Genomic DNA, 48,982 nt, shown 5'->3' on the forward strand with positions numbered 1-48,982 from the left:
CGCCCCCCTTGGGCTGGGCGCGGGGCCCCCAACCCGCTGGGGGGGGGGCCAAACACCGGGGGGGGGGGGGGCCGGTTCCCCGCCCCCCCACCCCACGCGCGGTACCGCTCGGCGCGACCCGGTTCGGGCCGCCGGCGGGCTACTTGGTGATGATCAGGGAGATGCCGTACGCCACCGCCGCGGCGCAGGCCGCGAAGCAGACGTAGGCGCCGGTGGCGGCCGCGACCGCGGAACCGCCCTGGGACGTCTCCTTCTTGGAGAGGCCGGCGACGCCGAGGGTGAAGAGGGCGACGAGGGCCACGGTCACTCCGAGGCTGACCCCGAAGACGGATCCGAGGGCTGACCAGTCGATGTTCATGCTGCTTTTCCTTCGGGTCTCAGGCCACGCGGGACTGGGCCGACGGGTTCACCGTGGGCTCGGCCGGAGCGGGGATGGTGGCCGTGAGGCCGTCGGCCACGGTGCCGGCCGGGGGAGGGGTGACGGCGGCGATGGCCTGCGTCACCACACCGGCGGGCTCCTCGTCGTTCACGTTGTTGTGGTCGATGACCTCGCGGCGCGAGCGGCGCCAGATCGCGAAGCTGGAGGCGACCAGGAAGACGGCGACGAGCGCGGTGCCCCAGGCGCCGAAACCGGTCACCCACTCGGCGAGGGCGCCGACCACGGCCGCGGCGGGCAGCGTGAGGACCCAGGCGACGGCCATGCGGGTGGCGGTGGACCAGCGGACCACACCGCCCTTGCGGCCGAGGCCCGCACCCATCACGGAACCGGAGACCGAGTGCGTGGTGGAGAGGGAGAAGCCGATGTGCGACGAGGCCAGGATGACCGTGGCCGCGCTGGTCTGGGCGGCGAAGCCCTGCTGCGGCTGGAGGTCGGTCAGGCCCTTGCCCATCGTGCGGATGATGCGCCAGCCGCCCAGGTAGGTGCCGAGCGCGATCGCGAGACCGGCGCTGAGGATGACCCAGACCGGCGGGTCGGAGTCGGGAGCGACGGCGCCACCGGCGACCAGGGCCAGGGTGATGATGCCCATCGTCTTCTGCGCGTCGTTGGTGCCGTGGGCCAGCGAGACCAGGCCCGCCGAGGCGATCTGGCCGGCGCGGTAGCCCTTCTTGGTGGCCTTCGTCTCGGCGTCGCCGCTGAGCTTGTACGAGAGCCGGGTGGCGACCATGGCGGCCAGACCGGCGACGATCGGGGCCGCGACGGCGGGCAGGAGCACCTTGCCGACCAGGACGTCCCCGTGCACCGCGCCGGTGCCCGCGGAGGCGATGGTGGCGCCGACCAGGCCGCCCATGAGGGCGTGCGAGGAGCTGGACGGGAGTCCGACGAGCCACGTCACCAGGTTCCAGAGGATCGCGCCGACGAGCGCCGCGAAGATCACCTCCGGCCGGATGCCCGCCTCGTCGACGAGACCTTTGGAGATCGTGTTGGCGACCTCGACGGAGAGGAACGCGCCGACAAGGTTGAGGACGGCGGACATGGCCACCGCGACCTTCGGCTTGAGTGCGCCGGTCGAGATGGTGGTGGCCATCGCGTTGGCGGTGTCGTGGAAACCGTTCGTGAAATCGAACACGAGAGCGGTGACGATCACGATTCCGAGGAGGAGCGTGATGTGTTCCATTTACCCAGGCTTCTGTTGGACGTCAGTGGCAGGTGGAACGTAGGCAACCTGGGTGAACGGAAGGTGAACTGAGTCGGGCGCCATGGTGTCTCGAATGGTGGAACGACCTTCCGCTTGTGTCGAGGGCGGATCCGACGGGTTCGAACGGATTCGGAATTCCGTGCTCCGCTTGGGGTCCGGGGCCCGGCTCTGGAGCGCGGGCTGACGGGGGTTTAGACGGCGAGATCCCCGTCACGCCCAGGCTGTAGCGGTCGTCACACCGTCGCGGGGCCCCGAGAGGGTGTCCGGCGAGGTGGGTCCGGGTGTGTGCGGGAATGTAGCGGGGTGACCACGGGGTGTGATCCGCGGCAAATGTCCGGCCGAGGCGGCGCCGGTGCCGCGATGGTGTGATGTGACTCAAATCACATACAACCATGGGTCCTTGGCGGACCGTATACGGCCCGAAGCCCGCCCGTACGAGGTGTCCGGAGGGCGGTGCCTGGCAGGATCGCGTCATGACTGAGCGGCACGGGGACGCACGCGACGGACACGAGCGGCGGCGGACGACGGGCGGGCCCGGCGAACCGCCCCCGGACGCCGGACCGGACGCCCTGCGACGGGCCTGGGACGAGCTGGTCGCGACGGCCCGCCGCACGGTCGCCGACGGCCTGGTCGTCGGCACCTCCGGCAACGTCTCGGTCCGCGTCGGCGACACCGTCCTCGTCACCCCCACGGGCGTGCCCTACGACCGGCTCGCACCCGACGACATCGTCGGCGTCGGCCTCGACGGCGGGCAGGTCCTCGGCACGCTGCGCCCGACCAGCGAACTGCCCATGCACCTCGCCGTGTACCGCGCGACGCGGGCGCGGGCGATCGTCCACACCCACGCGCCGCACGCGACGGCCGTCTCGCTCCTCGTCCCCGAACTCCCGCTCGTCCACTACATGGCGGCGGCCATGGGCGGCCCGGTCCGCGTCGCCCCCTACGCGGCCTACGGCACACCGGAACTGGCCGAGAACACGCTCCGGGCGCTGACCGGCCGCACCGCCTGCCTCCTGCGGAACCACGGCACCCTCGCCCACGGGGCCTCGCTCGACCAGGCGTACGACCGCACGGCCCAGCTGGAATGGATGTGCCGCGTCTGGCTCCTGGCCTCCTCGGTCCCCGGCCTCACGCCCGCCCTCCTCTCCCCGGAGCAGCTCACCGAGGCGGGAGAGCGCCTGAAGGGGTACGGCCAGCAGACCTGAGCCCCCGCCCCGGCGTCCCGGCCGCGCCGCTTCGGGCGGGGGAGGACCGGTGCGTCCGTGAGCCCCGTGAGCGCCCGGCCGTCACCCCTGGAGGCGCTCCCGCTGGCCGATGACCCGCTACCCCGGGAAACTGGTCGGGTGCGCACCCTAAGAGCCACGGCAGCGGCCGTCACCGTAGCCATAGCCGCGGGCGCGGCCTCCGTGGCGGCGGGCCGGTTCGCCAGCGACGCCGCGCTGAAGACGAGACCCGGCAAACCCCTGCCCACCGAACCCCGGCTCACCGTGCACGCCACGACGGCCGGCGGGATCACCCTCACCCGAGCCCTCGCCTCCCGGCGCCCCGGGACCTACGGCCTCGCCGGCGACGGCTCGCACGCGGTCGTCGGCCCGCTCCAGAACTCCGTGCCCCACACCGCCGACACCGTGGTCCGCACCCTGGAACGCGTCACGCACGGCTCCCTGGAGCCCGGCGACAAGGTGTGGCTCACCCCCAACCTGTACGTCGGCGACCCCGGGTCCGCGCTCGGACTCGAACACGCCGACGTCGACGTGCCCGGAGAACTCGGAGCCCTGCCCGCCTGGTTCGTGCCCGCGGTCCGCGACACCTGGGTCATCACCGTCCACGGCCTGGGCGCCACCCGGGAACACCCCATGAACCTGATGGGGTTCCTGAACGACCGGCACTTCCCCGTCCTCGACCTGGCCTACCGCGGCGACCTCGGGGCACCCCGCCCGCCGGACGGCCTGAACCACCTCGGCGAGACGGAGTGGCGCGACCTCGACGCGGCGATCCGCTACGCCGTGCGGTTCGGCGCCGAACGCGTCGTCCTCTACGGCTGGTCCACCGGCGCCACCATGGCCCTGCGCGCCGCCGCCCACTCCGCGCTGCGCGAGCGGATCTCCGGACTCGTCCTGGACTCGCCCGTCCTCGACTGGGAGACCACGCTGCGCGCCCTCGCCGGCGCCCGCCACACCCCGGGCTTCCTGCTGCCGCTCGCTGTCCGCGCGGCGCAGGGCCGCACCGGCGTCCGCGGAGACCGCATCGCGCACGCCGCGCACCCCGACCAGGTCAAGGTGCCCACCCTGCTGGTGCACGGCCCGGACGACCGCATTGCCCCCTGGGGCGCCTCCCGCCGCCTCGCCGCGAGCCGCCCCGACCTCGTCACCCTGCTCACCGTCCCCGACGCCCCGCACGGCGCCATGTGGAACGCGGGACCGGCGGCCTACGAAGAGGCACTGCGCCGCTTCCTCACCCCCCTCATGTAGCCCGCGGCACCCCACCGGACGCCGACCGCCACGGCCCGCGGGCCGACGCGGGGAACCCGCTTCCGGCCGGGGTCCCGGCCGCTCCGCCCGGCCCGCTTTCCCGCCTGCCGGGCACCCCGCCGGGGCCCCGCTCCCGCCGCCCCCGTGGCCTGCGAGGGCATTCCGTTTGGGTTTTCGGACTGTCAACCGCAAGACTGCACCCGTGACGTCCCGTAACCCGCGCGACTCCAGGCTCCGACTCGTCAGCCCGCGGTCCCTCGCGACCGCCCCCCGAGCGGTGACCCAGCGCCGCACCCGCCGCCCCGCACCGCGACCGCCGGAAGGCACACCGCCGCCGGCCGAACTCGCCCGCATGGCGCGCACCGGCCTGTCCGACGCGGCCCGCGTGGCCCGCTGGGCCGACGCCGCCCTGGGCCCGGGGCGCGACGGCGCGAACCCCGACGGCAAGGGCACCCTCTCCGACGCCACCGCCGAACGGGCCGCCGCGGACCTCGGACTGACCACCGTCCAGGTCCGCGCCGACTGGGACACCGCCCGCCTGGCCGGCCTCATCGAGGTGCACGGCGGCGACGCCCGCCCCGGCTGGCGACTGCGCGCCTGGAGCCGCGACGACAGCGCCGTCCTGCGCGGCTGGGTCGCCCTCTTCGACGCCTGGTCCCTCGCGTACCCCGAACCGGCGGACCGCGAGCCCGGGGCCGTCGCCGAGGTCGTCTCCGCGATGCCCCAGGTCCTCTCCTTCCTCCAGCTCTCCGCCGGGCCCGTCCCCGTGGAACAGCTGCTCGACCTCCTCGGGCAGCGGGTCACGGAGCTGCGCACCGAGCGCTGCGAGATCTCCTACGGCCCCGACCCCGCGACGGACCCCGCCCCGGAGCCCGCCGAGGTCCCGGACGCCCCCCTCGCCCCGCTCCTCGAATGGGCCCTGGAGGCCCTCGCCTCCGTCGGCGCGCTGACCCGCGACGAGGGACAGGCCACCCTCACCGCGCTCGGCAGCTGGGCGGTCTGGGTCAAGCTGGAGCAGATCTGCGTCGCCGCCCAGAGCCCCGCCGGGAACATCGAGCAGTCCGCCGAGGACATGCTCCGCGGCTGCGCCCAGCTCCGCCCCAACGCCGCCCGCGCCGAGTACCGGGCCTGGCTCGCCGCCCGCACGGTCGGCGGCGCCGTCACGGAACTGATCGCCGCGGCCCGCGGCGAGGACGCCCTCACCCGCGGCCTCGCCTTCGAGGCGCTGCGCGTGGTCGGCGCCCCCGCCGAACCGGATGTGCGCGCCGTGGTCGAGGAGACCCCGCTGCGCCCCTACGCCCTGCTCTGGCTCGCCGAGCACGACGGCTACGACCCCGAGGACGCCCACGAGGTCCTCACCCGCGCCGAGTCCACCTGGCTGTGGGTCGACACCGCGGCCGCCGTCGCCGACCACGGCGAGGCCCCGCTCCTCGTGCGCCATCTGGAGTCCGCGGTGCAGCCCACCGTGCCCGCGCTCCTCGACGAGGTGCGGGCGGTCGGGCACCCGCGCACGGTGCAGGTCCTGGTCGCGCTCGCCGCGGCCCACCCGGACCCGGCGCTCGCCAAGGCCGTACGCCGGGCCGCGTTCCAGGTGCACACCGGCGGAAGCTGACCGGACCGCCCGGCCGCCCGGAAGCGCGGCCGGCCGGGCCCCGGAGCTGCCCTACGCGCCTATCTCCGGGGCGTACGTGCCGAAGCTCCAGATGTTGCCCTCGAGATCGCGGGCCATGTAGTCCCGCGAGCCGTAGTCCTGGTCGGTCGGGGCCATCAGGATCTCCGCGCCGTGGTCCACGGCCCGCTGGTGGTGCGCGTCCACGTCGTCCACGACGATGTACACCCCGCACGGGCCCGCGCTCTTCATCGCCTCGTCGAAGCGGCCGCCGCGTCCCTTGGACCCGAGCATCACCGCGCCGTTGCCCTGCACCAGCTCGGCGTGCATCACCGAGCCGTCCTCACCCTCGTAGACGGCCAGCTCGGTGAAGCCGAAGGCCTCCGTGAGCTGCCTGATCGCCGCCTTCGCGTCCGCGTACAGCATCGAGGGGTAGATGCTCGGGCGCGCGCCGTTCGTGCCGGCCATACCGATCACTCCGTCCTGTGACGAACTCCCGGATTTCGATCCGCTGCCCAGTCTGGCACCGGCCACCGACAACGCCCCCGGCCCGGCGGCCCGGCTCACCGGAACGTGTTGCACTGCGCCATGTCACCGCTGGTGAACCCCTGGTAGAACCACTGCTGCCGCTGTTTCGCCGACCCGTGGGTCCAGGTCTCCGGCGTCACCCGGCTCTGGTACCTCGCCTGGATCCGGTCGTCGCCGACCGCCGCCGCCGCGTCGAGACCGTCATGGATGTCGGCGTCCGTCAGCGAGGTCAGCAACGGCCTGCCCGTCGACGAGGACGGGGTGGTGGTGGCGTGCCGCGCCCACACCCCCGCGTAGCAGTCGGCCTGGAGCTCCGTCCGCACCGAGTTGCTGTTCGCGCCGGTCACGCCGTCCTGCGCCCGGGCCAGCGTGCCCGTCAGGTTCTGCACGTGATGCCCGTACTCGTGCGCCACGACATAGGCCTGCGCGAACGGTCCGCCGCCGGAGCCGAACTTCGTCCGGAGGTCGTCGAAGAAGCCCAGGTCCAGATAGACCTTGCGGTCGGCCGGGCAGTAGAAGGGCCCGACGGCCGACGACGCGGTGCCGCACGCCGTGTTCACCCTGCCGGTGAAGAACACCGTCGGGGCGGGGCCGTAGGTGCCGCCCCGACGGGCGAACTCACGGGTCCAGTAGTCCTGGACGCTGTTGACCACGGCCACGGTCCGGCAGTCCTCCCGGGCGTTGGCGTCCCGTCCGGTCCGGCAGGTCCGCTGCACCTGCCCCAGGGAGGAGGCGGTCGCGCCGGGCTGGTCGCCGCCCGAGGAGAGCCCCAGCTGGTCGGGACCCACCCCGAAGAGCAGTCCGAGGATCAGGGCGACGAGACCGGCGACACCGCCGCCGATGGTCGCCCGGCCGCCCGGGACGCGACTGCCACGCCGGTCTTGCACCTCGGAGGTGTCCAGACCGGCGTCGTCGTCGAACTGCATGAGCACACCGCTTTCGTCGCTCCGTGGCGCCATCCTCGTACGCCCCGGGCACCCCGGCCCCGGCCCGCGGTCCGAACGGGCGACACCCGCCCGGGCACCCCGCCGGCCCCCGCGAGGGGGCGAGTGTCACAGTCCCGGACGCCCGCACACCGCAAAAGTGGTTGCACCGCCCCGTTAGACTTGGCCCATGGCCATTCTCCTCGCGCACTAGACGGCGGGAACGCCTCAGCCGCCCACCCCGCCTCCCATCCCGCTCTGGAGTCTGTCCGTGATCTCCGCCTCCGGTATCGAGCTGCGCGCCGGTGCCCGCATCCTCATCGAGTCCGCCACCTTCCGCATCACGAAGGGCGACCGCATCGGCCTGGTCGGCCGCAACGGCGCGGGCAAGACGACCCTGACCAAGGTCCTCGCGGGCGAGGGCCAGCCCGCGGGCGGAACCGTCGCCCGCTCCGGCGAGGTCGGCTACCTCCCGCAGGACCCGCGCACCGGCGACCTCGACGTCCTCGCCCGCGACCGCGTCCTGTCGGCCCGCGGCCTCGACGTCCTCATCCGCAAGATGCGCGAGAACGAGCAGCGGATCGCCAACGGCTCCGGCGCCACCCGCGAGAAGGCCATGCGGCAGTACGAGCGCCAGGAGACGGAGTTCCTGACCAAGGGCGGGTACTCCGCCGAGGCCGAGGCCGCGACCATCGCCGCCGCGCTCAACCTGCCCGACCGGGTGCTCGGACAGCCCCTGCACACGCTCTCGGGCGGTCAGCGCCGCCGTATCGAGCTGGCCCGCATCCTGTTCTCGGACGCCGACACCCTGCTGCTCGACGAGCCGACGAACCACCTCGACGCCGACTCCATCGTCTGGCTGCGCGACTACCTGAAGACCTACCGCGGCGGCTTCATCGTGATCTCCCACGACGTCGACCTGGTCGAGACGGTCGTGAACAAGGTGTTCTACCTCGACGCCAACCGCGCCACCATCGACGTCTACAACATGGGCTGGAAGCTCTACCAGCAGCAGCGCGAGGCCGACGAGAAGCGCCGCAAGCGCGAGCGCCAGAACGCCGAGAAGAAGGCCGCCGCGCTGAACGCGCAGGCCGACAAGATGCGCGCCAAGGCCACCAAGACGGTCGCCGCGCAGAACATGGCCAAGCGCGCGGACCGGCTGCTCTCCGGCCTGGAGTCCGTGCGGATCTCCGACAAGGTCGCCAAGCTGCGCTTCCCGGAGCCCGCGCCCTGCGGCAAGACCCCGCTCATGGCCGAGGGCCTGTCGAAGTCGTACGGATCCCTGGAGATCTTCACCGACGTCGACCTGGCCATCGACAAGGGCTCCCGGGTCGTCATCCTCGGTCTGAACGGCGCCGGCAAGACGACGCTGCTGCGGCTCCTCGGCGGTGCCGAGAAGCCCGACACCGGCGAGGTCGTCGAGGGCCACGGCCTGAAGCTCGGCTACTACGCGCAGGAGCACGAGACCCTCGACCCCGAGCGCACGGTCCTGGAGAACATGCGCTCCGCCGCCCCCGACCTGGACCTGGTCGAGGTCCGCAAGACCCTCGGCTCGTTCCTGTTCTCCGGCGACGACGTCGACAAGCCGGCCGGTGTGCTCTCCGGCGGCGAGAAGACCCGCCTCGCGCTCGCGACCCTCGTGGTCTCGTCCGCGAACGTCCTGCTGCTCGACGAGCCGACGAACAACCTCGACCCGGCCAGCCGCGAGGAGATCCTCGGCGCGCTGCGCACCTACAAGGGAGCCGTCGTCCTCGTCACCCACGACGAGGGTGCCGTCGAGGCGCTCCAGCCGGAGCGGATCATCCTGCTGCCGGACGGCGTCGAGGACCTGTGGGGCGCCGACTACGCCGACCTGGTGGCCCTCGCCTGAGCCCCGCGCGGCCTCCCGGAAGGGGCCCGCACCCCGTGATCGATTGGCTGATCCACTGCGTATGGATCATTCGGCCGATCCGTGATCCATCATCTGTGTGAGATCTCCTCGTACCGGGGTGTGTCGTACATCGATTTCACGGCCGAGTCCTTTGTTCCCAAGGGCTCGGCCGTTCTGCGTCGCTGACCAGGTACTTCGTGGAGGAACCCGTTCGGCCGCACCGGCGGCGCCACCCGGAATTCTTGATTCCACTCGTGGGGACGGACTCCTGTCGTCAAAACCTTGTCTTACGGACCTTGCCGAATGGGTGGCCATGACGCCCGAAAGGGGTGATCATGAGAGTCCAGAGCGCACTTCCCATGAGGAGGACCGGGTGGCCGAGACTCTGAAGAAGGGCAGCCGGGTTACCGGCGCCGCGCGCGACAAGCTCGCGGCAGACCTGAAGAAGAAGTACGACTCCGGTGCGAGCATCCGAGCGCTGGCCGAAGAGACCGGCCGCTCGTATGGCTTCGTGCACCGGATGCTCAGTGAGTCGGGTGTCACGCTCCGAGGGCGTGGCGGTGCGACGCGGGGCAAGAAGGCCGCCTCGGCCTGAGGCCGGGCGTCCCCATCGGCTTCGGTGGTGACCACCCGGTCGGTCGGGTGACCGACCGGGTGGTTACTGTGCAGTCACTTAGGTGCGTTCCTCGTGTCTTCGCGAGGCGCGCGTCTGATCCGACCGCACCCATCGGAGGCACCCCATGGCTTCGCTCGACAAGGATCTCGACCCCGTACTCGACCAGGACGGCGTACGGCTCACCGTCGACGGCGCGACCGCCACGGTGACGCTGACCAATCCGGCCAAGCGCAATGCCCAGAGTCCCGCTCTCTGGCGGGCCTTGACGCAGGCCGGGCGGTCACTGCCGGGCTCCGTCCGTGTGGTCGTGCTGCGGGCCGAGGGCCAGTCCTTCTCGGCGGGGCTCGACCGCCAGGCGTTCACGCCCGAGGGCTTCGACGGGGAACCGTCGTTCATCGACCTCGCGCGCGGCTCGGACGCCGAACTCGACGCGACCATCGCCGAGTACCAGGAGGCGTTCACCTGGTGGCGGCGCAGCGACATCGTGTCCATCGCCGCCGTGCAGGGGCACGCCATCGGTGCCGGGTTCCAGCTCGCGCTCGCCTGTGACCTGCGCGTCGTCGCCGACGACGTGCAGTTCGCCATGCGCGAGACCAGCCTCGGTCTGGTGCCGGACCTCACGGGGACGCACCCGCTCGTCGGCCTCGTCGGCTACGCCCGTGCGCTGGAGATCTGCGCCACGGGCCGCTTCGTCCTGGCCGAGGAGGCTGAGCGCACCGGGCTCGCCAACCTCGCCGTGCCCGCCGGTCAGCTCGACGCGGCGGTCGCCGACCTGTCCGCGGCGCTGCTGGCCGCGCCGCGGGACGCCGTGATCGAGACGAAGGCACTGCTGCGCGGGGCCCCGGAGCGGTCGTACGAGGAGCAGCGCACCGCCGAGCGGGCCGCCCAGGCCCGCAGGCTCCGCGACCTCGCGGGCGTCGGCGAATAGCCCGTCCGGGCGCGCACCCGCCCTCTCGCCCATGCCCGTTCGTGGCGGGAACCCGGTGCTGCCGGGTGACCGCCACGGTGCGCACCCGGTGCTGCCGGGTGCCCCGCCACGGTGCGGGCGCTCTCCCGGGTGCCGGTGCCCCGGGCGCCGGTAACCACGCATTCCGTCCCGGGCGCGCACCCGCCCCTTCGCCCACGCCCGTTGGTGGCGGGGCACCAGGGATCGCCGGGGGCCCGCCACGGTGCGCACCCGGTGTCGCCGGGTGACCGCCACGGTGCGGGCGCTCTCCCCGGTACCGGCGCCCCGGGCGCCGGGAACCACGCGTTCCGTCCCGGGCCCGTCACCGGGCGTCCGTCACCTTCCCGTCGGGCAAATGTCGGGGCTCGCGGTCGTCACGGACGTCACCAGTACCGCCACGGACGGGGTGTCCTGTGCGGTCTCGGTGACCGCGGTCCTGACCGCCCGTGCCACGTCCACCGCGCGCTCGTCCCCGGAGACCTCCAGCTCGACGCGGACATGACGGCGCGGCAGGGCGGGCTCCGTGGCCGGCGGCGCGCTCTCGACGTGGACCGGACGGCCCAGGGAGTCCGTCAGACGGGTGACCCCCGGGACGGCCAGAACCGCCGACGCGATCCGGGCCTCCTCGGGGTCCCTCGGCACGGGCGCCGCCTTCGCGTCACCGGCCGGTTGCGCCGCGGGCGCCTCGGCCCCGACCTCCTCCAGCAGGTCCGTCACCCGCAGGTCCACCTCGCCGACGTCGAGGCCGAGGAGCCGGGTCGCGGCGGACACCACGGTCAGCCGAAGCCGGGCCGCGACGGCCGGAAGGGGTTCGGCGCCCGGGGCCGTGGGATCCGCCGAGGCCCCGAACTCCGCGGTGACGCGCAGCGGACCGGGCGGCAGCGCGCTGGGCGGCGGCGGTACGGCGGGTGCGCCGGCCGACTCCGGGTCGGCGAGCGCGATCCGCAGCGCCCCGAGCCGTACCCCCGCGAGGCCCGCCGTCTCCCGCCGCAGCACCGACGCGGCCGCCTCCTCCGTGATCCATGCGCCGTCGAGCGCCAGACCCAGCGGCAGGAGCCTGCCGAGCCCGAGCTGCTGCCGTACCGCTTGCGTCCACCGGTCAGCCGTCATTGCTCCAGCCTGCCGCATCCACGGCGCGCGACCGCGCGACCCGACCTACTGTGAGCAGAGGAGGACGACCGAAAGGGACGTACGGCGATGACCGACATGACCGAGCGGAACCGGACGGACAGCCCCGACACCGAGAAGGAGCAGCAGCAGACCCGCAAGCCCACCAGGCGCGGCGGCGGTGACCCGGCCACCCGGGGACGGACCACGATCGCCGACGGTGTCGTGGAGAAGATCGCCGGGCTCGCCGCCCGGGACGTGGTCGGCGTCCACACGATGGGCAGCGGACTGAGCCGGACCTTCGGAGCGGTACGCGACCGGGTGCCGGGCGGTTCCACCAAGTCCGTGACCCGGGGTGTGAAGGCCGAGGTCGGCGAGCTCCAGACGGCGCTCGACCTGGAGATCGTCGTCGACTACGGCGTGTCGATCTCCGACGTCGCCCGCGCCGTGCGCGAGAACGTCATCTCCGCCGTCGAGCGCATGACAGGCCTCGAAGTGGTGGAGGTCAACATCGCGGTGAGTGATGTGAAGCTCCCCGATGAAGAGGACGAGGAGCCGGAGTCACGGCTCCAGTGACCCCGGGGCCACCGGAGGGCGCCGGGCTCCCCGGCCACCGCACCATGAGTGATCACGCGGCCACCGACTGCTGAGGAGAGCACCATGAGCTTGGCCGTGATCGGCATGATCGCCGGAATGGCGCTGGCCTTCGCCGGGTACTTCGGCGGATTCGGCGCCTTCCTCCTGGTGGCCGCCCTGGGGGCCGTCGGGTTCGTCGTCGGACGGTTCCTGGAGGGGGATCTGGACATCGGCGACTTCTTCCGCGCCCGTGACGACCGGCGGCGGTGACGCGTGCCAGGTCAGACCGACCGGCCCGGTGAGACCGGGCCGGGCCTCACGACCGTCCCACCCCCCGATCGGGGCGCCACCCGGATCGCCGACCGTGTCGTCGCGAAGATCGCGTCGCGGGCGGCACGCGAGGCCCTGCCCCCGCTGCCCCCCGACGCGGTGCCCCCGCACGCGACGGTCGTCGTGCGCCGGCAGGCCCCCGACTCCGGCGGCGCGGACGGCACCCCGACGCACAGCGCCCGGATCCGGGTCAGCCTCGAACTCGGCTACCCCGTCGACATCGGGGCCCAGTGCGGCGAGGTGCGTCGTCATGTCACCGAGCGGGTAGAGGCGTTGGCGGGAATGGAAGTGCCCGAGGTCGCCGTCCAGGTGGAGCGGCTGCATCTGGCACACGAGTCCGGCGCGCTGAAGGGGAGGACGCGATGAGCGAGCCCCAGGGCTCCGACGACACCCGCAAGACACCCGTACTGGAGAAGCCGGATCCGGGAAGCGGCGACGGCGCGGGTGCCCTCGGGCAGTCCGCCTCCGCCGCCGCCTACGAACCGCTGGGCACCACCGGTGACGACGACGGCCGCCAGGGCAGGTTCTGGTCCGCCCGCCGCGTTCCGGCCGGGATCCTCGCGCTCCTGCTCCTCGTCGCGGCCGGTGCCTTCCTGTACGACGTCGTGGCCGTACGCGCCGGACGCACCGCGCTGTACTGGCGGACCTGGCTGGCCCGGCAGCTCGCCGAACGGCCGCTCGACGACACGGCGGTCCTCGTCGGCGCCGGGATCGCCGCCGCGATCGGACTCTGGCTGATCGTCCTCGCCGCCACACCGGGACTGCGGGACGTGCTGCCGATGCGGCGCACCCACGCGGACGTCCGGGCCGGACTGCACCGGGGTGCCGCCGCGATGGCGCTCCGCGACCGGGCCATGGAGGTCGCCGGGGTGCAGTCGGTCCGCGTGCGCGTGAAGCGGCGCAAGGTCGACGTCCGCGCGCTGTCCCACTTCCGGGAACTCGACGAGGTGCGCGCCGACCTCGACACCACGCTCGCCGACGGCATCGAGGGACTGGGACTGGCCCGCTCGCCGGCCCTGTCGGTGCATGTCGCGCGGCCCCGACGGAAGGGGTGAGATCCGTGCTGCGGATCGTCAACCGCGTACTGATCGGCCTCACCGGGCTCGTGCTGCTCGTCCTCGGCGGCTCCGTGCTCGCCGTCGGACTCGGGGTGCGGCCGCCGTCGTGGTGGATCCACGACGGACGGCACGACGTGCTCCTCAGCACCGCCGAACGGACCAAGTGGCGGGACCAGGGCTGGTGGTGGCCGGCCGTCATCGCCGCGCTCGCGGTGCTCCTGCTGCTCGCCCTGTGGTGGCTGGTCGCCGTCGTGCGGCGCCGGCGGCTCGCCGACGTGCTCGTCGACACCGGCGACGGCGCGAGCGCGCTGCTGCGCGGACGGGCGCTGGAGGGCGTACTGGCCGCCGAGTCGGCCCGGCTCGACGGCGTCGAGCACGCGAACGTCCGGCTGACCGGGCGCCGCGGCCGCCCCGAGGCCCGGGTGAGACTCCTGCTGGAACCCCATGTGGACCCCGGGCAGGCGCTGCGGCTGCTGACCGTGGAGGCCCTCGCCCACGCCCGGGACTCGGCCGGCCTGGCCGCGCTCCCGGCGGAGGTACGGCTGCGCGGCGTCAAGCACCGCGCCGAACGCGTGACGTGACAGGCCGGGGGCCGCGCGGGGTCCGGAACCGGCGCGGTGGTTCACGGCGCGCCTCGCCCGTGTCGCGAACCCGCCCAGGCGTCCCGCCCGCGCCCCGCCCGTGTCTCGAAACACCCCAGGCGTCCCGCCGCGCCCCGCCAGGGTTCCGGTACCGGGCCGTGCGTCGCGCCGTACCCCGCGCAGGGGCCTCAGAACCCGCCCGGGCGTCCCGCCGCGCCCCGCCCGGGTCGCGAAACCCGCCCAGGCGTCCCGCCGTGCCCCGCCCGTGCCGCGAACCCGCCCAGGCGTCCCGCCTGCGCCCCGCCGTGGGCTCCGGTACCGGGCCGCGCGTCGCGGCGTACCCCGAGCAGGGGCCCTAGAACCCGCCCCGCATCCCGCCGTCCACCGGCAGCATGATGCCGCTGAGGTAGGACGCGGCGGGGGAGAGCAGGAACGCGGCGGCGCGGCCGAACTCCTCCGGGGCGCCGTAGCGGCGCAGCGGGATACGGGCCTCGTTGGCCGCGCGGGTGGCCTCGGGGTCGGCGGACAGCCCGTCCAGCTGGCGCACGCGGTCGGTGTCGATGCGGGACGGCAGGAGTCCGACGACACGGATGCCGCGCGGGCCCAGCTCGTTCGCGAGGGACTTGGCGAACCCTGCGAGGCCCGGCCGCAGACCGTTGGAGATGGTGAGCCCGGGGATCGGCTCGTGCACCGAGCCGGAGAGCACGAAGCCGATGACACCGCCCTCGCCGAGTTCCCCGGCGGCCGCGCGGGCCAGGCGGACCGCGCCGAGGAAGACCGACTCGAACGCCACCATCCACTGCTCGTCGGTGTTGTCCGCGGCGAACCCGGGCGGCGGCCCGCCGACGCTGATCAGGATGCCGTCGAAGCCGCCGAAGTGCTCGCGGGCGGCGGCGATCAGCCGGGCCGGGGTCTCCGCGGCGCCGTTGTCCGCCGCGACCCCGACCGCGTTCGGGCCGAGCGCGGAGGCGGCGTCGGCCGCGCTCTTCTCGTCGCGCCCGGTGACGACCACCTTGGCGCCGTCGGCGACGAGTTCGCGCGCGGCGGCGTTGCCGAGGCCCCGGGTCGCTCCCGTGACGACGTACACACGATCCTTCAGTCCAAGATCCATGGCCCCATCCTCCCCTACTCCGGCGGTACGGCCCCGTCCGCCTTCCCCGGCCCGTCGACGCCGAACAGGCTGAGGGCGGTCACCACGAGGCCGATGTGGCTGAAGGCCTGCGGGAAGTTGCCGAGCTGGCGGCCCGCGACCGGGTCGTACTCCTCGGACAGCAGTCCCAGGTCGTTGGTGAGCCCGACCAGCCGCTCGAACAGCTCGCGCGCCTCCCGCGTACGGCCCGTCAGATGCAGCGCGTCCGCGAGCCAGAACGAGCAGACGACGAAGGCGCCCTCGTCGCCCGGAAGCCCGTCGACCCCGGCCGCCGCGGCGGTGTAGCGGCGGACCAGGAAACCGTCCGGGGCGAGCTCCGCGCGGACCGCGTCGACCGTCCCGATCACCCGGGGATCGTCGGGGGGCAGGAAACCCACGCGCGGGATGAGCAGCAGGGAGGCGTCCAGTTCGGTCGAGCCGTAGGACTGCGTGAACGTGTTCCGGGCCGCGTCGAAGCCGCGTTCGCACACCTCGCGGTGCACCTCGTCGCGCATCGCCCGCCAGGCCTCGATGTCGCCGTCGAGCGTCGGGTCGTCCTCCAGGGTGCGCACCGCGCGGTCGGCGGCCACCCAGGCCATCACCTTGGAGTACACGAAGTGCCGGCGCGGGCCGCGCACCTCCCAGATCCCCTCGTCCGGCTGCCGCCACGCCACGCGCAGGAACTCCATCATGGCGCACTCCACCCGCCACATGTGGGGCCGGGACGGCAGGCCGGAGCGGCGGGCCAGCGACAGCGAGTCGATGACCTCGCCGTACACGTCGAGCTGGAGCTGTTCCACGGCGCTGTTGCCGACCCGCACCGGTGAGGAGTCCGCGTAGCCGGACAGCCACGGGATCTCGTACTCCGACAGCCGGCGTTCCCCCGAGAGGCCGTACATGATCTGGAGGGCCGCGGGGTCGCCCGCGACCGCCCGCAGCAGCCAGTCGCGCCAGGCCTCGGCCTCCTCGTGGTACCCGGCGGACAGGAGCGCGCCGAGGGTGAGGGTGGAGTCGCGCAGCCAGCAGTAGCGGTAGTCCCAGTTGCGCACCCCGCCGATCTCCTCGGGCAGCGAGGTGGTGGGGGCGGCCACGATGCCGCCGGTGGGCGCGTAGGTGAGGGCCTTGAGGGTGATCAGGGAGCGGACGACGGCGTCGCGGTGGGGTCCGTCGTAGCGGCAGCGCGCCGCCCACGCCTGCCAGTCCTGGACGCTGGTCTCCAGCGCCTCGAAGGGGTCGCACAGCGGCGGCCGGGGCCGGTGCGAGGGATGCCAGGTCAGGACGAAGGCGACCTTGTCGCCCGCCCGCACGGTGAACTCCGAGTGCGTACGGAAGTCCTTGCCGTACGTGTGCACGGGTGGTTCGCTGCGCAGCCACACCGAGTCCGGTCCCGCGACGGCGACACGGTGGCCGTCCGAGCGGCGCATCCACGGGACGACCGAGCCGTAGTCGAACCGCAGCCGCAGCAGGCTGCGCATCCGGACCTGGCCGCTGAGTCCCTCGACGACGCGTACGAGGTCGGGCGCGTGCTCGCGCTGCGGCATCAGGTCGGTCACCCGGACCGAGCCGTCGGCGGTGTCCCACTCGGTGTCCAGCACCAGGGTGTCCGGGCGGTAGGCGCGCCGGGTGCACACGTCCTCGCCCTCGGGCGCGATCCGCCACTGGCCGTTGTCCTCGTCGCCCAGCAGGGCCGCGAAGCAGGCGGCGGAGTCGAAGCGGGGCAGGCACAGCCAGTCGACGGAGCCGTCGCGGCTCACCAGAGCGGCGGTCTGTTCGTCCCCGATGAGCGCGTAGTCCTCGATGCGTCGGTGCACGGTGGACGGGTTCCCGAACGGGGCAACGGTCAATCGGGCCGCCAGAGTGGCGTGGGAGCCGGCGGCGGAGCCGGGCGGGGAGTCACAGGGGGCCGCCGCCGGGCCGCACGCCCGGTCTCGGGGGCGGCCCGCAGGGCTGCACGCCCGGTCGCGGGGGAGTCGGCCGCCGGGCTACACGCCCGCCGGTTCCGCCTCCGGCGTGGTCTCGGCGGCGGCCGCCTCCGCACGGTCGCGGCGCTCGCGGCGGACCAGGACCACCCAGCCGAAGGGGACGCCCGCGGAGAAGAGCCACCACTGGATGGCGTAGGCCATGTGCGGGCCGATGTCGCTGTGCTCGGGGTCGGGGATCAGCTCGGGGGAGCCGCCCTTGGGCGCCGGCGCGGTCTGCTCGATGTAACCGCCGAGGACCTGCTTGCCGAGCCGCCGCGCCTCCTGCCCGCTGCTGATCAGCATGACCTGACGGGCGGGCAGGCCCCGGACGTTCTTGATGCCGCTCTCGGCGGTCGTCTGGTCGGCCATCAGCCGGCCGGTGACGGTGATCTCGCCCGAGGCGGGGGCCGGGATCTTCGGGAAGGCGGTCTGCGCGCCGTCCGCCGGAACCCAGCCCCGGTTCACCATGAGGACCCGGCCGTCGTCCAGGACGAACGGGGTCAGGACGTGGTAGCCGACCTCGCCGTCGGCGTTGGTGCGGCGGCGGACGACCTCTTCGTGCGCGGTGTCGAAGCGGCCCTTCGCGGTCACCCGGCGGAACAGGTCGTCGTCCCCGATCCGGCTGCCCGGCGCGGTGACCGTCTCCGCGGGTACCGGCTTCGCGGCGAGCGAGTCGGCGATCACCGTGTTCAGGGCGACCTTGTGCTCATGCCGGTGGAGCTGCCAGAAGCCCAGCTTGATCATCGTAGGGATCAGGGCGAGGGCCACGAGGGTGAGGATCACCCACTGCCGGGACAACAGGAAGCGGTACACCCCATTGACGGTACTCGGCATGATTCGGCCCCCGACGGGAGGGTCCCGCCGAGGGCCGTCCGACACCCCGTCCGGCGGACGAGCCGGGAGCCTCAGACCTTGTCGACGATCCCCGCCTTCCCCTCCGCGCGGGCGCAGTGCGCGCCGCAGTACCAGTGGCCGTCGACCTCGACACCCTGGCCGATGACCTGCACGCGACAGTGCTCGCAGATCGGGGCCATCCGGTGGATCGCGCAGGAGAAGCAGTCGAATACGTGCACAGCACCCTGGGCGTGCACTTCGAAGGTCATTCCGTAGTCATTGCCGCATACTTCGCATCTCGCCATGCGCCACAGGGTGGAGTGCGGGGGCGGTGCGGGCGAGCGGGCGCGGGGCGAGTCGCCCGTCAATCACCCGTACGCCCGTCACCCTTCCGACGCGGGTTCGACGTCCCGCAGAAGCTGTCCGAACGCGGCCTCGTCGACCACCGGCGTCCCGAACTGTCGCGCTTTGACCACCTTTGACGTGCCGGAGTCCGGATCGTTGGTCACCAGCAGACTGGTGAGCCGGGACAGGCTCGTCGCGACATGCAGCCCGGCCTCGACCGCCCGGTCCTCCAGCAGTTCACGGTCGACGGACGTGTCACCGGAGAACGCGACCCGCATGCCCTGCTTGAGAGGTTTGTCCGCCGAGTACCGTCCGGGGTTCGGATGGGGGCACGCCGGGCGCTTGCGGGAGGGACGCCAACTCCCGGACGGGTAACCGCCGGAGCCGTGGCTCCCCTGCCGCCCGATCCGCGGGGCCGCGGCGCTGTCGGACCACTCCTTGAGCGGCAGGCATTCGAGGAGCGGCAGCCGCACCCCGGCCCGCGCGGCGGCCCGCAGGCTCGGCCGGAACGCCTCGGCCAGCACGCGCGCGTCGTCCAGCGCGTGGTGCGCCCGCTGCTGCACGACACCGAAGTGCGCGGCCAGCGACTCCAGCTTGTGGTTGGGCAGCGGCAGGCCGAGCTCCTTGGAGAGCGCGATGGTGCACAGGCGCTGGCGCACCGGCGCCTCGCGCTCCGCGCGCGCGTACTCCCGGGCGATCATCGACCAGTCGAAGACCGCGTTGTGCGCGACCAGGACCCGGCCGGCGAGCCGGGCGGCGAACTCCTCGGCCACCTCGTGGAAGAGCGGCGCCCCTTCGAGCATCTCGCTCGTCAGACCGTGGATCCACACCGGACCCGGGTCCCGCTCCGGATTGACCATCGTGTACCAGTGGTCCTCGACCTCGCCGAGCGCGTCCAGCCGGTACACGGCGGCGGAGATTATCCGGTCGTCGCGGGCCAGTCCTGTGGTCTCCACGTCGACGACCGCGTATCCCTGCGGATACGCGGCCGGCCAGGAGGCAGGGGACGCTGCGGTCGTGAGGTCTTCGAGCATGGTCAATGAGGATACGGGCCCCGACCGACATACCGGTCCCCGCCTTCCCCGATCCGGCCTCCCGCGTTTCCCTGTGCGAGACCCCGGTGTTGACGCTCAGCCGAGGGCCGCCACCAGGTCGCCGGCCGTCAGCGGCGTCAGACCGCAGCCGTCGACCGGGCCGGGCAGCAGCCGGTACACGGACCCGCCCGCGCCCTCCGGGGCGACGCCGCCGTGCACCAGCGCGAGCAGGACGTGCTTCTTCGCGGCCGCCTCCGCGGCGAGCGCGTCCGGGTCCTCGGCCGGGCGCCGCCACTGCGGAGGCTCCAGGGCCCGGACCCGGCGGCGAAGGCCGCGTCCGGCTCTGCCTCCGCGCGCCTGTAGTGCCACAGCTCGCCGGTCGAGGGCAGCCGGCGGACCACCACGACCTCGTCGGAGCGGGCCGCCGCGTGCCACACCGACAGATCCCACAGGGTCGTACGGCCGGTGGTGAAGTACTGGAACAGATCCCGGCCGACGCGCCCGAGTTCGGCACTGTGCCGGTACACGCTGTGGAAGCCCTCGGACGCCGCCAGATGCAGGTCGGTCCACAGGAACGTGCGCCGCTCCAGGTCGACCAGCAGCGGCACGTGGATCCGGGAGTCGCCCTCCAGGTCGTAGCGCTGACGCACCGCGCGGGGATCGTACGAGGCGTCCCGCCCGTCCCCGGAACTCAGGGCCACCGATTATTTCCGGGACCCGTGGATCCCGGCCCGCGCACGGCTATGGACCTTTCACCCGTGCGGTGCAAGCGTGCTGGCGCCCCAGCAGGTAGCGCCTACGAAGGGCGGTACGGACATGGCACGAGTCAGGTACGGCGCGCGCACCGAGGCGGAGATCACCGCCGCGCGCACCGCGAGTTCCCAGCTCCCCGACATCTGGTCCACCGGACTGGTGGCCGTCTGGGAGAGCGACCCGGACGCGGTCGCGGCGGTGCTGCCGCCCCCGCTGAAGCCCACGGCCCGGCCCCTGGTGCGGGTCGGCATCAGCAAGGTCGATCTGCCCGGATACCCGCTGGGCGCGGGCTCGTTCGCCGTCGCCGCCGCGCACCGGGACGTCGAGGGCTGGTATCCGCTGGTCATGCCGATGACCCACGAGCGGGCCCTGATCGGCGGCCGCGAGGTCTTCGGGGAGCCCAAGAAGCTCGGCGAGGTGACCGTCGAGCGCGACGGGCTCGTCGTACGGGGGGTGCTCGCCCGGCACGGCATCGCCTTCGTCGAGGTGCGCGGCGCGGTGAGCGGGCACCTGCCGCTGCCCGAGCCGGCGCGGAAGACCGACTTCTACTTCAAGTTCCTTCCCGCGGTGGACGGTTCGGGCTTCGACGCCGACCCGGTCCTCGTGCACTGCCTGCGCGAGGAGAAGGTCCGCAGACTGGAGCGGGTCACCGGGGACGTCGTCCTGCGCGAGTCGATGTACGACCCGGTCGCCGATCTGCCCGTGCGCGGCCTCGTGGAGATCACCTTCGGCGAGAAGACCTCCGGCCAGCGCGGCAAGGTCGCCGAACGGGTCGGCGCACAGGCCCTGTTGCCGTACATCCACCAGCGCTACGACGATCCGGGGCAGATCCTCGACGGTCCGCCCGAGGGGAGCGTGTGATGGAGCTGCGCGCGGGACAGGTCGCCGTCGTCACCGGCGCGGCGAGCGGCATCGGGCTCGCGATGGCCCGGCGGTTCGCGGCCGACGGTCTGACGGTCGTCCTCGCCGACGTCGAGGAGGGCGCGCTGGAGAAGGCCGCAGGGGAGCTGCGCGAGGACGGCGCAGACGTCCACGCGCGCGTGGTGGACGTCTCCGAGCGCTCCGAGGTCCTCGCGCTCGCCGAGGACGTGTACGCCACCTGCGGCGCGGTGCACGTCCTGTGCAACAACGCCGGTGTCGGCTCCGGCGCCGAGGGCCGGATGTGGGAGCACGACCCCAACGACTGGAAGTGGGCCTTCGCCGTCAACGTGTGGGGCGTCTTCCACGGCGTCCAGGCGTTCGTGCCCCGGATGATCGCGAGCGGCGAGCCCGGCCACGTCGTCAACACCTCCTCCGGCGACGGCGGGATCGCCCCGCTGCCCACCGCCTCCGTGTACGCCGTCACCAAGGCGGCCGTGGTGACGCTGACCGAGTCGCTCTACGCGCATCTGAAGGCGGAGCACGCGCGTGTGGGCGCCTCCGTGCTGTTCCCCGGGCCGCACATGCTCCGTACGGGCCTGTGGGAGTCGCACCGCAACCGGCCGGCGCGGTACGCGAAGGAGCGGCCCCGCAGGACCCCGTACCGCAGCCTCGCCCAGTGGGAGGCCGCGATGGACGAGGCGGGCCACGAGGTGCGCTTCACCCCCGTCGAGGAGGTCGCCGACCTCGTCGCCGAGGGGATCGGCGCGGGCCGCTTCTGGCTGCTGCCCGAGAGCGAGCACAGCGACCGGCAGATCCGGGCCAGGTCGCGGTCGATGCTGGAGCGGGCCGATCCGTCGTACCTGGAAAGTTTCATCCTCGACTGAGGGGGCGCGGTGAGCGAACAGGACCCGTATCTGATCATCTCCTCCGACTGCCACGCCGGACTTCCCACCGAGGAGTACCGGCCCTATCTGGACGCCCGGTTCCACCGGGACTTCGACGAGTTCCTCGCGGGCCAGGGCCGGCGCCGCGAGGAGATGAACCGCCTCGGCATCCGCAACGAGGCGTTCGCCGACAAGTGGTTCCAGGACAACGAGGAAGGCCTGCGCGGCGGTTGGGACACCGCGCAGCGCCTCAAGGAACTCGACGGCGACGGGGTGGCGGCCGAGGTCGTCTTCCCCGACGCGGACGCCGTGGACAGCCGCACCGCGGCCCCGTTCGGCGTGGGCCTCGGCCTCTCCGGCGACCAGGACCCGCGGCTCGGCATGGCGGGCGCGCAGGCCCACAACCGCTGGCTCGCCGACTTCGTCTCCGAGCACCCCGAACGGCACTGCGGTGTCGCGCTGCTGCCGGTCACCGGCGAGAGCGAACGGGTCGTCGCCGAGGTGTACCGAGCGAAGGAGTCTGGCCTCGGCGCGCTGATGATCCCCTCCATGTGGGTCGACAAGGAGCCCTACCACGACCGCCGTTACGACCCGGTGTGGGCGGCGGCCGCCGAGTGCTCGATGCCCGTGCTCACCCATTCCGGCGCGGCCCCGCGCCACGAGTACGGCGACCACCTGGGCATCTACGTCTCCGAGGTCACCTGGTGGCCCGCGCGCCCCTTGTGGTTCCTGCTCTGGTCGGGCGTCTTCGAGCGGCACCCCGGACTCCGTTTCGGCATCGCCGAGTCGGGCTGCTGGTGGCTGCCCAATCTGCTGTGGTTCATGGACCGTCTCTACCTCGGCGCGCACGGCGGCAAAAAGCTGTCGCCGTTCGCGGAGCTGAAGCGGCCCCCGCACGAGTACCTGGACCGGCAGATTTTCGTCTGCGCGACCAACACCAAGCGCCGGGAACTCGCCCAGCGTTACGAGATCGGCGTCGACAACATCCTGTGGGGCAGCGACTTCCCGCACCCCGAGGGCACCTGGCCCGACACCCGGGGGTGGCTGGCGAGGACCTTCCACGACATCCCGGTGGCGGAGACCCGGCGCATGCTGGGCCTGGCGGCCGCCGAGGTGTTCGGCTTCGACACCGACGTGCTCGCCCCGCTGGCCCGGCGGATCGGTCCCACCCCGGCCGAACTCGGCCAGGACGAGGACCAGTCGGCGGTCGAGGCGTCCTGGGCGCGCTCGCGCGAGGTGGGCCGCCACTGGCTGACGGACCACGACTTCCCCGTCCTGGGGGTGAACCCGTGAACCCCGGCAACCCCGAGAACGCCGGGAACGCCAGCACCCCCGAGAACGCCGGGAACCCCGGCAATCCCGTGAACCCCGTTATCCCCGGAGCCGAGGACCGCTACACCGTCATCTCCGCCGACTGCCACGCGGGCGCCGACCTCCTCGACTACAGGCCCTACCTGGAGCGCCGGTACCACGACGACTTCGACGCCTGGGCGGCCGGCTACGTCAACCCCTACGAGGACCTGCTCGCCGACACCGCCGACCGGAACTGGAACTCCGCCCGGCGGATCGCGGAGCTGGAGGAGGACGGCATCGTCGCGGAGGTGGTGTTCCCCAACACCATCCCGCCGTTCTTCCCCTCCGGTTCCCTGATGGCACCGGCCCCGACGGCGGCGGAGTTCGAACGGCGCTGGGCGGGCCTGCGGGCCCACAACCGCTGGCTCGCCGACTTCTGCTCGGCGGCCCCCGGCCGGCGCGCGGGCGTCTTCCAGATCCTCCTGAACGACGTCGACGCGGCGGTCGAGGAGATCCACCGGGCGGCCGGCGCGGGCCTGAGGGGCGGCCTGCTGCTGCCCGGCACACCCCCCGGATCGGGACTGCCCGAGCTGTACTCGCGGACGTACGACCCGATCTGGGCGGCCTGCGCCGAGCTGGGCGTCCCGGTGAACCACCACGCGGGCTCCGCCTCGCCGCCGCTCGGCGACGAACCGGCGGCCCGCGCGGTCTACATGGTGGAGACCACCTGGTTCTCGCACCGGGCGCTGTGGCACCTGGTGTTCGGCGGCGCGTTCCGCAGGCACCCCGGCCTGCGACTGGTGCTGACCGAGCAGGGCTCCGGCTGGATCCCCGGGGTCCTCGACATGCTCGACTACTACCACGGGCGGCTGGTCGCGGCGGCGGGCCGGGCGTCGACGGCCGAGTCCAAGTTCGGCGCGGGCCTGGCCGCGACGATGGGCGAACCCCCCTCCCGGGTCTGGCGCGACCACTGCTTCGTCGGCGCCAGTTTCATGCGCCCGCACGAGGTGCCGCTGCGCGGACGTATCGGCCTCGACAAGATCATGTGGGGCAGCGACTACCCGCACGACGAGGGCACCCACCCCTACACCCGCGAGGGACTGCGCTTCGCCTACGCGGGCCTGCCCCGCGAGGAGGTCGCCGCCATGGTCGGCGGCAACGCGGCCCGCGTCTACGGCTTCGACCTGGTACACCTCGACGAGATCGCCGCCAAGACCGGTCCCACGGTGGCCGAGATCGCCGAGCCCCTGGACGTCCCGCCCGCCGACGCGACGAGCCCGGTGTTCGCGAGAGGAGGCTCGGTGCGCGTCTGGTGAACTCCGGGTCGGTGCGTCCCCGGTGGCGCCCCGGGTGCGATCCTCCCCTTGTGACGGAACCGACGCACGACGAGGCCCACGGCGGCACCCTCGGCTCGCGGCTGAACTGGCTGCGGGCCGCCGTCCTGGGCGCCAACGACGGCGTCGTCTCCACCGCGGGACTCGTCGTCGGCGTGGCCGGAGCCACGGGCGACCGCGCCGCCCTGTTCACCGCGGGCGTCGCGGGACTGCTCGCCGGGTCGATGTCCATGGCCGCGGGCGAGTACGTGTCGGTCTCCACCCAGCGGGACTCGGAACTGGCGGCCCTCGCCACGGAGAAACGGGAGCTCAAGGAGGCGCCCGAGGCCGAACTGGAGGAGCTGACCGGCCTCCTGGAACAGCGCGGCCTGTCCCGCCAGGTGGCCCGCGAGGCCGCCGTCCAGCTCACCGAACGCGACGCCCTGCGCGCCCACGCCTCCGTGGAACTCGGCATCGACCCCGACGACCTGACCAACCCGTGGCACGCGGCCTGGGCGAGCTTCCTCGCGTTCACCGCCGGAGCCCTGCTGCCCCTGCTGGCCATCGTGCTGCCGCCGGAGCGCTGGCGGCTCGGCGTCACCGTGGTCTCGGTGCTGGCCGCACTCGCCCTCACCGGCTGGGGCAGCGCCCGGCTGGGCTCGGCCGACCCGCGGCGCGCGGTGCTGCGCAACACCGCCGGGGGAGCGCTCGCCATGGCCGTGACCTACGCGGCCGGAGTCCTGCTCGGAGCGGCGGGCGTGTGAGCGTACGCCCATGCCCGGAGCCGTCGCCGCACGCGCGGACGGCCGGGCGCGGGACGGGCTTTGGCGGACAGCGCCAAGAAGCAAGCGCATACCGCCGGTAATGCTTATCGGTAACGACCTCTGTACGCGGCCGACCAGCGCATCTACGGTTCACCCATGCCGAACCTGCCCGATGTCGTGGTGCTGTCGATACCCGCCTTCATCCTCCTCGCCGTGATCGAGATGATCAGCGTCCGGATCCATCCGGACGAGGACGCCGCGGGGTACGAGAAGAAGGACGCCGCGACGAGCCTCGGCATGGGACTCGGCAGTCTCTTCTTCGACTTCCTGTGGAAGTTCCCGATCGTCGCGATCTACAGCGCGGTCTACGCGCTGACGCCGCTGCGGGTGCCCGTCCTGTGGTGGACGATCCCGCTGATGCTGCTCGCCCAGGACTTCTTCTACTACTGGTCCCACCGCGGCCACCACGTGATCCGCCTCCTGTGGGCCTGCCACGTCGTGCACCACTCCAGCAGGAAGTTCAACCTCACCACCGCCCTGCGGCAGCCCTGGACGGGCCTGACCTCGTGGCCCTTCTACCTGCCGATGATCGCCCTCGGCGTGCACCCGGCCGCGCTCGCCTTCTGCTCCTCGGTGAGCCTCGTCTACCAGTTCTGGATCCACACCGAGCGCATCGACAAGATGCCCCGCTGGTTCGAGTTCGCCCTGAACACGCCCTCCCACCACCGCGTCCACCACGCCTCCCAGGGCGGCTACCTGGACCGCAACTTCGGCGGCATCCTCATCGTCTGGGACCGGCTCTTCGGATCGTTCGTCGTGGAGACCGAACGGCCCGTCTACGGACTCACCAAGAACATCGCCACGTACAACCCGGTGCGCGTGGCCACCCACGAGTACACCGCCATCGCCAGGGACCTCAAGGCGGCGGCGAGCTGGCGCGAGCGCGCCGGCCGGCTCCTCGGCGGGCCCGGCTGGCAGCCCGCGCCGGCCGTCGTCGAGGCCCCGGTCACGGAGTCCGTCGCGTGAGCCCGCGTCCCGCGCGCGCCCTGCTCGTCTGCTTCGCGCTGGCGGCGGCCGTCGACCTCCTCGGGCTCCTCGCCGGAATCGACCCCGCGCACCGGATCGCCAAGATGCTCCTGATGCCGCTGCTCGCCCTGTACGCGGGCGTACGCGGCGCGCCCCGGCTGCTCGTCGCGGCCCTGCTCCTCGGCTGGTGCGGAGACCTGGCGCTCCTGTCCGACGCCGACCCCGCCTTCCTGGCCGGCATGGCCTCCTTCGCGGCCGGGCACGTCTGCTACCTCGTGCTCTTCCGCCGGACGGCACGCGTACGGGACGCACGGCTCGTCCTCGCGTACGCCACGGCGCTCGTCGTCCTCGTCGTGCTGCTGTGGCCCGGTCTGCCGGCCGGCCTGCGCGTCCCCGTCGCCGGCTACAGCCTGCTGCTGACCGCGATGGCGTACGGGGCCACCCGCCTCGGGCCCGTCGCGGCGGTCGGCGGCGCGCTCTTCATGCTGTCGGACACGCTGATCGCCACCGGCGTCGCCGACTGGCCGCAGCTGCCGATGGCGTCCTTCTGGATCATGTTCACGTATATCGCCGCCCAGTTTCTGCTGGTCCGGGGGGTGCTCGACCCCCTCGCGGTGCGACGCGCGCCCGAGGCGGCGTACGGTGAGATGCGCTCAACCACCCCCTGAGCGCATCTCACCACGCTCCGCACGAGAAGGATCCTCGCCATGCGCGCCACCACCATCCACGCCCCGTTCGACATGCGTGTGGAGGAGGTGCCGGAGCCCATGGTGCAGCTGCCCACCGACGCGATCGTGCGGGTGCTGCGCTCCTGCATCTGCGGCAGCGACCTGTGGGCGTACCGCGGCGAGGCGGCCCGGCAGCCGGGCCAGCGGATCGGGCACGAGTTCCTCGGCATCGTCGAGGAGACCGGTTCCGAGGTGTCCGGCGTCCGCCGCGGCGACCTGGTCGTGGCGCCCTTCATGTGGTCCGACGGCGTCTGCGACTACTGCCGCGACGGGCTCACCACGTCGTGCGTGCACGGCGGTTTCTGGGGCTCGGTCGGCTACGACGGCGGCCAGGGCGAGGCCGTGCGCGTCCCCTTCGCCGACGGCACCCTCGTCCAGCTGCCCAAGGAGGCGGCCTCCGACGACCACCTGCTGTCGGCGCTGCTGACCCTGTCCGACGTCCTCGGCACCGGCCACCACGCGGCCCTCGGCGCCGGTGTCGTCAAGGGCTCGACCGTCGCCGTCGTGGGTGACGGGGCCGTCGGCCTGTGCGCCGTCCTCGCCGCCAAGCGGCTCGGCGCCGACCGGATCATCGCGCTCGGCCGCCACCAGGTCCGCACCGACATCGCGCGCCGCTTCGGCGCCACGGACGTCGTCGCCGAGCGCGGCGAGGCTGCGATCGAGGCCGTCCGCGAGCTGACCGGGGGCCAGGGCGCCCACTGCGTCGTCGAGGCGGTCGGCACCGAGCAGTCCATGAGCACCGCGGTGAACATCACCCGCGACGGCGGCGCCATCGGCTTCGTCGGCGTGCCCCACGGCAGCGGTACGGGCCTCGACCTGGGCGTCATGTTCGACCGGAACATCGCCCTGCGCGGCGGGGTCGCCCCGGTGCGCGCGTACATCCCCGAGCTGCTGCCCGACGTCCTCGACGGCACCATCGACCCCTCGCCGGTCTTCGACATGACCGTCGGCCTGGACGGCGTCCCCGAGGGCTACAAGGCGATGGACGAGCGTACGGCCCTGAAGGTGCTCGTCACCGGCTGACCCGGACTCCGTACGGCGGCCCCGGGGACCTCCCCGGGGCCGCCGCGGCGTCTAGGGCCTGTCTGACAATTCCCGCCTGCCCGGCGACGGGCGACGACGCGAATTGTCGGACAGGCCCAGGCCCCTCAGGCCCACCGAGCGGGGTCCGTCCCCCAGCGGCCCGGTGGGCGTGACCAGTCCGCCGGGCCGCCCGTGAACGAGACGGGCGGCAGGGCGTACCCGATCAGCCCCGGCGGACCGGCCCGCTCGGCCAGCCAGGCGTCGGGGCGGTCGTACGGTTCCCCGGCCGAGCCGGAGGGTTCTCCGGCCGCGTCGTACGGATCCCCGGCCGAGGGGTCCGCTACGGAGCCGGGCGCGTCCCGCCGCGTGATCCCGTCCGTCAGCCACATCGCGGTGCGGGCCAGCGCCAGCCGTACGAGCTGCCCCCGGCCCGACCCGGTCCGCTCGGTCAGCGCCCGCAGGACGGCCGCCGCCAGCAGATACCCGGTGCCGTGGTCCAGGGCCTGCGCCGGCAGCGCTCCGGGCCGCTCGGGCGATCCCTCCGTCGCGGCGATCCCGGTGGCCACCTGCACCAGGCTGTCGAAGCCACGGCGCCCGCCCCAGGGCCCGTACGTCCCCCACGCCGACACCTGGGCCACCACGAGACCCGGAACGCGCTCGGCCAGCGCCTCGGGGGAGAGCCCGAAGCGGTCGAGGGACCCGGGCCGGTACCCGGTGACGACCACGTCGGCCGAGGCCAGCAGTTCCTCGAAGGCGGGCCGGTCGGCCGTCAGGTCCAGGACCGTCGAGCGCTTCCCGAACCCCGTGTCGGCGTGCGCGTCCGGGTCCTCGGGCAGCCGCGGCCCGTCCACGCGCAGCACGTCGGCGCCCAGCAGGGCCAGCGTGCGGGTGGCGACCGGGCCCGCGATGACCCGGGTCAGATCGAGGACCCGCACCCCGGCGGCGGGCAGCAGCGGGCCGCCGTCCGGCAGCGGGGGAAGGGCGCGCGGGCCGGTGCCGGACGGGCCGGCCGCCTCGGTCCGCTCGATCAGCGGCCGCAGCGCCAGGGCGAGCCGCTGCTCGTGCGCCGCCCATTCCTCCGGCGCGCGCAGGGCGACGGCGAGGCCGCCCGCGCCGTACACGGTCTCCTCGACCTCCGGCGCGGACCGCTCCGCGAGGAGGGCGGCCACGTCATCGGCGCCCGCGCCGGCCGCGGCCCCCAGCGCGTCCAGCAGCCGGGCCCGGTGGTGGGGATAGTTCGCGTGCGTCCGCACCCAGCCGTCCGCGGTCCGCCAGAACCGGGACAGCGGAGCGAAACCCACCGGAGCGCGCCCGTCGATCCGCAGGTGCCGTTCGCTGACGAAGGCCGTGGCGACGGCTCCGTCGTCCACGGTCACGCCTGGCACCCGCGCGAGCCCGGCCCGCCGGGCCCCCAGTTCGGCGGCGGCCAGCGCGCAGGCGCCCACGCACGCGCGCGCCAGCTCCCGTACGGGCAGGGCGGATTCCAGCGCTCCGGCCCGGGTGACGGTCGAGACCCGGGAGAGCAGCGCTGGGTCTCCGCCCAGGTCCTTCCAAACGGCGGCCATCGGTGTTCGCGTCATACCGGCACTATGCGGTGTGGACGCGATCAACACGGCAGGCGGCCCCGACGGCGCGTGGCCCCGGCCGCCGCGCAGGGCGGAGGCCGGGGCCACGGGGGGTGCGGCGGCTGCTACTTGACCGCGCGCAGGGCGTTGACGATGCCGGCTCCGTAGAAGCCGTTCACGTGCTTGCCGCCCACGCAGGTCGCGTCGACGACGCCGTCGCCGTTGCCGTCGTACGGCGCGGTCGGGCAACCCGGGTTGTCCGCCTCGGCCTTGAGGAGGAGCTGGAGCTGGGCGGGCGTCGCCCAGGGGTACGTGGACTTCAGCAGGGCGGCCACACCGGCGACGTGCGGGGTCGCCATCGAGGTGCCCTGGAGGAAGCCGTACGTGTTGTTCGGCAGCGTGGAGAGGATGCGGCCGTTCTGCGAGGGGGTGTCCGGGATCTGGTAGCGGTCCCCGCCGGGTGCGGCGACGTCGATGACCCCGTTCCCGTAGCTGGAGAAGTACGACTTGGCGCCCTTGACCCCGGTCGAGGCGACCGTGACGACACCGGGCAACTGGGTCGGGATGTCATAGCACTTGTGCGGGTCGACCGTCCGCGTGGTGGCGGTCGAGTCGTCGGGGCTCGACGCGTCCGTCAGCGCGTTCGCGTCGAGGTCGTCGTTGGAGTTGCCCGCCGCGGCGACGTTCAGGGTGCCCTTGCGCTGGGCGTAGAGCTGGGCGCGGTTGACGGCGTCGACGATGGCCTTCTGGTCGGGGTCGTCCCCGCAGTTGTAGAGCCAAGGGTCCACGTAATAGCTGTTGTTGGTGATCTCCACGCCGTGGTCGGCGGCGAACACGAAGGCGCACACGACGCTCTCCGGGTAGAACAGCTGCGTGGAGTCGGGCTCGGCCACCGTGATGCCCGAGACCCTGACACCCGGCGCGACACCCGCGACGCCGATGCCGTTGCGGGCCGCGGCGATCTCGCCCGCGACATGCGTGCCGTGATAGTGGTCGGCGTCCACCGGGCGCCAGGCGCCGTACGTGGTGTCCGGCTTGCCGCCCACGCAGTTGGCCGACTGCGAGGGGGAGAAGTTCGGCGCGATGTCGGGGTGCGTGTCGTCGACACCGACGTCGATGACCGCGACGGTCACCTTCTTGCTGCCGGGATCGATCGCGGCCGCCTTGTCGGCGCCTATCGCGCGCAGGTCCCACTGGTCGGCCTCGAGAGGCTCCTGGCCCGCGTCGGCCTTCTTCTCGACCTTCGCCGCCTCGGCCGCGGACAGCACCTGCACCGCGCCCTCGTCCGTCGTGCCCTCGGCCTTCAGCGGCGAGGTGCGGGTGGCACCGGCCGACTGCACCCCCCGTACCGTCCGGATCTGCCGGCCGAAGTCCGGGTTCGCCGAGTGGACGACGATCACGCCGATCTGCTCGTACGCGATGACGACGCTGCCGCCGGCCGCCGCTATCGCCTTCTCCACCGCCGCGATCGTGCGGTGGTCCGTCGTCGTGTTGACCACGTAGGACAGGTTCGGCCCGTCCGCGGCCGTGACCGCGGGAGCGGCGAGGGGAGTGGCCGAGGCGGCGCCCGGCAGGAAGCCGAACGAGGCGGTGAGCGACAGCACGACCGGCACGGCGAGCGCGAGACGCTGTCTGGAACGCAGATGAGCCATGGGATCTCCACATCATCCGGAAAACGGAGCTGCCCGAACACGGATGGTGCTCGGGCAGGTACATGACGGAATGGCGCAGGCAGAAGCTATCCCGCCGCCGGCCGGGCCAGCAATGACTTGCGGCGACGACTTCCGAGAGCCACCCGCGACACGCCCGGGAAACCAGAGGCGCGCGGCGGGGACGCGCGGCGGTGACCCGCGAAAGAAGCCGGGTGAGTTGAACCGGTCCACGCGTGGCGCCGTGACCTTGGGCAGGGAGCCCGTGGACGATCGAGCCCCCAGGTCGGATCACGGAGCGGATGCGATCGGCGGCGGTCCGTCACGTGACACGAGCCGACAGGAGGCCGAAGCCCCGTGCCCGTACCCGAACCGTCCCCGACCGCGGGCCCCGGCCTGCCCCGTCCACCGTCGTAACCGCACCGGCAACGCGAGGAGACACCGTGGCCACCGACGCACCACCCCCGGCGCACACCGGAACCCAGCTCCCGTCCACCGAGAAGTTCGTCGAGATGCAGGAGAGCGCCGAGTTCGGTGAACTCCGCAGCTCGCACCGCTCCTTCGCCTTCCCGCTGACCGTCGGCTTCATCCTCTGGTACCTGCTGTACGTGCTGCTCTCGAACTACGCGGGCGGCTTCATGGGCACCAAGCTGTTCGGCAACGTCAACGTCGCCCTGGTGCTCGGCCTCGCCCAGTTCCTCACCACCTTCCTCATCGCCTGGTGGTACGCGCGGCACGCGGCCGCTCAACTCGACCCCAAGGCCGACGCCATCAAGTCCCGGATGGAGGGCGAGGCATGAGCCCCGCATGGACCACCGCGCACACGACCGTGCTGGCCGCGGGCGAGGCGAGCCGGCACCGCCCGCTGATCATCACCCTGTTCGCGGTGTTCGTCGCCGCGACCCTCGTGATCACCGTCTGGGCCGGCCGCCAGACCAAGGACGCCGCCGACTTCTACGCGGGCGGACGCCAGTTCACCGGATTCCAGAACGGACTCGCCGTCTCCGGCGACTACATGTCCGCCGCGTCCTTCCTCGGCATCGCCGGCGCGATCGCCCTCTTCGGCTACGACGGCTTCCTCTACTCCATCGGCTTCCTGGTCGCCTGGCTGGTGGCCCTGCTCCTGGTCGCCGAACCGCTGCGCAACTCCGGCCGCTACACGATGGGCGACGTCCTCGCCTACCGCATGCGCCAGCGCCCGGTCCGTACCGCCGCAGGCACCTCCACCATCGTCGTGTCGATCTTCTACCTGCTGGCCCAGATGGCGGGCGCGGGCGTCCTCGTCTCGCTGCTCCTCGGCATCACCAGCGACGGCGGCAAGATCGGCATCGTCGCCCTCGTCGGCGTCCTGATGATCGTGTACGTCACCATCGGCGGCATGAAGGGCACGACCTGGGTGCAGATGGTCAAGGCGGTCCTGCTCATCGCCGGCGCCGTGCTGCTCACCTTCCTGGTCCTGCTGAAGTTCCACTTCAACATCTCCGACCTGCTCGGCAGGGCGGCCGAGAACAGCGGCAAGGGCTCGCCCTTCCTGGAACCAGGGCTCAAGTACGGCGCCACCTCGACCACCAAGCTGGACTTCATCTCGCTCGGGATGGCACTGGTCCTCGGCACCGCCGGCCTGCCGCACATCCTGATCCGTTTCTACACCGTGCCCACCGCCAGGACCGCGCGGAAGTCGGTCATCTGGGCGATCGGCCTCATCGGCGCCTTCTACCTGATGACCCTCGCCCTCGGCTTCGGCGCCGCCGCGCTGATCAAGCCGGACGAGATCATCGCCTCCAACAAGGCTGGCAACACGGCCGCGCCGCTGCTCGCCCTGCACCTCGGCGGCGTCGACTCCACCTGGGGCGCGATCCTGCTCGCCACCATCTCGGCCGTCGCCTTCGCCACGATCCTCGCCGTCGTCGCGGGACTGACCCTCGCCTCGTCCTCCTCCTTCGCCCACGACATCTACGCGAACGTCATCAAGAAGGGGCAGGCCTCGGAGAAGCAGGAGATGGCGGCCGCCCGGTACGCGACGGTCGGCATCGGCGCCGTGTCCGTGCTGCTCGGCGCGCTCGCCCGCGACCTCAACGTCGCCGGCCTGGTCGCCCTCGCCTTCGCCGTCGCGGCCTCCGCCAACCTGCCCACCATCCTCTACAGCCTGTTCTGGAAGCGGTTCACCACCGCGGGCGCCCTCTGGTCGATCTACGGAGGCCTGGTCACGGCGGTCGGCCTGGTGCTGTTCTCCCCGGTCGTCTCCGGCAAACCGACCTCGATGTTCCCGGACGTCGACTTCCACTGGTTCCCGCTGGAGAACCCCGGCCTCATCTCCATCCCGGTCGGCTTCCTGCTGGGCTGGCTCGGCACCGTCCTGTCCAAGGAGGAGCCGGACGCCGGCAAGTACGCGGAACTGGAGGTCCGCTCCCTGACCGGCACCGGAGCGCACTGACCGGGCCGGACCCGAGGCCCACGGGCCCGAGTCCCCGGCACCGCGCGGGCCCGCCGCAGGCCACCGGTGGATCACCACTGGTAGGTCCCTACGACGGGCCCGCGCCGTCTCTCGTGGGATCGGGCCGCTGTCGTTGTCCGTGCCGTCACGTAGGCTCGCAGATATCGGGACGACGAGATCAGCGACGAGGGAGGGGGCCCACGTGCTCATCGACACCTACGGCCGGGTGGCCACCGACCTGCGTGTCTCACTGACGGACCGGTGCAACCTCCGCTGCACTTACTGCATGCCGGAGGAAGGCCTGCAGTGGCTCGGCAAGCCGGACCTGCTCACCGACGACGAGATCGTCCGCCTCGTCGGGATCGCCGTCACCCGCCTCGGCATCGAGGAGGTCCGCTTCACCGGCGGCGAGCCCCTGCTGCGCCCCGGCCTGCCCGGCATCGTCGAACGGGTCACGGCCCTCACGCCCCGCCCCCGGACGTCCCTCACCACCAACGGCATCGGCCTCAAGCGCACCGCGGCCGCCCTCAAGTCCGCGGGCCTGGACCGGGTGAACGTCTCCCTGGACACCCTGCGCCCCGACGTCTTCAAGACCCTGACCCGCCGCGACCGCCACAAGGACGTCATCGAGGGCCTCGAAGCCGCCCACGAGGCCGGCCTGACCCCCGTCAAGATCAACTCGGTCCTGATGCCGGGCCTGAACGCCGACGAGGCCCCGGACCTGCTGGCCTGGTCCATGGACCACGGCTACGAACTCCGCTTCATCGAGCAGATGCCCCTGGACGCCCAGCACGGCTGGAAGCGCGACGGCATGGTCACCGCCGCCGACATCCTCGCCTCGCTGCGCACCCGCTTCCGCCTCACCGCGGAAGGCTCCGACGAGCGGGGCTCCGCACCCGCCGAGCGCTGGATCGTCGACGACGGACCGCACCGCGTCGGGGTGATCGCCTCCGTCACCCGCCCGTTCTGCGCGGCCTGCGACCGCACCCGCCTCACCGCCGACGGCCAGGTGCGCACCTGTCTGTTCGCCACCGAGGAGACCGATCTGCGCGGCGCGCTGCGCTCGGGCGCCCCCGACGAGGAGATAGCCGACGCCTGGCGCGCCGCGATGTGGGGCAAGAAGGCCGGAGCGGGCCTGGACGACCCCTCGTTCGTGCAGCCGGACCGCCCGATGTCCGCGATCGGCGGCTGACGGCCGCCGACCGGCGGCCCCGCGTCCCGCGGGACGGCTACGGGCTACGCCTCGTCGTGCTCCGCGGGCCGGGAGGACTCCCACGCGTCGAGGGTCACGACGTCCTTGAGGAACCCGCGCACCCCGAGGAACTGCGACAGGTGCTCACGGTGCTCCTCGCACGCGAGCCAGGTCTTGCGCCGCTCGGGCGTGTGCAGTTTCGGGTTGTTCCAGGCGAGCACCCACACGGCGGCGGCACGGCAGGCCTTGGCCGAGCAGACGGGGGAGGCGGGACCGGGACCGGGGGCGTTCGACATCACCCTGTCGACCCTAGCCGAGGCCCCGCGGCACGCGCTCCGCGCGGTGGGCGGGCCCCTCCGCCGGCCCCTTCGCGAGCGAGCCGCGCGGGCGGCCGGGCCGGGCTCCCCGTCTCTGCAAAGGCGACGCCGAGCAGCCACGGGGGGAGCTGCCCGGCGTCGGTCCGTCGCTCCGACGGGGGATGCGGAGCGCGTACGAAGTATGTCACGGGTAACCCGCCGCCCGGCACCGGAACAACATGATTGATCTGAGCTTTTCTTGAGCTTGCCCGCGCGGCCGCATTCCGTTTTCGGTGAATCCGACGCCGTCCGTCCGGAGCTGAACCGGCCTTGTCCCGGGGCGAGTTCGCGTACGGATCGACTCCGGTCCGGCCTCAGCCCGGCTCGTGCGATTCGGCCCCCGCGCGTGTCCCGGGGGCACTCGGGGCGCCCTCCGTGAACGGCTCCCGAGGGCCGTCCTGGAGAGGGCCCGTGATCATCGGACGCGGCGGAGCCGTGACGAAGGTCGAGGGCAGCGAGGGCGCGTTCTCCCGTCCGGCATTGGCGATGACCACCGCGACGTACGGGAGGAGGATCCCGAGGACCAGAGCGACCAGAGCGACGGGCCGCTCGACGTTCCACAGGGAGGCCGCCAGGATCACCGACACCGTGCGGACGGACATCGAGATGACGTAGCGGCGCTGCCGCCCGCGCACATCGTCGTCCAGGCTCTGTCTGGCTCCGGTGATCCGGAAGACCTGGACGTTGCTCTGCTTCCTGATCACACTCCACCACCCGCCTGTGTCGGACACTCCCCGGCCCGTACCCGGCACGGACCCGTCGAGGAAGCGGGCCCGGACTGCTTCCACGGTACGCCGCGTCTGCGTCGGCTTCGAGACCGGGGGCATGCCCCGTCCGGGGGGACCGGGTGCGCCGTACCGCGTACGGGCGCGCCCGACATGCGCCGTATGGCGTACGGCCGGAAACTGGCCGTACGGCTCACCCGGAGCGGTACGAGGAGGCGGACATGGGCTGGATATGGGCGATCATCGTCGGATTCGTACTGGGCCTGATCGCCAAGTTGATCATCCCGGGGAAGCAGCACAGCCCCCTCTGGCTGACCACCATCTTCGGCATGCTCGGCGCCATCGTGGGCAACGCCCTCGCGCGCGCCTTCGGCGTAGCGGCGACGTCCGGCATCGACTGGACCCGCCACCTGTTCCAGCTGATCGCCGCGATCGTCATCGTGGCGCTGGGCGACATGGCGTACATGGCCCTGTGGGGGAACAAGAAGGCGCAGCAGCAGGCCTGACCCCGCCCGGACACGACGAAGGGCGCGGACCGCTTCCCGGAAGCGGCCCGCGCCCTCGCTGTCGTCAGGAACGCTCAGCCGCCCGTGACCTCGACCGCGGCCAGGCTCTTCTTGCCCCGGCGCAGCACGAGCCAGCGCCCGTGCAGCAGGTTCTCGGCGGCCGGCACCGCGTCCTCGGCGGTGACCTTGACGTTGTTCACGTACGCGCCGCCCTCCTTCACCGTGCGGCGCGCGGCGGACTTGCTGGCCACCAGGCCGACCTCGGCGAACAGGTCCACGACCTGGCCCGCCTCGGCGACCTGGATGTGCGGCACCTCCGACAGGGCCGCGGCGAGCGTGCGCTCGTCCAGGTCGGTCAGCTCGCCCTGCCCGAACAGGGCCTTGGACGCGGCGATCACGGCAGCCGTCTGGTCGGCGCCGTGCACCAGCGTCGTCAGCTCCTCGGCCAGCGCGCGCTGCGCCGCACGGGCCTGCGGACGCTCCTCCGTCTGCTTCTCCAGCTCCTCCAGCTCCTCCGGGGACCGGAAGGACAGGATGCGCAGGTACGTCGAGACGTCCCGGTCGTCCACGTTCAGCCAGAACTGGTAGAACGCGTACGGCGTCGTCATCTCGGGGTCGAGCCAGACGGCGCCGCCCTCGGTCTTGCCGAACTTGGTGCCGTCCGCCTTGACCATCAGCGGCGTCGCCAGTGCGTGCACCTGGGCCCCGGGCTCCAGGCGGTGGATCAGGTCCAGGCCCGCCGTGAGGTTGCCCCACTGGTCGCTGCCGCCCTGCTGGAGGGTGCAGCCGTGACGGCGGTACAGCTCCAGGAAGTCCATGCCCTGGAGCAGCTGGTAGCTGAACTCCGTGTAGCTGATGCCCTCCTCGGACTCCAGGCGCCGGGCCACGGAGTCCTTGGTCAGCATCTTGTTGACGCGGAAGTGCTTGCCGATGTCCCGCAGGAACTCGATCGCCGACAGCCCGGCCGTCCAGTCCAGGTTGTTCACCATGACCGCGGCGTTCTCGCCCTCGAAGGACAGGAACGGCTCGATCTGCGAACGCAGCCGCGTCACCCAGTTCGCGACCGTCTCCGGGTCGTTCAGGGTGCGCTCGGCCGTCGGGCGGGGGTCACCGATCTGGCCCGTCGCCCCGCCCACCAGGGCGAGCGGCCGCAGCCCCGCCCGCTGGAGCCGGCGCATCGTGAGCACCTGCACCAGGTGACCGACGTGCAGGCTCGGCGCGGTCGGGTCGAAGCCGCAATAGAACGTGACGGGACCGTCCGCGAGCGCCTTGCGCAATGCATCTTCGTCGGTGGACAGGGAGAACAGGCCCCGCCACTTCAGCTCGTCGACGATGTCCGTCACGGTTCTCGTATCTCCTCGGGTGGTCTCGTGAATCAGGTACGAGGTTATACGCCCTGGCTGACAGAACTCATATTGAAATCCGGCACCCGCAGCGCGGGCATCGCGGCCCGGGTGAACCAGTCGCTCCACTCCCGGGGCAGCGTCTTCTCCGTGCGCCCCGCCTCCGTGGCCCGCCCCAGCAGGCCCACCGGCGACTCGTTGAACCGGAAGTTGTTCACCTCGCCCACGACCTCGCCGTCCTCGACGAGGTAGACGCCGTCCCGGGTGAGCCCCGTCAGCAGCAGCGTCGCCGGGTCGACCTCGCGGATGTACCACAGGCAGGTCAGCAGCAGCCCCCGCCGGGTGGAGGCGACCATCTCCTCCAGGGAGCGGTCCTCACCGCCGTCGAGGACGAGGTTCCCGATCGTGGGCGTCACCGGCAGCCCGGTCAGCCCCGCGCTGTGCCGGGTGGTGGACAGATGCCGCAGCTCGCCCTCCCGGATCCAGTCGGTGCCCTTCAGCGGCAGCCCGTTGTCGAACACGGAGGCGTCGTCGCCCGAGGAGTGCGCCAGGACGAACGGAGCGCACTCGAGACCCGGCTCGTCCGGGTCGCTGCGCAGCGTCAGCGGCAGCTCGCTGAGCCGCTCGCCGATCCGCGTGCCGCCCCCGGGCTTGCTGAAGACCGTCCGGCCCTCGGCCGCGTCCCGGGCCGCCGCCGACCACATCTGGTAGATCAGCAGGTCCGCGACCGCGGTCGGCGGCAGCAGCGTCTCGTAGCGTCCCGCGGGCAGCTCGACCCGCTTCTGCGCCCAGCCGAGCCGTACCGCCAGCTCCGCGTCCATCGCGGCCGGGTCGACGTCCTTGAAGTCCCTCGTCGAACGTCCCGCCCAGGCCGAACGCGTACGGTCCGGGGACTTGGCGTTGACCTCCAGCGTGCCGTTCGGCTGGTCGTGCCGCAGCCGCAGCCCGGTCGACGTACCGACATAGCTGGAGACGAGCTCGTGGTTGGCGAAGCCGTACAGTTCACGGCCGCCCGCCCGCGCGCGGGCGAACGATTCACCGAGCGCCGGCGCGAAGTCGGCGAACACGGCGGAGGAGGTCTCGGCGGGCGCGTCCGCGAAGTCGGGGGACTCCGGCACACCCGTCACCAGCGGCCGGCCGTCCTCGGCGGGACCGGCGCCCCGCGCCGCCGCCTCGGCCGCCCGCACCAGCGGCTCCAGCTCGTCGGCGGTCACGGCCGACCGCGAGACCACACCGGAGGACGTGCCCTCGCGGCCGTCGACGGTGGCGATCACGGTGAGCGTGCGCCCGCGCGTGACCCCGTTCGTGGTCAGCGCGTTGCCCGCCCAGCGCAGGTTCGCGGTGGACCGCTCGTCGGCGATCACCACACAGCCGTCGGCCCTGGACAGTGCGAGGGCGCGCTCGACGACCTCGTGCGGCTTGTTCGTACGGGCACTCATCGACCGGCCTCCTGGGTGGTGTTGAGGATGTTGACACCCTTGAAGAGGGCGGAGGGGCAGCCGTGCGACACCGCGGCGACCTGGCCCGGCTGGGCCTTGCCGCAGTTGAAGGCACCGCCGAGGACGTACGTCTGCGGGCCGCCGACGGCGGCCATCGAACCCCAGAAGTCGGTGGTCGTCGCCTGGTAGGCGACATCGCGCAGCTGGCCCGTGAGCCGGCCGTTCTCGATCCTGAAGAAGCGCTGGCCGGTGAACTGGAAGTTGTAGCGCTGCATGTCGATGGACCAGGACCGGTCGCCCACTACGTAGATCCCGCGGTCGACACCCCCGATCAGGTCCTCGGTGGACAGCCCCCCGGGATCGGGCCTGAGCGAGACGTTGGCCATCCGCTGCACCGGCACGTGCCCGGGGGAGTCGGCGTACGCGCAGCCGTTGGAGCGCTCGAAGCCGGTCAGGCTCGCGATCCGCCGGTCCAGCTGGTAGCCGACGAGCGTGCCCTCCTTCACCAGGTCCCAGGACTGGCCCTCGACGCCCTCGTCGTCGTACCCGATGGTCGCGAGGCCGTGCTCGGCGGTGCGGTCACCGGTCACGTTCATCAGATCGGAGCCGTACCTGAGCTTGCCGAGCTGGTCGAAGGTGGCGAAGGAGGTCCCCGCGTACGCGGCCTCGTAGCCGAGCGCCCGGTCCAGCTCGGTGGCGTGCCCGATGGACTCGTGGATGGTCAGCCACAGGTTGGACGGGTCCACGACCAGGTCGTACACCCCCGCCTCCACGCTCGGCGCCCGCATCTTCTCCGCGAGCAGCCCCGGAATCCGCTCCAGCTCCGCGTCCCAGTCCCAGCCGGTGCCCAGCAGGTACTCCCAGCCGCGCCCGGCCGGCGGTGCGATCGTCCGCATCGAGTCGAACTCGCCGCTGGAGTCGTCGACGGCCACCGCGGTCAGCTGCGGGTGCAGCCGGACCCGCTGCTGTGTGGTCACCGTCCCCGCGGTGTCCGCGTAGAACTTGTTCTCGTGGACGGTCAGCAGGGACGCGTCGACATGGTTGACGCCGTCGGCCGCCAGCAGCCGCGCGCTCCAGTCGGCCAGCAGCCCCGCCTTCTCCTCGTCCGGCACGGAGAACGGATCGATCTCGTACGAGGAGACCCACGTCTTCTCGGCGTGCACCGGCTCCGGGGCGAGCTCGACGCGTTCGTCCGACCCCGCCGCCCTGATCACCTGGGCCGACAGCTTGGCCATGGCCACCGCCTGCGAGGCGACCTTCGCGGCCGCGTCCATCGTCAGGTCCACGCCCGAGGCGAACCCCCAGGTCCCGCCGTGCACGACCCGGACCGCGTACCCCAGGTCCGTGGTGTCCGACGATCCGGCCGGCTTGGCGTCGCGCAGCCGCCAGGACGCGCTGCGCACCCGCTCGAACCGGAAGTCCGCGTGGTCGGCGCCCAGCGCCCGCGCCCGCGCGAGCGCGGCGTCGGCGAGTGCGCGCAGCGGTAGCGCCGTGAACGCTTCGTCGATGGAATGAGGCACCGAGGTCTCCCTGCTGTCGTGGCCCGTCGGGTCCGATCATGTCGCGCGGGCGGGCCCGGCGGCCACGCCTTTGCCGTCACCGGGCGCGTCTTTCGGCCGGGGAGGTCCGCCTTCCGGCCGTACGGCCTCGGCTTTCTGTAGGGATCCGACAGCAGTCACCCGAACCCACTGTCGGTGCCCGATTCCCTCGGAGCCCGGACGGACCGATAGGTTTTCGAGGAAGGCGCCTGTATTGCAGGGGTTTCAGTCCGCTAACGAAAGGGTGATCCGTTGAGCCGCTCGGTTCTCGTCACCGGAGGCAACCGGGGCATCGGCCTCGCCATCGCCCGAGCATTCGCCGACGCAGGCGACCAGGTCGCCATCACGTACCGCTCGGGTGAGCCGCCGGCCGGCTTCCTCGCGGTCAAGTGCGACATCACCGACAGCGAGCAGGTGGAGCAGGCCTACAAGGAGATCGAGGCCGCTCACGGCCCGGTCGAGGTCCTGATCGCCAACGCCGGCGTCACCAAGGACCAGCTCCTGATGCGCATGTCCGAGGAGGACTTCACCTCGGTCATCGACACGAACCTCACGGGCACCTTCCGCGTGGTCAAGCGGGCCAACCGCGGCATGCTGCGGGCCAAGAAGGGCCGCGTCGTCCTCATCTCCTCGGTGGTCGGTCTCCTCGGCTCCGCGGGGCAGGCGAACTACGCCGCGTCCAAGGCCGCCCTTGTCGGCTTCGCACGCTCGCTCGCCCGCGAGCTCGGCTCGCGCAACCTCACCTTCAACGTCGTCGCGCCCGGCTTCGTGGACACCGACATGACGCAGGCGCTCACCGAGGAGCAGCGCGCCAACATCGTGTCCCAGGTGCCGCTGGGCCGTTACGCGCAGCCCGAGGAGATCGCCGCGACGGTGCGGTTCCTCGCCTCGGACGAAGCCTCGTACATCACTGGAGCCGTCATCCCGGTTGACGGCGGACTGGGAATGGGTCACTGATCACCATGAGCGGAATTCTCGAAGGCAAGCGCGTCCTGATCACCGGTGTGCTGATGGAGTCCTCCATCGCCTTCCACACCGCCAAGCTGGCCCAGGAGCAGGGTGCCGAGATCATCCTGACCGCGTTCCCGCGGCCCACGCTGACCGAGCGCATCGCCAAGAAGCTGCCGAAGCCCACCAAGGTCATCGAGCTCGACGTCACCAACGAGGAGCACCTCGGTCGCCTGGCCGACGTCGTCGGCGAGGAGCTCGGCGGCCTGGACGGCGTCGTGCACTCCATCGGCTTCGCGCCCCAGGACGCCCTCGGCGGCAACTTCCTGAACACGCCGTTCGAGTCGGTCGCCACGGCCATGCACGTCTCGGCGTTCTCCCTGAAGTCGCTGACGATGGCCTGCCTGCCGCTGATGCAGAACGGCGGCTCCGTCGTCGGTCTCACCTTCGACGCGCAGTACGCGTGGCCGCAGTACGACTGGATGGGCCCGGCCAAGGCCGCCCTGGAGGCCACCAGCCGCTACATGGCCCGTGACCTGGGCAAGCAGAACATCCGCTGCAACCTCATCTCCGCCGGCCCGATCGGCTCCATGGCCGCCAAGTCCATCCCGGGCTTCGGCGAGCTGGCCTCCGTGTGGGACACCCGCGCCCCGCTGGAGTGGGACCTGAAGGACCCGGAGCCGGCCGGCAAGGGCGTCGTCGCCCTCCTGAGCGACTGGTTCCCGAAGACCACGGGCGAGATCATCCACGTGGACGGCGGTCTGCACGCCATCGGCGCGTAAACGCTTACGCCCGGTTCCGGCGCCCCGTTTCCCGCAGTACGCGGGGAGCGGGGCGTCGCCCGTTCGGCCCAGTCGGCCGGGCGGCCGGGACCCCCTGACCGGCACCCTGGGAGAACGCACCGCCCGCCCCGCAGCCGTACGGCCGAGGAGGTCCCCTTGTGCGCCTGTCCCGCCGCTTTGCTCCGGTGTTCGCCGCCGCCGTCCTGCTGACGGCCGTCCCTTACGACGCGATGTCCCACCCGCGCGCGGAGAGCGCGGAGGTGGGGTCCGTGGACGTGGGGTCCAGGGGCGTCGGGTCCCGGCCGGCCGCGGGCAGCGAGCCGGCGGGGCGGCCCTCCGTACCCCGGCCGTTCGGCGCCGACTGCCGGATCACGCTCACCGGCTCCCATGTCGTCGTGTACTGCCACAACCCCTATGTGGGCACCGACCGTGTCGCCCTGCACGTCGAGTGCGCCCGCTGGTGGGACATCGACAGCGACAGCGATCCGGTCGACGTCGGGCCCGCGATGACGGTCCGGCTGACCGGCCGCTGCTGGAAGGAGATCCGCAGGGCCTGGGTCACCCACGAGGAGTGACGTCCGGTGTCCCGGTCCCGGACACCGCCACCCCGGTCCTCCTCCTACCCCCGGTCCTCCTCCTACCCCTGGCCCGCCGCCGGAGCCGGCCGGCACTGGAAGGGATAGCTCGCCGCCTCCGCTGCCGCCGCCTCCGCGTCGCCCGCCCTGATCGCGTCGACGAGCAGGGCGTGGTCCATGTACGACTCCGGCGTCAGCTCCTTGCCGACGTCCACGCGCAGCCAGTCCCGCAGCACCTCGCCCAGATCCGCGTACATCGCCGTCATGACGTCGTTGTGCGACGCGGCCACCACGGCCAGGTGGAACGTCGCGTCGGCGGTCACGAAGGCCTCCGCGTCACCCGACTCCCAGGCCCCCTCCCGGCGTACGAGGAGCGCCTCCAGCTGCTTGAGATCGCGCTCGGTGCGCCGCTCGGCGGCCAGCCTGGCCGCGCTCGACTCCAGCGTGGACCGCAGCTCGGCGATGTGCCGAGGGTCGGCGTCCGCGAACCGGCGGTGCATCACGCCCGCCAGCTCGCTCGTCGCCACGACGTACGTCCCCGAACCCTGCCGGATGTCCAGCAGTCCGTTGTGGGCGAGCGCCCGGACGGCCTCGCGCACGGTGTTGCGGGCCACGCCGAGCTGGTCGACGAGCTCCGGCTCGGTGGGGATGCGGGAGCCCACCGGCCACTCGCCCGAGGTGATCTGGTTCCGCAGCTCGGCGATGACCTGCTCGGACAGGGCCGAACGGCGGGGATGGCTCAGCGGCATGACGGTCCTTCGTACGGGCCCGGGTGTGAACGTTCGCGCGGGGCCGGAGGCTCCGGAGATTAACGCAGCGAGATTGGACACCCAATCATCCCATGATTCTATGATGGGCCTCATGGTCCCCCCGGAAACCCGCACGCCGACGCCGTCCCCGCCGCTCCACCGATCCCGGTCCACGCCGGTCCGCCCGTCCCGGTCCACCGGGAGCACGGCACCCGAGGCGCCCGCCCCGCGCGCGTGGACGGCACGGCTCCTGGTCGCCGGCATCGTCCTGGCCGCCCTCAACCTGCGCCCGGCCATCACGAGCCTCGGCGCCCTCCTCGAAGAGGTGCGCGACGGCCTCGGCATGAGCGGCAGCGTCGCCGGACTGCTCACCTCCGTACCGCCCCTGTGCTTCGCCGTCTTCGGGGTGACGGCACCGCGGCTGGCACGCCGGTTCGGGCCGGCCGCCGTCGTCTGCGCGGGCATGGTCGCCATCACGGCGGGCCTCGCCCTCCGCCCCTACGCCGGCGGCACGGCCGGATTCCTGGCCGCCAGCGCGCTCGCCCTCATGGGCATCGCCGTCAGCAACGTCCTGATGCCGGTGATCGTCAAGCGCTGGTTCCCCGACCGGGTCGGCTCCATGACGGGCCTCTACTCCATGGCCCTGGCCCTCGGCACGTCGGTCGCCGCCGCGGCGACCGTCCCCATGACCGACGCCCTCGGCGGCGACTGGCACTCCGGCCTGGTGGTGTGGGCGGGCCTCGCGGCGGCGGCCGTCCTCCCGTGGATCCTGCTGGTACGCGCGCGGGGCACCGGCGACCGAGAGGGGGCCGCACCGGGTACGGCGGGCACCCACGCCCGTACGACCGCCGCCACGGTCCCCGGCACCGCGGAGCCGCACGCCTCCGCCACCGCCTCCGCGACCGGGCCTGCCGCGCCGGATGCCTCCGCCCCCAGCACGGTCCCCGCCTCTGCCCCCACCCCCGCCGCCGCCTCCTCCTCCGGCGCGGGACGCGAGACCGACGGCGGTGGTCTGCGCATCACCCGCAGCCGTACGGCCTGGGCCCTCGCCGTCTTCTTCGGCCTCCAGGCGACCGCCGCCTACATCACGATGGGCTGGATGGCCCAGATCTTCCGTGACGCGGGCGTCGCCGCGGGCACCGCGGGACTGCTCCTCGCCGTCACGATGGTGATGGGCGTGCCGCTGGCCTTCGTCATACCGCGCCTGGCCACCCGCCTGCCCCGACAGGGGCCCATCGTCGTCGTCCTGGGCCTCTGCGGGCTCGCCGGATACGCGGGCCTCTATCTGGCCCCGGCGGCCGGCGCCTGGGCCTGGGCCCTGCTGCTCGGCATCTCCAACTGCGCCTTCCCGCTGGCACTGACCATGGTCGGCATGCGCGCCCGCACCGGCGCGGGGGTCGCCAAGCTGTCCGCGTTCGCCCAGAGCACCGGCTATCTGATCTCGATCCCGGGCCCGCTGCTCGTGGGCGTCCTCTACCAGCACAGCGGCGGCTGGGGCCTGCCGCTGGCGCTGATGGCCGGGCTCATGATCCCGCAGATCGGGGTCGGCATCCTGGCGGGCCGCGACCGCACGGTGGAGGACGAGGCCGCGGCCTGACCCGGACCCCGAACCCGGCCCCCCGCTCCGGCACCCGGCTACTCGACCACGCGGCCCCCCGCTCCGGCACCCGGCTACTCGGGAACGCGGCCCTCCGGCTCCGGCACCCGGCTGCTCGGGCACGCGGCCCCCCGGCTCCGGCACCCGGCTGCTCGACCACGCGGCCCCCCCGCTCAGGCACCCGGCCCGAGCGCGCGGACCCCCACCCCGGGACCCCCACCCCGGGACCCCCACCCCGGGACCCCCACCCCGGGACCCCCTTCCGGAACGCGGACCCCCGCCCGGGGGTGCGCGGCCCCCCGCCCCGGAATCCGCCCCTGCACACGGACCCCGGCGGCGGCACACCGGACGAAGGGTGCGAGACTGCCCCCATGCCCGTCCTCGACCCGAACCCCCAGAACGGCCAGAAGAAGCTCCTGCTCGTGCTCGGCGCGATGCTGGCCATCACCGTGATCATCGGCGTCATCGCGTCCTTCGCGTCCCCGTGACCCGCCGCGCCCCGCGCCCGGCGGCGACGCGCTGACCTCCGTCACACCCGTGCCGTGACACCCCGCAGGCCCCCTTGGCACCCGCTGTCGAGGTCGTCGCCCGACCTCCGCCCCCGGAGGTGGGGATAACCCCCCATCCCCTAGGGGGTGAGTGTCAGGGTCAAGTGGGTGGATCACCGGATGGGCCGGAGACCTCGGATTCCGTAGCTTCGAACCGTGACCGCGAACCGCGCGGTCCCGGGGACATTCGAAGACTCACGGAGGCGGCATGTCGGCCCCTACCCACACCCGGCTCCACCCGGCGACGACGGGCCGCGTCGACATCCGGCTGCCCTGGTGGGCCCTCGCCCTGCCCACGATCGCCTTCGTCACCCTGCTGCTGATGATCCTCAACCCGGTGGATGCCCACGCCGCGACCGGCGGCCCGGTGATCGCCCACCTGTTCGAGCGCGTCCAGCAGGCCGTCGCGCACAACGCCCCGTGAGCCGAGAGCCCCGGCCCGTCGTCGTACACCCGGGAGCGCGGCCCCACGCCCCTCACGGCGGACGCCATCACCCCTGACGGGGGAGGGCGTCACCCGTGCCGGGGGACCGCATCAACTCCCTGCGCCCCATGGCATGTTTCGTGCGAAGCTGGGACGCATGAGCGTCGCAGAATCCCGCAGGATCGTCCTCTTCCGGCATGCGAAAGCCGACTGGCCGCAGGTGTCCGACCACGAGCGGCCGCTCGCCGACCGGGGCCGCATGGACGCCGCCGTCGCCGGACGCAGGCTGGCCGACAGCGGCATCCCCCTGGACCTGGCCCTCTGTTCCACCGCGATCCGGACCCGCGAGACGTGGAAGCACGCCGTCCAGGAGCTCCCGCACCGGCCGAAAACGGTCTACGAGGAGCGGATCTACGAAGCCTCGCCCGGCGAGCTGATCGCCGTCCTGAACGAGATCCCGGACGACGCGCACAACGTGATCCTCATCGGCCACAACCCGGGTGTGCACGGGCTGACGGACGTGCTGGCGGGCCGGTCCGAGGGCGACACCCGCGCCCGTATGACCGCCCACGGCTTCCACACCGCCGCCTTCGCGGTGCTCTCCTTCGACGGCCCCTGGAAGTCGCTGGAGCCCGGAACGGCCGACCTGACGGACTACTGGGCGCCGACGGAGTGAACCCGGCCCGACGACGTACGGGGGCCCGGCACCGTCACGGTGCCGGGCCCCCGGTACGTCACGGGACCGTCCTTCAGCCGGCGGCCTCGTCCTCGTGCATGTCGGCGGCCTCGACCTCTTCACGGGTGACGCCCAGCAGATACAGGACCGTGTCGAGGAACGGGAAGTTCACCGCGGTGTGCGCGGCCTGCCGTACGACCGGCTTGGCGTTGAACGCGACACCGAGGCCGGCGGCGTTCAGCATGTCGAGGTCGTTGGCGCCGTCGCCGATCGCCACGGTCTGGGCCAGCGGGACCCCGGCCTCGGCGGCGAACCGGCGCAGCAGCCGCGCCTTGCCCGCCCGGTCCACGATCTCGCCGGTGACCCGGCCGGTCAGCTTCCCGTCGACGATCTCCAGGGTGTTGGCCTGGGCGAAGTCGAGTCCGAGCCGCTCCTTGAGATCGTCCGTGACCTGGGTGAACCCGCCGGAGACGACACCGACTTGGAAGCCGAGCCGCTTCAGCGTACGGATCAAGGTCCGCGCGCCCGGCGTCAGCCGCACCTCCTCGCGCACCTTCTGCACCACCGAGGCGTCCAGCCCCGCGAGGAGGGCCACGCGCGCGTGCAGAGACTGCTCGAAGTCCAGCTCACCGCGCATCGCGGCCGCCGTGACCCCGGCGACCTCGTCCTCGCACCCGGCGTGCGCGGCGAAGAGCTCGATCACCTCGTCCTGGATGAGCGTGGAGTCCACATCCATCACCACGAGACGCTGGGCCCGCCGATGCAGGCCCGCGGCCACGACGGCGATGTCGACGCCGAGTGCCGAGGCCTCGGTCACCAGCGCGGTGCGCAGCTCCTCGGTCTCCGTACCGGACACCGCGAACTCGACCGCGGTCACCGGGTACTTGGCGAGCCGGAAGATACGGTCGATGTTGCCGCCGGTCTTGGTGATCCGCGCGGCGATGGCGGCGGTGGACTCGGCGGTGAGCGGATGCCCGAGCACCGTGACCAGCGAACGGCCCAGGCCGCGCGGACGGTTGTCGCCGAGGCCGGAGATGATCTCCGCCTGCATCTTCATCGACTCCGCCCAGCTGTGGACGGTCGATCGGAGGTCGCCTTCGAGGCCCGCGGGCGGCTCGGTCACGAGCGCGCACAGCACGATCCGGCCCCGGGTGACGACCTGCTCGATGTCGACCACGTCGACGGAGAAGGCTGCGAGGGTGTCGAAGAGTCCGGCGGTGATGCCCGGGCGGTCCTTGCCGAAGATCTTGACAAGAAGAGTGGGCACATCAGGGGTGTGTGAAGCGCTCATGGTATTTCCCACCGTATCCGGCACCCAGTGCCTCCCGCCCGCCCGGTCCGCCTAGCGGACACGGAACACTGGGTGACACCCGGGCGGCCCCAGGGTGACGAGCCTCCCCCCACCCGAGACGTTTCCTGTGGCCGGGGGCGAGCAGGTTCCGGCACCGGTGCCGCCCCACGCTTCTCTCGCCCCCTCCGCCCCTACCCGACCCGTACCCGGGGCTCCGCCCCTGGACCCCCGCTCCTCAAACGCCGGAGGGGCTGAATCTTTCCCCGCGCTGAAAGGTGACCCGGCAGGCCTGAACTTTCCCTGGCCGAAGCTGAACTTTCGCCGGAGCCGAGATGGGAATGCACCCGCAGCCGGGATCCGGGCCGTCGGGGCCGTGCCGGTACATCGATGGCCGTCGCCACCGACGGTCACGCCTCATCCAACGGCGACGGCCTGATGCACCGGC

At 72.7% G+C, this 48,982-nt stretch carries 50 protein-coding genes; 30 read left to right on the plus strand and 20 right to left on the minus strand.

The window, feature by feature from the left end; genetic code table 11:
- Window positions 1-139 precede the first annotated feature (139 nt).
- Both ACFWI4_RS33915 and ACFWI4_RS33920 read right to left on the minus strand, forming a co-directional pair.
- Window positions 140-358 (minus strand): hypothetical protein, encoded by a 219-nt coding sequence (locus tag ACFWI4_RS33915; RefSeq protein ID WP_385405459.1) that lies wholly within the window; start codon window positions 356-358, stop codon window positions 140-142.
- 19 nt (window positions 359-377) lie between these two features.
- Window positions 378-1,616 (minus strand): anion permease, encoded by a 1,239-nt coding sequence (locus ACFWI4_RS33920; protein WP_387204270.1) that lies wholly within the window; start codon window positions 1,614-1,616, stop codon window positions 378-380.
- 494 nt (window positions 1,617-2,110) lie between these two features.
- On the opposite strand from ACFWI4_RS33920, the gene ACFWI4_RS33925 reads away from it, so the two are divergent.
- The 3 genes from ACFWI4_RS33925 (at window position 2,111) to ACFWI4_RS33935 (ending at window position 5,720) form a co-directional block, all read left to right on the plus strand.
- Window positions 2,111-2,842, plus strand: a complete 732-nt coding sequence (locus tag ACFWI4_RS33925; RefSeq protein ID WP_387204273.1) for a class II aldolase/adducin family protein — start codon at window positions 2,111-2,113, stop codon at window positions 2,840-2,842.
- Window positions 2,843-2,980: 138 nt separating this feature from the next.
- Window positions 2,981-4,108, plus strand: a complete 1,128-nt coding sequence (locus tag ACFWI4_RS33930) for an alpha/beta hydrolase family protein (RefSeq protein WP_387204275.1) — start codon at window positions 2,981-2,983, stop codon at window positions 4,106-4,108.
- 202 nt (window positions 4,109-4,310) lie between these two features.
- Window positions 4,311-5,720 carry a hypothetical protein gene (locus tag ACFWI4_RS33935; protein WP_387204278.1) on the plus strand — a complete coding sequence of 470 codons (1,410 nt, stop codon included), beginning with the start codon at window positions 4,311-4,313 and terminating at the stop codon, window positions 5,718-5,720.
- 51 nt (window positions 5,721-5,771) lie between these two features.
- Here ACFWI4_RS33935 and ACFWI4_RS33940 read toward each other — a convergent pair whose 3' ends face one another.
- Together ACFWI4_RS33940 and ACFWI4_RS33945 are read right to left on the minus strand one after the other, a co-directional pair.
- The gene (locus ACFWI4_RS33940; RefSeq protein ID WP_385405447.1) at window positions 5,772-6,185 is read right to left on the minus strand and encodes a VOC family protein; all 414 of its coding nucleotides are present in this window, start codon (window positions 6,183-6,185) and stop codon (window positions 5,772-5,774) included.
- Between the two features lie 95 nt (window positions 6,186-6,280).
- Complete coding sequence (locus tag ACFWI4_RS33945; RefSeq protein ID WP_387204281.1) at window positions 6,281-7,171, minus strand: neutral zinc metallopeptidase; 891 nt, start codon at window positions 7,169-7,171, stop codon at window positions 6,281-6,283.
- Window positions 7,172-7,439: 268 nt separating this feature from the next.
- On the opposite strand from ACFWI4_RS33945, the gene ACFWI4_RS33950 reads away from it, so the two are divergent.
- The 3 genes from ACFWI4_RS33950 to ACFWI4_RS33960 all read left to right on the plus strand — a co-directional run bounded on the left by ACFWI4_RS33950 (window position 7,440) and on the right by ACFWI4_RS33960 (window position 10,582).
- On the plus strand, window positions 7,440-9,038 hold the full coding sequence (locus ACFWI4_RS33950; RefSeq protein WP_385405442.1) for an ABC-F family ATP-binding cassette domain-containing protein: 1,599 nt from the start codon (window positions 7,440-7,442) through the stop codon (window positions 9,036-9,038).
- 373 nt (window positions 9,039-9,411) lie between these two features.
- The gene (locus ACFWI4_RS33955; protein WP_006123601.1) at window positions 9,412-9,633 is read left to right on the plus strand and encodes a helix-turn-helix domain-containing protein; all 222 of its coding nucleotides are present in this window, start codon (window positions 9,412-9,414) and stop codon (window positions 9,631-9,633) included.
- 145 nt (window positions 9,634-9,778) lie between these two features.
- Window positions 9,779-10,582: an enoyl-CoA hydratase/isomerase family protein gene (locus ACFWI4_RS33960; RefSeq protein ID WP_387204285.1), complete on the plus strand. Its 804-nt coding sequence runs from the start codon at window positions 9,779-9,781 to the stop codon at window positions 10,580-10,582.
- A gap of 354 nt (window positions 10,583-10,936) precedes the next feature.
- Here ACFWI4_RS33960 and ACFWI4_RS33965 read toward each other — a convergent pair whose 3' ends face one another.
- A complete protein-coding gene (locus ACFWI4_RS33965; protein WP_387204287.1) occupies window positions 10,937-11,710 on the minus strand; it encodes a nucleopolyhedrovirus P10 family protein in 774 nt (257 codons plus the stop codon).
- Window positions 11,711-11,797: 87 nt separating this feature from the next.
- On the opposite strand from ACFWI4_RS33965, the gene ACFWI4_RS33970 reads away from it, so the two are divergent.
- The 5 genes from ACFWI4_RS33970 (at window position 11,798) to amaP (ending at window position 14,252) form a co-directional block, all read left to right on the plus strand.
- Window positions 11,798-12,283, plus strand: a complete 486-nt coding sequence (locus ACFWI4_RS33970) for an Asp23/Gls24 family envelope stress response protein (protein WP_385405435.1) — start codon at window positions 11,798-11,800, stop codon at window positions 12,281-12,283.
- Window positions 12,284-12,367: 84 nt separating this feature from the next.
- The gene (locus ACFWI4_RS33975; RefSeq protein WP_385405432.1) at window positions 12,368-12,553 is read left to right on the plus strand and encodes a hypothetical protein; all 186 of its coding nucleotides are present in this window, start codon (window positions 12,368-12,370) and stop codon (window positions 12,551-12,553) included.
- Between the two features lie 3 nt (window positions 12,554-12,556).
- Window positions 12,557-12,979, plus strand: coding sequence for an Asp23/Gls24 family envelope stress response protein (locus ACFWI4_RS33980; protein ID WP_387204292.1), 423 nt, complete (start codon window positions 12,557-12,559; stop codon window positions 12,977-12,979).
- Window positions 12,976-13,668 (plus strand): DUF6286 domain-containing protein, encoded by a 693-nt coding sequence (locus ACFWI4_RS33985; protein WP_387204295.1) that lies wholly within the window; start codon window positions 12,976-12,978, stop codon window positions 13,666-13,668. Before ACFWI4_RS33980 ends, ACFWI4_RS33985 begins: the two co-directional genes overlap by 4 nt.
- Window positions 13,669-13,673: 5 nt before the next feature.
- Window positions 13,674-14,252 (plus strand): alkaline shock response membrane anchor protein AmaP, encoded by a 579-nt coding sequence (amaP, locus tag ACFWI4_RS33990; RefSeq protein ID WP_385405425.1) that lies wholly within the window; start codon window positions 13,674-13,676, stop codon window positions 14,250-14,252.
- 355 nt (window positions 14,253-14,607) lie between these two features.
- Here the strand turns inward: amaP and ACFWI4_RS33995 are convergent, their stop codons facing one another.
- The 6 genes from ACFWI4_RS33995 to ACFWI4_RS34020 form a co-directional block, all read right to left on the minus strand.
- Window positions 14,608-15,363 carry an SDR family oxidoreductase gene (locus ACFWI4_RS33995; RefSeq protein WP_387204298.1) on the minus strand — a complete coding sequence of 252 codons (756 nt, stop codon included), beginning with the start codon at window positions 15,361-15,363 and terminating at the stop codon, window positions 14,608-14,610.
- Window positions 15,364-15,377: 14 nt separating this feature from the next.
- Window positions 15,378-17,192: a glycoside hydrolase family 15 protein gene (locus tag ACFWI4_RS34000; protein ID WP_387204301.1), complete on the minus strand. Its 1,815-nt coding sequence runs from the start codon at window positions 17,190-17,192 to the stop codon at window positions 15,378-15,380.
- 171 nt (window positions 17,193-17,363) lie between these two features.
- Window positions 17,364-18,155: an SURF1 family protein gene (locus ACFWI4_RS34005; protein ID WP_385405418.1), complete on the minus strand. Its 792-nt coding sequence runs from the start codon at window positions 18,153-18,155 to the stop codon at window positions 17,364-17,366.
- 92 nt (window positions 18,156-18,247) lie between these two features.
- Window positions 18,248-18,481, minus strand: a complete 234-nt coding sequence (locus tag ACFWI4_RS34010) for a hypothetical protein (protein WP_339128551.1) — start codon at window positions 18,479-18,481, stop codon at window positions 18,248-18,250.
- Window positions 18,482-18,559: 78 nt separating this feature from the next.
- Complete coding sequence (locus ACFWI4_RS34015) at window positions 18,560-19,555, minus strand: DEDDh family exonuclease (protein WP_385405415.1); 996 nt, start codon at window positions 19,553-19,555, stop codon at window positions 18,560-18,562.
- A 137-nt stretch (window positions 19,556-19,692) separates the two neighbouring features.
- On the minus strand, window positions 19,693-20,256 hold the full coding sequence (locus tag ACFWI4_RS34020; protein WP_387204306.1) for a hypothetical protein: 564 nt from the start codon (window positions 20,254-20,256) through the stop codon (window positions 19,693-19,695).
- A gap of 115 nt (window positions 20,257-20,371) precedes the next feature.
- On the opposite strand from ACFWI4_RS34020, the gene ACFWI4_RS34025 reads away from it, so the two are divergent.
- The 8 genes from ACFWI4_RS34025 to ACFWI4_RS34060 all read left to right on the plus strand — a co-directional run bounded on the left by ACFWI4_RS34025 (window position 20,372) and on the right by ACFWI4_RS34060 (window position 28,200).
- The gene (locus ACFWI4_RS34025; protein WP_387204308.1) at window positions 20,372-21,169 is read left to right on the plus strand and encodes an acetoacetate decarboxylase family protein; all 798 of its coding nucleotides are present in this window, start codon (window positions 20,372-20,374) and stop codon (window positions 21,167-21,169) included.
- Window positions 21,169-22,053 (plus strand): SDR family NAD(P)-dependent oxidoreductase, encoded by an 885-nt coding sequence (locus tag ACFWI4_RS34030; RefSeq protein WP_387204311.1) that lies wholly within the window; start codon window positions 21,169-21,171, stop codon window positions 22,051-22,053. Before ACFWI4_RS34025 ends, ACFWI4_RS34030 begins: the two co-directional genes overlap by 1 nt.
- A 9-nt stretch (window positions 22,054-22,062) precedes the next feature.
- Window positions 22,063-23,346, plus strand: a complete 1,284-nt coding sequence (locus ACFWI4_RS34035) for an amidohydrolase family protein (RefSeq protein ID WP_387204314.1) — start codon at window positions 22,063-22,065, stop codon at window positions 23,344-23,346.
- An 80-nt stretch (window positions 23,347-23,426) separates the two neighbouring features.
- Entirely contained in the window at window positions 23,427-24,662 is a 1,236-nt protein-coding gene (locus ACFWI4_RS34040) for an amidohydrolase family protein (RefSeq protein WP_387204371.1), read from the plus strand.
- A 50-nt stretch (window positions 24,663-24,712) separates the two neighbouring features.
- Entirely contained in the window at window positions 24,713-25,423 is a 711-nt protein-coding gene (locus ACFWI4_RS34045) for a VIT family protein (RefSeq protein ID WP_387204317.1), read from the plus strand.
- A gap of 156 nt (window positions 25,424-25,579) precedes the next feature.
- The gene (locus tag ACFWI4_RS34050) at window positions 25,580-26,449 is read left to right on the plus strand and encodes a sterol desaturase family protein (RefSeq protein ID WP_387204320.1); all 870 of its coding nucleotides are present in this window, start codon (window positions 25,580-25,582) and stop codon (window positions 26,447-26,449) included.
- Window positions 26,446-27,117 carry a lysoplasmalogenase gene (locus ACFWI4_RS34055; protein ID WP_387204324.1) on the plus strand — a complete coding sequence of 224 codons (672 nt, stop codon included), beginning with the start codon at window positions 26,446-26,448 and terminating at the stop codon, window positions 27,115-27,117. Before ACFWI4_RS34050 ends, ACFWI4_RS34055 begins: the two co-directional genes overlap by 4 nt.
- A gap of 39 nt (window positions 27,118-27,156) precedes the next feature.
- Window positions 27,157-28,200 (plus strand): zinc-dependent alcohol dehydrogenase family protein, encoded by a 1,044-nt coding sequence (locus tag ACFWI4_RS34060; RefSeq protein ID WP_387204327.1) that lies wholly within the window; start codon window positions 27,157-27,159, stop codon window positions 28,198-28,200.
- 125 nt (window positions 28,201-28,325) lie between these two features.
- Here the strand turns inward: ACFWI4_RS34060 and ACFWI4_RS34065 are convergent, their stop codons facing one another.
- Together ACFWI4_RS34065 and ACFWI4_RS34070 are read right to left on the minus strand one after the other, a co-directional pair.
- Window positions 28,326-29,780: a CoA transferase gene (locus ACFWI4_RS34065; RefSeq protein WP_387204330.1), complete on the minus strand. Its 1,455-nt coding sequence runs from the start codon at window positions 29,778-29,780 to the stop codon at window positions 28,326-28,328.
- 110 nt (window positions 29,781-29,890) lie between these two features.
- Entirely contained in the window at window positions 29,891-31,417 is a 1,527-nt protein-coding gene (locus tag ACFWI4_RS34070; protein WP_387204333.1) for a S8 family serine peptidase, read from the minus strand.
- A gap of 440 nt (window positions 31,418-31,857) precedes the next feature.
- On the opposite strand from ACFWI4_RS34070, the gene ACFWI4_RS34075 reads away from it, so the two are divergent.
- The 3 genes from ACFWI4_RS34075 to moaA all read left to right on the plus strand — a co-directional run bounded on the left by ACFWI4_RS34075 (window position 31,858) and on the right by moaA (window position 35,040).
- Window positions 31,858-32,214, plus strand: a complete 357-nt coding sequence (locus ACFWI4_RS34075; protein ID WP_385408558.1) for a DUF485 domain-containing protein — start codon at window positions 31,858-31,860, stop codon at window positions 32,212-32,214.
- Window positions 32,211-33,848 carry a cation acetate symporter gene (locus ACFWI4_RS34080; protein WP_387204336.1) on the plus strand — a complete coding sequence of 546 codons (1,638 nt, stop codon included), beginning with the start codon at window positions 32,211-32,213 and terminating at the stop codon, window positions 33,846-33,848. The genes ACFWI4_RS34075 and ACFWI4_RS34080 overlap by 4 nt, the downstream gene beginning before the upstream one ends.
- A 202-nt stretch (window positions 33,849-34,050) precedes the next feature.
- Entirely contained in the window at window positions 34,051-35,040 is a 990-nt protein-coding gene (gene moaA / locus ACFWI4_RS34085; RefSeq protein WP_387204339.1) for a GTP 3',8-cyclase MoaA, read from the plus strand.
- Between the two features lie 44 nt (window positions 35,041-35,084).
- Here the strand turns inward: moaA and ACFWI4_RS34090 are convergent, their stop codons facing one another.
- Together ACFWI4_RS34090 and ACFWI4_RS34095 are read right to left on the minus strand one after the other, a co-directional pair.
- On the minus strand, window positions 35,085-35,336 hold the full coding sequence (locus ACFWI4_RS34090) for a hypothetical protein (protein ID WP_385408564.1): 252 nt from the start codon (window positions 35,334-35,336) through the stop codon (window positions 35,085-35,087).
- Between the two features lie 374 nt (window positions 35,337-35,710).
- Window positions 35,711-36,097: a DUF3099 domain-containing protein gene (locus ACFWI4_RS34095; protein ID WP_387204375.1), complete on the minus strand. Its 387-nt coding sequence runs from the start codon at window positions 36,095-36,097 to the stop codon at window positions 35,711-35,713.
- A gap of 245 nt (window positions 36,098-36,342) precedes the next feature.
- Between ACFWI4_RS34095 and ACFWI4_RS34100 the strand changes: the two genes are divergently transcribed.
- On the plus strand, window positions 36,343-36,627 hold the full coding sequence (locus ACFWI4_RS34100; RefSeq protein ID WP_387204342.1) for a GlsB/YeaQ/YmgE family stress response membrane protein: 285 nt from the start codon (window positions 36,343-36,345) through the stop codon (window positions 36,625-36,627).
- 74 nt (window positions 36,628-36,701) lie between these two features.
- Here ACFWI4_RS34100 and tyrS read toward each other — a convergent pair whose 3' ends face one another.
- Genes tyrS through ACFWI4_RS34115 form a run of 3 tightly spaced genes read right to left on the minus strand, consistent with a single transcriptional unit; the run spans window position 36,702 to window position 40,929 of the window.
- Window positions 36,702-37,970 carry a tyrosine--tRNA ligase gene (tyrS, locus tag ACFWI4_RS34105; RefSeq protein ID WP_387204345.1) on the minus strand — a complete coding sequence of 423 codons (1,269 nt, stop codon included), beginning with the start codon at window positions 37,968-37,970 and terminating at the stop codon, window positions 36,702-36,704.
- A gap of 44 nt (window positions 37,971-38,014) precedes the next feature.
- Window positions 38,015-39,409 carry a metallopeptidase TldD-related protein gene (locus ACFWI4_RS34110; protein ID WP_387204348.1) on the minus strand — a complete coding sequence of 465 codons (1,395 nt, stop codon included), beginning with the start codon at window positions 39,407-39,409 and terminating at the stop codon, window positions 38,015-38,017.
- Window positions 39,406-40,929 (minus strand): TldD/PmbA family protein, encoded by a 1,524-nt coding sequence (locus ACFWI4_RS34115; protein WP_387204351.1) that lies wholly within the window; start codon window positions 40,927-40,929, stop codon window positions 39,406-39,408. The genes ACFWI4_RS34110 and ACFWI4_RS34115 overlap by 4 nt, the downstream gene beginning before the upstream one ends.
- Before the next feature lie 270 nt (window positions 40,930-41,199).
- On the opposite strand from ACFWI4_RS34115, the gene fabG reads away from it, so the two are divergent.
- From fabG to ACFWI4_RS34130, 3 genes are all read left to right on the plus strand, one after another.
- Window positions 41,200-41,904 carry a 3-oxoacyl-[acyl-carrier-protein] reductase gene (gene fabG / locus ACFWI4_RS34120; RefSeq protein ID WP_385408574.1) on the plus strand — a complete coding sequence of 235 codons (705 nt, stop codon included), beginning with the start codon at window positions 41,200-41,202 and terminating at the stop codon, window positions 41,902-41,904.
- A 5-nt stretch (window positions 41,905-41,909) separates the two neighbouring features.
- The gene (gene fabI / locus ACFWI4_RS34125) at window positions 41,910-42,677 is read left to right on the plus strand and encodes an enoyl-ACP reductase FabI (protein ID WP_037623747.1); all 768 of its coding nucleotides are present in this window, start codon (window positions 41,910-41,912) and stop codon (window positions 42,675-42,677) included.
- Between the two features lie 158 nt (window positions 42,678-42,835).
- On the plus strand, window positions 42,836-43,252 hold the full coding sequence (locus tag ACFWI4_RS34130; RefSeq protein WP_385408577.1) for a hypothetical protein: 417 nt from the start codon (window positions 42,836-42,838) through the stop codon (window positions 43,250-43,252).
- Window positions 43,253-43,314: 62 nt separating this feature from the next.
- Here the strand turns inward: ACFWI4_RS34130 and ACFWI4_RS34135 are convergent, their stop codons facing one another.
- Entirely contained in the window at window positions 43,315-44,001 is a 687-nt protein-coding gene (locus tag ACFWI4_RS34135) for a FadR/GntR family transcriptional regulator (RefSeq protein ID WP_387204356.1), read from the minus strand.
- 112 nt (window positions 44,002-44,113) lie between these two features.
- Here ACFWI4_RS34135 and ACFWI4_RS34140 point away from each other — a divergent pair, with 112 nt between their 5' ends.
- The 4 genes from ACFWI4_RS34140 (at window position 44,114) to ACFWI4_RS34155 (ending at window position 47,246) form a co-directional block, all read left to right on the plus strand.
- Window positions 44,114-45,598, plus strand: coding sequence for an MFS transporter (locus tag ACFWI4_RS34140; RefSeq protein ID WP_387204359.1), 1,485 nt, complete (start codon window positions 44,114-44,116; stop codon window positions 45,596-45,598).
- Between the two features lie 371 nt (window positions 45,599-45,969).
- A complete protein-coding gene (locus ACFWI4_RS34145) occupies window positions 45,970-46,086 on the plus strand; it encodes an SGM_5486 family transporter-associated protein (RefSeq protein ID WP_385408583.1) in 117 nt (38 codons plus the stop codon).
- Between the two features lie 268 nt (window positions 46,087-46,354).
- The gene (locus ACFWI4_RS34150) at window positions 46,355-46,570 is read left to right on the plus strand and encodes a hypothetical protein (protein ID WP_387204362.1); all 216 of its coding nucleotides are present in this window, start codon (window positions 46,355-46,357) and stop codon (window positions 46,568-46,570) included.
- Window positions 46,571-46,727: 157 nt separating this feature from the next.
- Window positions 46,728-47,246 carry a SixA phosphatase family protein gene (locus ACFWI4_RS34155; protein WP_387204365.1) on the plus strand — a complete coding sequence of 173 codons (519 nt, stop codon included), beginning with the start codon at window positions 46,728-46,730 and terminating at the stop codon, window positions 47,244-47,246.
- Between the two features lie 73 nt (window positions 47,247-47,319).
- Here ACFWI4_RS34155 and serB read toward each other — a convergent pair whose 3' ends face one another.
- Complete coding sequence (gene serB / locus ACFWI4_RS34160; protein WP_387204368.1) at window positions 47,320-48,537, minus strand: phosphoserine phosphatase SerB; 1,218 nt, start codon at window positions 48,535-48,537, stop codon at window positions 47,320-47,322.
- Window positions 48,538-48,982: the final 445 nt, after the last annotated feature.

The organism is Streptomyces sp. NPDC127038 (assembly GCF_042725875.1).
Lineage (GTDB): Bacteria > Actinomycetota > Actinomycetes > Streptomycetales > Streptomycetaceae > Streptomyces.

What these genes read in the sequence shown, in the direction of transcription:
- ACFWI4_RS33960 (WP_387204285.1), top strand. Translation starts at nt 9,779, where the DNA reads ATGGCTTCGCTCGACAAGGATCTCGACCCCGTACTCGACCAGGACGGC.
- ACFWI4_RS34065 (WP_387204330.1), bottom strand. Translation starts at nt 29,780, where the DNA reads ATGACGCGAACACCGATGGCCGCCGTTTGGAAGGACCTGGGCGGAGAC.
- ACFWI4_RS34070 (WP_387204333.1), bottom strand. Translation starts at nt 31,417, where the DNA reads ATGGCTCATCTGCGTTCCAGACAGCGTCTCGCGCTCGCCGTGCCGGTC.
- ACFWI4_RS34150 (WP_387204362.1), top strand. Translation starts at nt 46,355, where the DNA reads ATGTCGGCCCCTACCCACACCCGGCTCCACCCGGCGACGACGGGCCGC.
- ACFWI4_RS34155 (WP_387204365.1), top strand. Translation starts at nt 46,728, where the DNA reads ATGAGCGTCGCAGAATCCCGCAGGATCGTCCTCTTCCGGCATGCGAAA.
- ACFWI4_RS33925 (WP_387204273.1), top strand. Translation starts at nt 2,111, where the DNA reads ATGACTGAGCGGCACGGGGACGCACGCGACGGACACGAGCGGCGGCGG.
- ACFWI4_RS33920 (WP_387204270.1), bottom strand. Translation starts at nt 1,616, where the DNA reads ATGGAACACATCACGCTCCTCCTCGGAATCGTGATCGTCACCGCTCTC.
- ACFWI4_RS34140 (WP_387204359.1), top strand. Translation starts at nt 44,114, where the DNA reads ATGGTCCCCCCGGAAACCCGCACGCCGACGCCGTCCCCGCCGCTCCAC.
- ACFWI4_RS33975 (WP_385405432.1), top strand. Translation starts at nt 12,368, where the DNA reads ATGAGCTTGGCCGTGATCGGCATGATCGCCGGAATGGCGCTGGCCTTC.
- ACFWI4_RS33915 (WP_385405459.1), bottom strand. Translation starts at nt 358, where the DNA reads ATGAACATCGACTGGTCAGCCCTCGGATCCGTCTTCGGGGTCAGCCTC.
- ACFWI4_RS34145 (WP_385408583.1), top strand. Translation starts at nt 45,970, where the DNA reads ATGCCCGTCCTCGACCCGAACCCCCAGAACGGCCAGAAGAAGCTCCTG.
- ACFWI4_RS34050 (WP_387204320.1), top strand. Translation starts at nt 25,580, where the DNA reads ATGCCGAACCTGCCCGATGTCGTGGTGCTGTCGATACCCGCCTTCATC.
- ACFWI4_RS34015 (WP_385405415.1), bottom strand. Translation starts at nt 19,555, where the DNA reads ATGCTCGAAGACCTCACGACCGCAGCGTCCCCTGCCTCCTGGCCGGCC.
- ACFWI4_RS33965 (WP_387204287.1), bottom strand. Translation starts at nt 11,710, where the DNA reads ATGACGGCTGACCGGTGGACGCAAGCGGTACGGCAGCAGCTCGGGCTC.
- ACFWI4_RS33940 (WP_385405447.1), bottom strand. Translation starts at nt 6,185, where the DNA reads ATGGCCGGCACGAACGGCGCGCGCCCGAGCATCTACCCCTCGATGCTG.
- ACFWI4_RS33945 (WP_387204281.1), bottom strand. Translation starts at nt 7,171, where the DNA reads ATGCAGTTCGACGACGACGCCGGTCTGGACACCTCCGAGGTGCAAGAC.
- ACFWI4_RS34090 (WP_385408564.1), bottom strand. Translation starts at nt 35,336, where the DNA reads ATGTCGAACGCCCCCGGTCCCGGTCCCGCCTCCCCCGTCTGCTCGGCC.
- ACFWI4_RS34060 (WP_387204327.1), top strand. Translation starts at nt 27,157, where the DNA reads ATGCGCGCCACCACCATCCACGCCCCGTTCGACATGCGTGTGGAGGAG.
- ACFWI4_RS33995 (WP_387204298.1), bottom strand. Translation starts at nt 15,363, where the DNA reads ATGGATCTTGGACTGAAGGATCGTGTGTACGTCGTCACGGGAGCGACC.
- ACFWI4_RS34010 (WP_339128551.1), bottom strand. Translation starts at nt 18,481, where the DNA reads ATGGCGAGATGCGAAGTATGCGGCAATGACTACGGAATGACCTTCGAA.
- ACFWI4_RS34080 (WP_387204336.1), top strand. Translation starts at nt 32,211, where the DNA reads ATGAGCCCCGCATGGACCACCGCGCACACGACCGTGCTGGCCGCGGGC.
- ACFWI4_RS34025 (WP_387204308.1), top strand. Translation starts at nt 20,372, where the DNA reads ATGGCACGAGTCAGGTACGGCGCGCGCACCGAGGCGGAGATCACCGCC.
- ACFWI4_RS34110 (WP_387204348.1), bottom strand. Translation starts at nt 39,409, where the DNA reads ATGAGTGCCCGTACGAACAAGCCGCACGAGGTCGTCGAGCGCGCCCTC.
- serB (WP_387204368.1), bottom strand. Translation starts at nt 48,537, where the DNA reads ATGAGCGCTTCACACACCCCTGATGTGCCCACTCTTCTTGTCAAGATC.
- ACFWI4_RS34030 (WP_387204311.1), top strand. Translation starts at nt 21,169, where the DNA reads ATGGAGCTGCGCGCGGGACAGGTCGCCGTCGTCACCGGCGCGGCGAGC.
- ACFWI4_RS33970 (WP_385405435.1), top strand. Translation starts at nt 11,798, where the DNA reads ATGACCGACATGACCGAGCGGAACCGGACGGACAGCCCCGACACCGAG.
- ACFWI4_RS34135 (WP_387204356.1), bottom strand. Translation starts at nt 44,001, where the DNA reads ATGCCGCTGAGCCATCCCCGCCGTTCGGCCCTGTCCGAGCAGGTCATC.
- ACFWI4_RS34100 (WP_387204342.1), top strand. Translation starts at nt 36,343, where the DNA reads ATGGGCTGGATATGGGCGATCATCGTCGGATTCGTACTGGGCCTGATC.
- fabI (WP_037623747.1), top strand. Translation starts at nt 41,910, where the DNA reads ATGAGCGGAATTCTCGAAGGCAAGCGCGTCCTGATCACCGGTGTGCTG.
- ACFWI4_RS33985 (WP_387204295.1), top strand. Translation starts at nt 12,976, where the DNA reads ATGAGCGAGCCCCAGGGCTCCGACGACACCCGCAAGACACCCGTACTG.